Genomic DNA, 54,975 nt, shown 5'->3' with positions numbered 1-54,975 from the left:
CACCGCACCGATGGTGTCCGCCAGGTCGCCCATCGCGTGCACACCTCGGTAGGTGCCACCACGCAGCACCGCGCGGGTCAGTCCCGAACCGGCGAACTGGGCGCCCGAGATCACCGAGACCGCAGCACCGGCCGATGAGGCCCGTTCGAACACCGTGGCCTGCGGTTGCACGGCCTCCGGAACGGCCTTCTCACGCAGGTCACCGCCCCAGGGATGCGGCCGCCATCGCAGCGCGTTGATCACCCCGATGTCGGGCAGACGGAAGGACATCCCTACCATGCCGTGCTGCCCGGAGCGGCACCCGGTCCCCACCGCGGCCAGCCCGGCCGCGGTGGTCGAGGGGAAACCGACCTGCAGGGTGGCACCGCGCAGTCCGGCGAGCACCGGTGCGTCGGCAGCGTAGGTATCGAGCAGTTCGGCGCCCAGCCCGTCGATCAGCAGCACACACGCGCCGGCCACATCGTAGGGCAGCGGGATACGCGGTTCGAACCCCGTCACGCCCATCGCCGCCAGCACCGAGGGCGCGACGTCGGCCAGGTGCGGTAGCGCCGGATCCGGACGGGGCAGCTCCACGTCAGAACTGTGGAAGCCGGACCACCTGCACGAAGAACTCGTCGATCTGGCGTACCGCGTTCATGAACTGGTCCAGGTCGACCGGCTTGGTGACGTAGGCGTTGGCGTGCAGCTTGTAGCTGCGCAAAATGTCCTCTTCGGCCGACGAGGTGGTCAGCACCACCACCGGGATGTGGCTCAGGTCAGGGTCGGACTTGATCTGCTCGAGCAGCTGGCGACCGTCGTACTTCGGCAGGTTCAGGTCTAGCAGGACCAGGTCCGGACGAGGCGCATCGGTGTAGGCGCCGCGCCGGTACAGAAAGTCCAGGCCTTCCTCGCCGTCGTGGGCGACGTGCAAGGTGTTCTTGATCTTGTTGTGCTCGAACGCTTCCCGCGTGATCAGCTCGTCCCCGGGGTCGTCCTCGATGAGCAGGACGTCGATGGCGCGTTCAGCCGGAGTCATGTGGTCGATCCTTCCAGGAGTCTGGGTGCCGTGTCATCCGCGGTGATCGGCAACGTGAAATGGAACCGGGTGCCACCGGTGTGCGCCGTGTCGATCCAGATGGCGCCGCCGTGGTGTTCGACGATCTTCTTGCACAGGGCCAGCCCGATGCCCGTGCCGGTGTACGCGTCGCGGCCGTGCAGGCGCTGGAAGATCACGAATACCTTGTCGGCGAACTCGGGCGCGATGCCGATGCCGTTGTCGGTCACGGTGAACGACCAGTTGTCCGCCTGGTTCCCGTCGCCGTCGGCGACCTCCCGGACCACGTCGATGACGACGCGCGGGGCCACCCCCTCGCGGCGGAACTTCACCGCGTTGCCGACCAGGTTCTGCCACAGCATGGTCAGCAGCGTGGGGTCGCCCTTGACCGTCGGCAGCCCGCCCGCCGGCCGCTGGATGACCGCTCCGGACTCCTCGACCGCGGTGGACAGGTTGCCCAGCGCGGTGTCGAGCACGGTGCCGAGGTCGACGTCGGCTTCGGTGGCGTTGAGCCGTCCCACCCGCGAGAAGGTCAGCAGATCGTTGATGAGGACCTGCATGCGTTTGGCGCCGTCAACCGCGAACCCGATGTACTCGACACCGCGTTCGTCGAGCTTGTCGCCGTAGCGCTTCTCCAGCAGCTGGCAGAACGAGGCGACCTTGCGCAACGGCTCCTGCAGGTCGTGGGAGGCCACATAGGCGAACTGTTCCAGCTCGGCGTTGGACCGGCGCAACTCCTCGGCGTGGATGTCGAGGGTCTCGTTGGCCTCGCGCGACGCCTCGAGTTCGGCGACGATCCGTTGGCGCATGTGCTCGACATCAAGACTGATAAGCCGGATGTCGCGCGGCCCCTGCGCGACGATCCGCTCACCGAAGTTACCCTCGGCGATGCGCCGGCACGCGGCGGCCAGCCGGGACAGCGGCCGCACCAGCGCGACGCGCAGCAGCACCGCCAGCGCCACGATGGTCACCACGAATGTCACCGCTATCGCCAGCAGCACCGCGTTGCGCAGGGTCCGCACCCGCTCGAGCTCGGCGACACCGTCGGTGCGGGCCTGTGCCAGGTGCTCGTTCTGCGTGGCGAAAAGCGCGCGCAGCGTGTCGAAATCGTTCTTGCCGATCTCGGTCAGGGCGGGGTTGACCGGGCCGGGGGCGCCCGGGCGAACCTCGGCGATCACCGGCTCGGCGTACTCGACGCGCCACGCGCCAGAGGCCTGCTCGATCGCGTCGAGATCGTCGAGCAGGTCGGGACGATCCTGCTCGAGTTGGCGGATGTCGGCCGCGGCCTGTTGTTCGAGGGCGCGGCCCTCGTCGTAGGGCACCAGAAACTGACGGTCCGCGGTGATCAGGTAGCCGCGCACCGCGGTCTCCTGGTCGCGCAGCGCGGCCTGCAGCTGGTAGGCGGCCACCCGCGCCGGCTGGATCTGGTTGATGACCTGACCGGACAGGTGATCGGTGCGGTTGAGCAGCACCGCCACCGTCACACCGCCGAGCAGCACCACCAGGCCCATCACCGACAGCACCAGGTACTGCCAGCCCTGCACCGTGAGGGCGCGCACGCCGCGCTGGTCGGGGCTCATGCGCGTGCCGTCCGTTCCACCCGCACCACCGCGATGTCGTCGGCGATCCCGCCGTGCGACGCCGCCCGCTCCTCGACGGCGTCGATGAGCGCGTCGACGAATGCGCGTCCGGGTAGCGCGGCCAGCGAGCGCGCCAACTCGAGCAGGCCGTGTTCACCGAGACGCTCGTTGCCACGGCCGATGTGTCCCTCGAACAGGCCGTCGGTCAGCAACACCAGCCCCTTGCCCGGCGGCAACTCGATCTGCTGGGGCTCCCAGTCGCGTCCGTGCAGGCCCAGCGCCGGGCCGCCCGGCGGTTCGACCCAGTCGACGGTGCCCTGGCCGTGCAACAGCATGCCCGGATGGCCGGCCCGCACCGCGGTGATCATCGGACCCTCCGGCGGGATCGCGAGGCTGAGCACCGTCGCGAAGATGCCGCGACCAGCGCGCTCGGCGCGCAGGATCCGCTCCAGCTGTTTCATCCGGTCCGCGCCGCGCAGCCCGGCGAAGGTCAGCGCCCGCCACGCGATGCGCAGCGCCACCCCGAGCGCGGCCTCATCGGCGCCGTGACCGGCCACGTCGCCGATCATCACGTGCACCGTGCGGTCCGGCGTCTGCACGAAATCGTAGAAGTCGCCGCCGAGCAGCGCGTTCTCCCGGCTGGGCCGATACTGGGTGACGATCTCGACGCCTGGATCGTCGAGCAGCAGCGGCGAGGGCAGCAACCCGCGTTCGAGCCGGGCGTTTTCGCGGGCCCGCAGCTGGCTGGCGTGCAGGTCGACCGCGGTGAGCTCGGCCCGCTTGCGTTCGATCGCGTACAGCACCGCGCGGCGCAGCACCTCGGGATCGACCCGGTCCTTGACCAGATAGTCCTGCGCGCCCGCCGAAACCGCCGACACGCCGACGTGTTCGTCGTTGAGTCCGGTGAGCACGACGATCGGGATGGCCGGGTCGTGTTTGGCGATGCGGTTGACCCCGTCGATCCCGTGGGTGTCGTGCAGGTGCAGGTCCAGCAGGATGCAGTCGGGCCGGGCGATCGAGATCTCCTGCTCGGCCCGCGCCATCGATTCGGCCCAGACCACGCAGATGTCGGCCCCGGCGTCGGCGATCAACTCTTCGACCAGGATCGCGTCTGCGCGATCGTCCTCCACGAGGAGCAGCGACAGCGTGTCGCCGTTACTCGGGGCGAGCATGTGAACCGACACCCCCGTTGACCCGCGCCGCACGGACGCGGGGATCTGTTTGATTGACAATTTCTGGAGAATACCCGGGCGCGTCCCACGCGAAGGACAAGGCGTGCCGCGGCGTTGCGTCCCCTGTGCGCGGGACGGTCGCTGGTAACCTGCGACCGGTCGCCGGTATGAGATCACGGGGTGGGCGGCCCTGCCGCGTTCGCCGTCTCCCGAGTCACGGCCGGGACCGTCACCGACGACGCTGACCGCGAAAAGCTGCCTGGAATCTTACGAAATGAGTCGTGTGCGCACCGGAGAGATCAGAGCCTTGTCCGGCTTGCGCATCGTCGCCGCGCTCTGGGTGGTGCTGTTCCATTTCCGGCCGATGCTCGCCGAGGCGGCGCCCGGCGCCACCACCGCGCTGGCGCCGATCCTGAACGCGGGCGCCCAGGGCGTCGACCTGTTCTTCATCCTCAGCGGGTTCGTGCTGACGTGGAACTACCTGGATCGCATGGGGGAGAGTTGGTCGACACGGTCGACCCTGCGGTTCCTGTGGCTGCGGCTGGCCCGGGTGTGGCCGGTGTATCTGGTGACGATGCACCTGGCCGCCGCGTTCGCGGTCTTCACGCTCTACGTCGGCGGATACCCGCTGCCGCCGCCGGTGATCGAGTCGCTGAACGCGTTGAGCTGGCTCAAACAGGTGCTGCTGACCCAGCTGTGGTTCCAGCCGTATTTCGACGGGTCGAGCTGGAACGGGCCCGCCTGGTCGATCAGCGCGGAATGGTTGGCCTACCTGTTGTTCGGCGGACTGGTGCTGGTCATCTTCCGGATCGCGGCCGCGTCGCGGGCCCGCGGGCTGATCTGGCTGGCCGTGGCCGCCGCGATGGCGCCGACCCTGCTGCTGCTGGCGCACGGGGTGTTCTACACGCCGTGGAGCTGGCTGCCACGCATCGTCATGCAGTTCACCGCCGGGGCGCTGGCGTGCGCGGCCGTGCGCAAACTCGTACTCACCGACCGGATGCGCCGGACCGCGGGCGTGGCATCGCTGCTGCTGGGCGCCGCGATCGTCGGCGGGTTGTACCTGCTGGACGCGAACCCGCCCGGCGACATGCTCGACGGCGGCGCCCTGGTGGACGTGCTGTTCGTGCCGCTGGTGATCGCATTGTCGATCGGCGCGGGCACGCTGCCGGCCCTGCTGTCCACCCGGGTGATGGTCTACCTCGGGCACATCTCGTTCGGCCTCTACATGATTCACGAGATCGTGCACACGGTGTGGAACTGGACTGTCCTGCAATTCGACATCCATCTCGTCCCGAGCTGGTGGGCCAAACTCGTCGTCGTCGGGCTCATCCTGGTGTCGGGTGTCGCGTCGGCCATGCTCTACCACCTGGTCGAGGAACCGGCCCGGCGGTGGATGCGCCGCATGGTCGAAGCGAAGGAGCCGCGTTCCGCGCAACCGGCTGAGCGCACCGAGCCGGCAGCGGGACGGCTGCAATCAGTCGCGCGGGCCGGATAGCGGTGCCCCCGACGGCGAGTCGAACGGCGGTCGCGGCGCCGGTGAAATTAGGCTGGTCCGGTGAGTCGCCTTCTGACAGTGGTGCTTTCCTTCGCGGTGCTGCTCGCCTGCGGGTATGCCCACGCTCCGCAGCAGCGCGAGGTGCGCCTCACCGAGTTCGCCGGAAACCGCGTCTCGGTGATCGGTGATTCGTACACCACCGGTAGCGACCAGGGCGGCAACGGTTCGAAAGGCTGGTCGCCCCAGGTGTGGAGGATGCTGACCGAGCACGGGATCGCGGTGACGCCGACGGTGGCCGCCGAGGGCGGCGCCGGGTACTGCACGCGCGGCAACCGCGGCAGCGTGTACGAGGACCTGACCGTGCGCGCGGTCAAACCCAGCGACGTGCTGGTGGTGTTCTTCGGTTCCCGCAACGACATGAAGGCCGACCCGACGCGGCTGTCGATCGCGATGTATGGCACGTTCTCCCTGGCTCGCCGGATCGCGCGCACTGCCGACCTGCTGGTGATCGGACCCCCTTGGCCGACAGCGGATCCGCCGCCGGAGATCGTGCGCGTGCGCGATGTGCTGAAATATCAGGCCGAGTTGGCCGGGGCGACGTTCTTCGACCCGATCGCCGCGCGCTGGTTCGTCGGGCGCCCCGAGCTGATCGGCGCGGACGGCGTGCACCCCACCGACGCCGGGCACGCCTACATGGCCGGGAAGATCGCGCCGCTCATCAGCGCCAAATTGCATCCCTTCTGATCAGAGAGTGAGCACCTGCACGGCGTACGCGTCGAGGCACAGCGAGCCGGGGCCCGACGGTGGGGATATCTCCACGGGTGCCGCGGTCTTGTTGATCAGCAGAAGTCTGCGTGTGCCGTCTGGGCTCACGAAGCCCTGTGCGCACACCCGGGGGTCGGGCATCTGCGGTTCGCCGGTGGCGGTGGCGGTGGACACCACGGAATCACCCGGTCCGAAGTGCTGCATCAACAGTTCGAGGGCGCGGTAGCGCGCATTGGGCTCGCCGGTGGCCCAGTCGAGCAGCGTGACACCGGGGATCATACCGGGGTAACCGACGAACTCGGCGACACCGACGAGATCGACGCCCAGCCTGACCAGTTGCGCCCAGAGGTAGGACTGCACGGCCGCGCTGAGCTCCCAGTACTCGTCCGGGATGTCGGGTGCCGGGTCCATCACCTCAGGGGTGAAGGTGCCGATCTCGTTGACGAAGGTCTGGGTGGCCGGGGCGATCCGCCGGCGGATCGATTCGATGAAGCGTGCCTGCTCGACGAATGCGTCGGCCTGTGCGAAGAACACGTCACGCCACTGTTTGAACGGTGGATTCCCTTCGCGGGAGTAGGGATTCACGATCTCCGGGTGGGCGTAGAAGTGGTAGGAGATGGCATCGGGCGCTGCGCCGTCGTCGTGATTGGCCGGATCGAGGAACTGCCAGAAGTATTCGGGATCCCGGTGCAGGTGCGTCAACGACAACCCGACGAACTTCATCTCGGGATCCAACGGGCGGAGCCGGGTCACCACCGCGTCGTACAGCTTGGTGTAGGTCTGCGGTGACATGCCGCGCATATCCGGCTCGCACAACACCTCCCAATAGTCGAAGCGGTAGCGGTGGCCGGATTCGTGCCACTGCCCGAGTTCATCGGTGAATCCGCCGGCGATGTACCAGCTGGCGATCCGGAAGAAGTAGTCGGCCACCTCAGCGCAGGTGGGATCGCGCAGTTCGGCACCTGCCTCGTAGTTCCAGACGATCTCATCGGGGTCCTCGGGGAGATTTGGGACATCTGCGGTGAACATCCATGCCGGGATGGTGGCGAAGTTCATCACCACCTGCCGCCCCTGCGTGGCCTCCATGAAGTCGGCCACGAAGGGATCGAGAAGCTCGAAGTTCCACGATGTTTCGGTCGTCGTCGGCGGGTTCAGCGCCGGGACCGAGATCCGCGGATGTGAGAACCAGGGCAGGAATCGGGCCAGGTCGGCGTTGAGGTCGCGTAACGCCCGGAAGGCCTTGTCGTGGATCGGCGAGCTCCGCCGCAGCGGGGGAGCAGTCCACAGGTGTGTGGTGAGGGTGGTCTGCGATATGCGCTCGACAGTGTCCCAGTCCACGTCGATCCGGATCGTCACCGCGTTCCTTTCCTGGGGCTGAACCCGACTGCGGGCAGGATCGCCTGGTCGACAATGGCGGCCCGGACGGCGTCGTCGGGCAGGTCGCCGGTGTCGATCTGGTGCTTGATCACCAGCGCCTCACCTATGTCGCAGACCACCGGTGTCACCAGCCGGCCGTCGATCTCGCCGAGGGCGGCGTAGTGCTCGAGGACCACACGCGTGAAGCGTCCACCGTGTGAGTGGAAGACGCGGCTGTACAACGCCTCGGCGAGATCAGGCCGTCGTCGACGGTCGGCGAGGACGGCGGCCACCGCAGGTGCCGACGGCCCGCTCAGCCACGCCGTGAGCAGGTCAAGCGACCGCAACAGGTCGGCCCGTAGATCGCCGCCCGTCGGGGAGGGCTGCTCGACGGGGTAAGCGTCGTCTAACGCGTCGAGGAGCAGGTCCTCGACCGTGGGCCAGTGCCGGTAGATCGACGTCTTCGCCACTCCGGCGCGCCGGGCGACGCCCTCAACGGAGAGCCGGCCGATCCCTGACTCGGCAGCCTCCGTCAGGACCGCGGCTCGGCAGTCGCCGATCAGCTGATCCAGCGTCCGTCTGTGCACGCCCCTCACTATAGAAACTATGGTGTAGCTACACAACCGTTTCTATCTGACAAATAGCGCCAAGTGCCGGGCGCCCCTTGTCGGCGTCCATCACCTTGGGCCCACGCGACTTGGCGATGTGGATGCGCCGTAACCGCCTGCAGTACAGCAGGTCTCGGACCGTCACACGCAGCTGCGCAAGAAACTAGGTAGGTGCGTGTGGCCCTGTTAGGGTTCGGCCGTGATCCGAAACGTGGTTCTGGCGAAGTTGACGACCGGCTACGCCGCCGCCGAAGTGGAACGCATCCAGAACGGCCTGCGGGCGTTGAACTGCCCCGGCACCGTGCGCTACACCGTGGGCTCCGACGCCGGCCTGCGCGACGGCAACTGGGACTTCGTGATCGTCGCCGACTTCGAGGACGTCGCCGCCTACCGCGGTTACGACGAGGATCCCGCGCACAACGAATTACGGTCGCGGCTGGCGCCTTTCATCGAACAGATCGCCCGCGCGCAATTCGAGATCCCGTCGAGCTGAGACCGGACGGGCCGGCGCAACCCGCTAGCCCGCCCGCCGGTACCGCTGCACGAACCGCCGCAGGACCGTCATCGGGTGCATCACGGACCGTTGCCGCGCATCGTCTTTGAGCGCCTGCGCCGTCTCGGGGGCGAAGTAGCCGTGGTTCTTGTAGACCTCGATGCGGGTGCACAGGCCGTCGACGTCGAGCTCGGGATGGAACTGCGTGGCATAGACGTTGGCCCCGACCCGGAACGCCTGCACGGGGCAGTCCACCGAGCGCGCGAGCCGGACGACATGAGCCGGCAGCCGCGTCGCGGCCTCCTTGTGTCCGCCGAACGCGTCGAAGGTGTGCGGCAATCCGGCGAACAGCGGGTCTCGGTGGCCGTCGTCGGTCAGATGGACGGTCATCCCGCCGACCGGCTCGCTGTAGGACCGGTCGATCACCGCGCCGACCGCCGCGCCGACGGTGCCGATGCCGTAACAGCAGCCCAGGAACGGAAAGTCCGTCGCGATCACCTCGGCGAGCAACGCGGCCAACTCTGCCTCCACCCGGCGCTGCGTCGCAGATTTCGCACCGGGCTCGTCGCTGACGTTGTAGGGCCCGCCGCCGAGGATGATGCCCGACCACCTCGCGAGGTCGACCGCACCGAGTTCCTCGTGGGTCAGCCGGACGCGGCGCAGTCCAGCCTCGTCCAATCCGGAGAACCGCATCATCGCCGCATACTCGTCGTCCGCGGCTTCGTCCTCCCCGCGGATCGACAACAGCAGAAACGCGGCGTCGGCCACGGCGTAAGCGTATCGACGGGCTACGTTGTCGGTCAGTGAGAACCTTCATCGATTTCGACGACGCCCCGGTGTTCGCCGTCCCCACCGCCGCCGGCACGCGGGAGGGAGTGCTGCTCGACGGACCCCAGGGCTGGGGCGAGTTCAGCCCGCCCGCCGGTGCCGACGACGCGCTCGCGGCACGCTGGCTGACCGCGGCCATGGAGCCGAGCACGGTCGGCTGGCCGGACGCCGTTCGGGGCCGGGTGCCGGTCGGTGACGGCGCTGGGCGGGCCGTGGTCGAGGTCGACGACGTCGACGCCGCCCTTTCCCAAATCGCGCGGCACGCCCATGTCGGGCTCGTGGAGCTGGTCTGCCGCGACGCCGCCGACGCCGGCCTGATCCGGCGGCGCGTCGACGTGCGCCTCGCCGTCGATGCGGAGCTGCTGGCGGTGGATCCCACGTGCGCCGACGTCGCGATCCTGCGGTGCGGGGCGCTCGGGGGAGTGCGGCGCGCGCTGCGACGGGCCGAGCGGCTGGGCATGCCGTGCGCGGTGGCTTTCACCGGCGTGACGAGCATCGGGCTGGCCGCCGACCTCGCGCTGGCCGCCGCGCTGCCCGAGGCACCGATGCTCCTCGGGCCGGTGCCGCAATGGCTGGCCGATCACGATGTCGTCTCCGTGTCACGCTCCCTCGTGCCGACAGACGGTTTTCTGCCTGCGGCGCCGATGCCGGCAGGGCCGGACCCGCAACGGCTGGCCCGCGTCGCGGTCAGCGACCCGGCCACGCTGGGGCGGTGGCGCACCCTGCTGCACCGCACCGCCGCGCTGCTATAGCGGTGGCCAGGCCGCGTCAGCCGGCCGAGGTGTGCAACCTACGCAGCGAGCCCAGCACCAGCCGATCGGCGGCCAGTTCGTAGGACTGGCGTTCGGACAACGATTCCACCGAACGCAGCATCGCCCGGATCTCGGTGTGCACTCGCGGCGCAGTCGCCAGCAGCACGTCGACCTTCTCGGCGATCACCGCGTCGAGCGTGTCCACGTCGCCGACCGCCTCGTTGATCAGGCCGATGCTGACAGCCTCCTCACCGCTGACCGGTGCGCCACTGGCGGTCAGCCAGAATGCGGCACGACGGCCCACCATGTGGGGGAGCCAGGCCAGCACCAGAGCCGGTGCCAGGTTGATCCGCACCTCGGGGAAGCTGAAGCGGGCGGCACGGGTCGCGACGGCGACGTCGCACAGCGCCGCCAGGCCCACCCCGAACCCGGCAGCGTCACCGTGGACCCGGGCCACGGTCACCAGGGGTGTCGCCGCCAGCGCGTCGTTGACTGCAATCAGTCGGCGAACCTCGCCCGGGAGATCGTCGGGTGTCGCTGCGGTTCGCTCCCGCCCGAGGCAGAAGCTGTCCCCGGCGGCAGACAGCACCAACACGTGCACCCCGTCAGGTGGCGTGGTGAGGATACCGGCCAAGGCATCGCACATGTCCATCGTCATCAGATTGCCGCCGGGACTGTCCAGACGGACCGTCAGCACGGCGCCGTCCCGCTCGACCTTAAGCCCCGGAACGGTCCAGACATCTTGGGTGACAGTCATTTTCAGTTCAGCCTTTCCAACGCTACGCCGCCGTACCAGTCGACGTCGTCCGGGGCGGTCCGCACCGTCACCGCGCGCACATGGGTGAAGTCGTCGAACGACTCGGTACCGCCTTCGCGGCCGTGGCCGCTTTCACGCACACCGCCCCACGGTGAACACGGGTCAAGCCGGTGGTGGTCGTTGACCCATACGATGCCGTGCTCCAACTTCGAGGCGACGCGGTGCGCCCGCGCCACGTCGCGAGTCCAGATCGACGAACCGAGACCGTACGGGGAGTCGTTGGCGATGGCGATGGCATCGGCCTCGTCCTTGAACGGGATCACCACCAGGACGGGGCCGAAGATCTCCTCCCGCGCGACGCGCATCTGGTTGGTGACGTCGGCGAGCACGGTCGGCGCAACGAAGAAGCCGTCGAGACCCGGCACGTCGACGGCCACACCGCCGGTGGCCAGCCTCGCCCCTTCGGAAACGCCGATCTCGACGTAGTTCAGGATGCGCTGGCGGGCACGTTCGGAGATGACCGGGCCAAGCTGGGTCTGCGCTTCACTCGGATCACCGATCCGGATTCGTTCGGCCTGGGCCGCCAGCGCGGCCACGAAATCGTCGTATACGGTTTCCTGCACCAGGATTCGGGTTCCTGCGATGCAGGTCTGTCCGGCGCCGACGAAACCGCCGAACGCGGCGCCCCGCGCCGAAACCTCGGTGGGCACGTCATCGAACACCAGGACCGGGGTCTTGCCGCCCAATTCCACCGTCGACTTCGCGAAACGCGACGCGGTGGCCACCGAGATGATCCGGCCGACCTCCGTCCCGCCTGTGAACACGACTTTGTCGACCATCGGATGCTCGGCCAGACCCGCGCCGGCCACCGGCCCCAGACCGGGGATGACGTTCAACACGCCGGGCGGGATCCCCGCCTCCAGCGCAAGCTCGCCGATCAGCAGCGCGGTCAGCGGGGTCTGCTCAGATGGCTTGAGTACCACGCTGTTTCCCGTGGCCAACGCCGGGGCGACGCTCTTGAGCGACGCCGCGGTCGATGCCCTCGTCGGCGGGGCGTCCCTGACCGGTCGGCATGCGTGGGTGACCGGCGCGGGGTCGGGCATCGGCCGCGCCTCGGCGGTGGCGCTGTCGCGACTGGGCGCAACACTGCACCTGGTCGGCCGCACGGCCAAGTCGCTGGACGAAACAGCCGAGCTCGCAACCGAATACGGCGGCGCGGCGAACGTCCACGTCGGCGACGTCACCGACACCTCGTTTGTGAGGTCGGTGATGGCCGGTCACCGCGTCGACGTATTGGTCAACAGCGCCGGACGCAACATCCCCCAGCGCCTGGACGAAATCACCCCGCACACCTATTCGGCGGTGATGGCGGTGAACGTCGAAGCCGCGCTGTTCGTCACGCAGCAGGCCGTCGCGCGCATGCGCGAGCACGGCCAGGGCGGATCGATCGTGTCGATCAGCTCACAGATGGGACATGTCGGAGGACCGCAGCGCACGCTGTACTGCGGCTCGAAGTGGGCTCTCGAGGGCATGACCAAGGCGCTGGCACTGGAACTGGCCGGCGAGCGGATCCGGGTGAACACCGTCGCGCCGACGTTCATCGAGACCGAGTTGACCGCGCGCAGCCTCGCAGAGCCGCAGTTCCGGGACTGGGTGCTCGGCGAGATCCCGCTGCGCCGGCTCGGCACGGTGGACGAGGTCGCGGCGGCGGTGGCCTACCTGGCCAGTCCGGCGTCGTCGCTGACCACCGGTACGTCGTTGCTGGTCGACGGCGGTTGGACCGCGCACTGACCCACCTTCCAGGCTGCAGGACACAGCAGCCACAGGTATCCACCTTTTTCAGACGGCTACTCGCACTTTCCCTGCAGAACGTGGATACCTGTGATTCGCCGGGCCTGGAACCCCCGCTCAGTCCTGCTTGCTGATCAGCCGCAGCAGCGCCTTGCGGTCGGGGGCGAGCAGTTCGTCGATGCGAGCCTGGTTGACGTCGGCGACGATGATCTCGCCGACCTCCTGGTAGACGTCGCTGAAGATGCCGTGCGACTTCATCTTCTCGGTCTGATAGATGTTGTCCTCGGTCGGCGTCACGTAGTAAACGATCTCGGCCTTGAAGCGGTGGATCAGCCACAGATGGATCAGGTCCATCAACCGCTTCTTCCGCATCTGCTCGGCGAACGTGTTCTGGTCTCGGACGGTCAGAATGCTGCGGCCGTGCCGGTCCTTGATCGGGTCGACGACGACGTTGGCCAGCGGATCCTCGCTGTCACCGAGGATCTGCAGGTCCAGCACGTCCGAACCGGCACGCCGCGGCCGTAACTGCACATGCAACCGTTCCGGCAGCTCGTAGTGCTCACTCCACAGTCCCAGCCACTCCTCAAGCAGCTTCTTGGGCACCTCTGTCTGCACCAGATGCTGGTGCTGGGTCGAACCCTTGCCCATCGCCTTGGTGGTCGCCGTCCGTCCCGACGACGCAGCCAGCGCCGCATCGCTGCGCGGCCCGCCGACGAGTGTCTGCGGTGTGCGGTACGGAGATTCGACGAGCCGCATCTTGCGTTGCAGCCGGGCCAGCGCGAGCATGCCCTCCTGGCGCAGCGACGTCGCGAACTCCTCGGAGGCCACGCCGTCGACCTGATGGCCGCCGTAGGTGATGAAGTTGAAGACGAACCCCATCTTGCCGATCTCCTCGGGGAACGCCCGCATCTCCTCGTCGGACATGCCGGTGGTGTCCCAGTTGAACGACGGCGACAGGTTGTAGGCGAGCATCTTGTCGGGGTAGACGGCGTGGATGGCGTCGGCGAACTGCTTGGCGTCGGCCAGATCCGCGGTCTTGGTCTCCATCCACAGGACGTCGGCGAACGGGGCGGCCGCCAACGACTTCGCGATCGCGTACGGGATGCCGCCGCGGACCTGGTAGTAGCCCTCGGGCGTCTTGACCCGCTCGCAGTCCCAGGCCACGTCGGCGCCCAGTTCCTTGGCTTTCTCCCTGGCCGTGTACAGCGGCGCCCGCTCGGCAAAGGCCCGCCATTCGGCCACGCTCATCGCCGAGGGCTCACCTTCGCGTTCCCGGAATTCCAGCAGCTCGGCCACGGCGCCGCCGTAGGTGTTGAGTCCGGCGTCGTCCTGCCACGCGTCGACGAAGCGCGACTCCACCTCGTCGAACACCGCGTCCAGTGACGGCTCGGTGCCGTCCTGCCATCCCGCGGCAGCATCGTCGATGACCGCCAGCAGCCCCTGGCGCTCCAGCCACGCCTCGGCAGTGGCGTACTCACCGTCGGGCAACGCGTAGAGCAGATGGCCGTTGAGCTCGGTGACGCCCTTGTCGTAGAACCTGCGCATCATCGCCAGGTAGCACGACTTGTACGACGGGGTCTTCAGGTTGGTCGCGCCGAGCAGGAACGGCTGGTCGCGTTCGTCGGCGCGACTGTCGATCAGGTTGGCCGCCTCGGCGTCGGTGCGGGCGACGATGATGCCCGGCACTCGCATGACGTCGAGCTGGAACCGCGCGGCATTGAGCCGCTTGATCTGCTCGTCCGACGGCACCAGCACCTTGCCGCCCTGATGTCCGCATTTCTTGGTGCCGGGACGCTGGTCTTCGATGTGGTAGCCCGGAACCCCGGCCTCGACGAAACGCCGGATCAGGTTGCGTACGTGCGGGTCCCCGCCGTGTCCGGTGTCGGCGTCGGCGATGATGAACGGCCGGTAATCGTAGGCCGGTGTCGTCTTCCGCTGTTCCTCGCTCATCTGCAGACGCAGGTACTGCTGGTTGCGGTCCGCGGTCAGCAGTGCCCGCACGATGCCGGCGGCCTCCTCCGGCACCTGGCTGAGCGGATAGCTGGCCAGGTCGGGGCCCGGGTCCTCGGAGATGGAGCCTTTGGCCGAGGTCGCCCAGCCGCCGAGGTAGATGCCCTCGATGCCCATCCGCTTCATCACCACGGCCTGGCCGGGGGAGTAGGGGCCGAACGTGGTGATGCTCCTGCCGTTGGCGAACAGTTCGCGCAGGTGCGGGTAGAACGCGGTCGCCGCCTCACGGGCGGTCGGATAGTCGGCAGGGATCGTGCCGCGCTGTTCGGCGACCTGCCGCGCCGTATAGAGACGGATGATGCCGTCGAATCGCGGGCTGTCGAAGTATCGCTGCGTCTCGGCGACATCGTGCTCGAACGGTGTCTGGGGCTGAAGGTCAGCTTCGATGATGGCCATGACACACCCTACGGCGCAAGACGGCGCGGGTGAACACTACTGGCGTCATTTGGTACCGAAGATCCGGTCGGCGACATCGCCGAGGCCCGGCAGGATGTAGCCATCGGGGTCGAGCTCGCGGTCGACGGCCGCGGTGAAGATCGGCACGTCCGGATGCGCGCCGGCCAGCGCGGCGACGCCCTCCGGGCAGGCGAGCAGGCACATGAACTTGATCGACTTCGGGTGGTACTCGCGAAGCCGCTCGACGGCCGCGATCGCGGAGTTCCCGGTGGCCAGCAGCGGGTCCAGCACGATCACGTCGCGTTCGTGCAGATCGCCCGGCATCTTGAAGTAATACTCCACCGCGACAAGGGTTTTCGGGTCCCGGTAGAGGCCGATGTGGCCGACCCGGGCTGACGGCACCACCTCCAGCATCCCGTCGAGGATTCCGGTGCCCGCGCGCAGCACCGAGACCAGGACCAGTTTCTTCCCGTCGATCACGCTGCCGGTGGTGATCTCCATCGGCGTCTGGACCTCCACCTCGTGCAGTGCGACGTCGCGCAGCACCTCGTAGGCCATCAGCGCCGAAACCTCGTGCGCCAAGCGGCGGAAACTGTTGGTGGACAGATCTTTCCGGCGCATCAGCGTCATCTTGTGCTGCACCAGAGGATGGTCGACGACACGCACCCCGCCCGGACCCGCCGCCATCAGAACACCGTCCCGTCACTGGTCACCGGCAGCGGCGGCAGCCCGCCGCGTAGCCGCTGCGCCGACGCGCGCCCGGCTGCCCATGTCCCACCCTCGAGCACACTTCCCAGCGGCATCCGCTGCGCGTCGACCCCGAGCCGGTCGCGCACCCGCGGCGCGATCTCGTCGAGCAGCGCCACCGTCAGCGCCCGCCACTCGACCACCAGCTCGTCAGCCGGCTCCCAGGTCCGCGCCGACGCCTCGCGGTCTCGCAGCCGCAGCACCCCGTGATCGAGCAGCAGCCCGCCGTTGCGGTACTCCGGCAGTCCGGTCAGGGTGTCCGCGCCGGTCACCGCGACGCCGCCCCACTCGAACGGTTCCAGCAGCGAATAGGTCAACCACTGCGACAGTTTGTGCAGCGGCAGCCAGCCGGCGGTCAGGCCCGGCCCGCAGACCGCGCCGTGACGCCAGCAGTCACCCACCGGTTCGTCGCCGATCACATTGCCGGACAACCAGATCCCGGACAATGACGACAGTAGGCAGGCCAGGATGTCGTGGGCGTGCACCCCGCCCGCTGCGGCCGGTCTGTCGTACAGCCCGCCGGGGCGGCTCTGTTCGCCGAACACCTCGGGTTGCGCGGCCAGCGCGTCGCCGAGGCGGTGCAACAGCGCGACTCTGCCGGCCAGCCCGACCAGCGGGTTGGCCTGGCTGACCTGGAACGCGGCGGCCAGCCGGTCCTCGGTGACCGAGCGCAGCCCGGTGGCATCGGCCTGCAGCGGCCGCGTCGGATCCCCGGAGAACATGCCGGAGACGAAGGCGTGCCAGCTGGCCACCGCCAGCCCCTCCGACCGGGTGAACTCCGCCCGGGCATCACCGTGCGACTCGGTGTAACTCCATCGGGGGCCCGCGCCGGCGTCGAGCAGCACGCTCACCACGGTCAGGTCGATCATCGCGCGTGCCCGTTCGTCGGCTCCTTCGTCACCGAGGAGCACGAGCAGTTCGGCCCGCCGGTCCACCCCGCCGGCCTCGAAGTGGCGCCACCTGCTGTGCAGCGGAACCCGCAGGTCCGGGAACCGCGCGCGGGTGACGGCAGCGACCTCGGCGGCGGCGCCGTCGAGTGCGACGTCGTCGACGGTGAACCACCGGGAATCCCCCGAACGGGCCCGGGCCAGCAGCTGCGCGGACCGGGTCCGCACCGCATCCGTGGACCGCAGCAGCGCGGCGGCGCCGGCGGGCCGGGCCGGGTCCGGCGGCGCGGTCACCGGGACCGTCATCCGTCGAGCCCCCGGCCCTTGGCCTTGCGCAACTCGTCGGCGTCGGGCACCTGCCCCGGGGTGAAGTAGCCGGCCGCCATCTTCGCGTCGATCTCGACCCGGGCGTCGGCGGGGATGAGCTCGTCCGGAATCGACACCCGCTCACCGACGTCGATGCCCGACCCGGTGATCGCGTCGTACTTCATGTTGCTCATCGACACCAGGCGGTGGATCTTGCGGATCCCGAGCCAGTGCAGGACATCGGGCATCAACTCCTGGAAGCGCATGTCCTGCACGCCGGCCACGCATTCGGTGCGGGCGAAGTACTGATCGGCCGTGTCGCCGCCGGCCTGGCGTTTCCGGGCGTTGTAGACCAGGAACTTGGTCACCTCACCGAGCGCCCGGCCTTCCTTGCGGGAGTAGGCGACCAGGCCCACGCCGCCGCGCTGCGCGCCCAGGATGCACTCCTCGATCGCGTGCGTGAGATACGGCCGACAGGTGCAGATGTCCGAACCGAACACATCCGAGCCGTTGCACTCGTCGTGAACGCGTGCGGTCAACTCGACCGACGGGTCGGCCAGGTCCCGCGGATCACCGAAGATGTAGACCGTCTGCCCGCCGATCGGCGGCAGGAACACGTCGAGATCCGACCGGGTGACCAGTTCCGGGTACATCCCGCCGGTCTCTTCGAAAAGCACTCGGCGCAGGTCGGTTTCGCTGCAGCCGAATCGCTGCGCCACCCCGGGCAGATACCAGACCGGCTCGACCGCGGCCTTCGTGACCTGCGCGGCGCCGGTGCCCAGCAGCACCCGGCCATCGGGGTGCAACCGCCCCTTCAGGAGCGCGTCGTGCACCTCCGGCAGGATCACCTGCGCCTTGGTCACCGCGATCGTCGGGCGGATGTCGACACCCGCGGCGATCTCGCCGGCGAAGACGTCGGCGACCATCGCACCCCACGGGTCGAGGCTCACGATCGCGACGGGATCGGCCCACTGCGGATACGGCCCGATCACGTCCGTCGGCGCGGTGTCGGTCAGATCGGCACGGTGCTCGCGCGAGAGCTTGCCCGCGGCGACCGCCAGTGCCCGGTACACGCCGTAGGCGCCGCTGTGGGTTCCCACGACGTTGCGGTGCCCGCGGCTGGTGGTGGTGCCGACCACGGGGCCGCGCTCGGCGGCGGTGGGAGCGCCCCAGCGCAGCCGCGGCGCATCAGCGCCCGCGCTGTGTGACGTCAGCCTGATGTGGCCGCCCGAAGACTTGGCGGGTGGCGGCGCGGCATCGGCGGACATCGGCCTCCTCGGCGAACGGCACGCTCAACAGGAAGCCGCCAGCTTAATCACTGCGAGCCTGTCACGCCGGTCATCCGCTCAGACCGGCCACTGCTCGCGCCGGTACCCGGCATCGAAAAACATCCACTCGTAGCGCGACGTCGTGACGAAATGCGCACGCGCACATGCCTCCTCGGCGGGAGTGAGCGCCGGGCCCATGTGGTCGGCGAGGGTGAGCACCTCGGTGACCGTGGCGGCGAACTCGTCCCCGCCGTAGCTGTCGATCCAGCGCTGATAGCGGGGATCGGTGGAGCCGCGCTCGAGCAGTTCGGCCCCGACCTCGGCGTAGATCCAGTAACAGGGCAGCACCGCGGCCAGTCCGTCGGCGAAGCTACCGTCGTACACGGTCGCCAGCAGATAGCTGTTGTAGGCCTGCGTGGTCGGGGACACCGGCACGCGGTCGACGCTGTCGGGGGACAGCCCGAGGGCGGGCAGCAGTTCGGCGTGCAGCGCCAGTTCCACGTCGAACACCTCGGCGGCGTGCCGGGCGAACATCGCCGTGTCGGCGAGCGTCGGCGCCTTGCCGCCGACCAGCGCCAGGGCTCGGGCGTAGGTCCGCAGGTAGTGCACGTCCTGGGCAACATAGCCGGCGAACGCGTCCGGGTCCAGGCTGCCGTCGGTCAGACCGGTGACGAACGGGTGAGCCACGATCGCATCGAAGATCGGTGCGATGTCGGTCCACAACCTCGTCGTCCACGAGTCAGGATGGTGGGAACCGATGCGCGGGGCGACGCTCATGGCGGTGTTCCTTTCCAACGATGAGTTCTGCGCAGCCGCTGAGTCGATATGGGTGTCATACCGACCGATCTGCCGGAGGCCGACTGTAATGACCGACACCCACGCCCTGCCGCCCGTGGTCGACGCCCAGACGTGGCGGGCGGCCCTCGACGAGCTCCGCAAGCGCGAGAAGGCCGCCACCCGCGAGCTCGACGCGATTGCCGCCCAACGCCGGCGCCTGCCGATGGTGCAGCTGCCGGACTACACCCTGACCGGTGCCGACGGCCCCGTCCGGCTGGTCGACATCTTCGAGGGTCGCGCGCAGCTAATCGTCTACAACCACATGTGGTCCGACGGAGCGGAATGGCAGTGCGGCGGCTGCACCGGATACACCTCGCAGTTCACCCGGCTGGACTTCCTGGCCAACTACGACGCGAAATTCGTGATCGTGACATCCGGGCCGATCGAGGAGGCCCTGGCCTATCGGACGAAGGTCGGCAACACGATGGAGTGGTACTCGTCGGCGCACAGCCCGTTCGCCACCGATGTCGACGCCGCGCCGAACACCGGATTCGCGGTCAACGTGTTCCTGCGGCACGGCGACACCGTGTACCGCACCTGGCACACCAACGGCCGGGGCACCGAGCAGCTGAGCTACACGTTTCCGCTGATCGACGTGCTGCCGTGGGGACGACAGGAAGAGTGGCAGGATTCGCCCGAGGGCTGGCCGCAGCGCCCCACCTATTCGGGCTGGCTGGATTCTCCTGACGTCGCCCGCCTCTACGGTCACCGCTGAACCAACCCCGTCGCGACCGACCGCGTCAAGCTTGGCAGACTGTGCGGCATGGCACAGATAACTTTGCGTGGAAACCCGATCAACACCGTCGGCGACCTGCCCGCCGTCGGATCTGCGGCACCCGGCTTCACCCTCACCGGAACGGATCTCGGCACCGTCGAGGCCGGTCAGTTCAGCGGCAAACCCCTGCTGCTCAACATCTTCCCGTCGGTCGACACCCCGGTCTGCGCCGCCAGTGTGCGCAAGTTCAACGAGAGCGCGGCCGGCGAGGGTGTGACGGTGCTGTGCGTCTCGAAGGATCTGCCGTTCGCGCAGAAGCGGTTCTGCGGCGCGGAGGGCATCGAGAACGTCACGACCGCCTCGGCGTTCCGCGACAGCTTCGGTGACGACTTCGGCATCACGATCGCAGATGGACCGATGGCCGGACTGCTGGCCCGCGCCGTGGTGGTGGTCGGAGCCGACGGCAACGTCGCCTACACCGAACTGGTGCCCGAGATCGGCCAGGAGCCGGATTACGACGCCGCACTCGCGGCGCTGCGGTACTAAAGACGCGCGCCACACCATAGAGGGCGACGCGCCGGGATAGGTCACCGTTCGGTTCCAGTCCCGCATCTCCTTGATCGACCGTCCTGCGACGACATCAAAACACCATGTCATGTGGTGTAGAAGTGGTTGTAGTGACTGTTGTTAATCGATGAGACCAGCGCCCGCGACGGCGCTGGCAGCGGAAAGCGGTGGACTGCAATGCGACGCGTCTTCATCTTCATGATCGGTATCGCTCTGGTACTGGCGACACCGGGCCTCGCGTCGGCACAGCCCGCGCGATCGGCGACCAACCAGAAAGCGGTCGAGGTCGTGATCGCGCGGGCTCTGTCCCAGCGCGGCGTGCCGTTCGCCTACGGCGGTGGCGGCGCGTCCGGCCCCGGCAAGGGCACGGTGGCGGCGCCCCTGCCGGAGTCGGCCACACCCGCTGCCCCGGACCAGGCCGAGATCGACGCGCAGTCCCTGGACCTGACCCCCGGACTGAACCTGCCGAGCGTCACTCCCAACTTGGCCGTCCCCGCTCCGGCGCCGGCCCCCCGCATCGAGGTGGTCGGGTTCGATGCCTCCGGCCTGATGGTCTATGCCTACGCCGGCGTCGGGGTGAAGCTGCCGCGGTCCTCCGGCGAGATGTACAAGGTGGGCCAGAAAGTCCTTCCCGCACAAGCACTGCCGGGCGACCTGATTTTCTACGGACCCGAGGGGACGCAGAGCGTGGCCCTGTTCGTCGGCAACGGTCAGATGGTCGAGACCACCGATTCCGGGGTCGCCGTCTCGCCGGTGCGCACCAACGGCATGACTCCCTACCTGGTGCGCATCATCGCGTAGAACCGCAGCGCGCGACGGCTCATCGCCCTAAGGGGCGACGGCTCCCGGCACCCGGTAGGCGAACGATCGCCAATCGGTGCCTGGCTGTTCTTCAACATGGCCGTTTCGACCACACTGCGCTACATCGAGTCCGACGACCCGATCAGCCTCGAAGAGCTCCGCGCCGGCCTGAAGTTCGCGTCAGCCGGTCTGCTGGTGGGCGATCCAGGTGCAGCAAACATATTTCCGGCGGGTTAACCCCCGGTACATATTGGTGACGGTGTTCGCTGACAGCGTCTCGCGCGTCCCGCGGACCTGTTGTGGGATCGACCCCTGTCGATTAGGGTCGTCTCGCCTGACTACCTTTATTTCGTTCTGGTAGCCCACTCCATGCGAAGGAACCACACGTGCGCGGAATCATCGCCGCGGCCGGTGTTGCATCGGTTGCTGCATTGGCCGGCTCCTGCCCACCGCCGTATGCGCTCGCAGCAAACGTACTGACGGTGACGGGATACACCGCGGCCGGGACGCTCGAGTGGGACATGAGCAAGGTTTTCCAGGGCGGCTACTGCGACGCCGACTCGGGAAACACCTGCACCCCGGTCCCGTACCTGTCCGGGCTGCCGCTGGTCGGAGAGTACGACGGGTTGCGGGCGCTGCGATCGGCGATCAGATCATCGACGGGCGAGACGATCGTGATGGGGTACTCCCAAGGGGCGCTGATCGCCGCGGACTGGATCGAGCAGCACAGGGGCAGGGCGGGCAGCCCGTCGCCGGAGAACCTGTCCTTCGTTCTCCTTGGGAATGCGCTGCGCAAGTACGGCGGGGTCCGCCCGATCTACGACATCGATCCGCCGACGCCGCACAGCGATTACCACGTCACCGACATTGCGCTCGAATACGACGGCGCAGCCGACTTCCCGGACAATCCGTTCAACCTGCTGGCGCTCGCCAACGCGTTCGCGGGCTTCCAGTACGTCCACATCTACGGATACGACGACGTCGATCTGGACGTTGCCGACAAGCTCGTCTGGATCGACGGCAACACCACTTATGTGCTGATCCGCAGCCAGAACCTTCCCTTGCTGGAGCCGTTGCGCCGGCTGGGCCTCGACGACCTGGCCGACAGACTCAACGGGCCGCTCAAGGAGATCGTCGACTCCGCCTACGACCGGGACTATCCCGGTCTGGTCGACCCAGAAACCGTTGCACTGCACAGCATTCCGGATACCTCGGGCGGTGACGCCGAGGTCGAGATCGCCGACACGAGCGGCACCAACCCCGCGCCGACCGCCCGGTGGGTGCCGGAATCCGACGCCGCACTCCACGACTCCGTCGACCACAAGGACGAGAACCTCTTGCAGACAGTCGAAGTCGACGACCGAGGGCAGGACGGGGATGAGGAGCCAACCGACGCGACCGTCGAGGAGAACACACCCGAGGAACCGTCCGGCGCTACCGAACCTGCCGACGCCGACGAACCCTCCGAAGCCGAGGACGCTCCTGAGCCCGGATCCGGCCACGCGTTTCAGGGCGCCGCAACCGAACCGAACGGCTCGCCCAGCTCGGACCAGCCGGACAGCTCGGAGCAGTAGCTTTCTTTACTTCACAAGTCCTGCTGCACAAGGAGATTCCGGCGGGGTCCGCCACCCTGCCTAGACTGCAGACATGCACCGCGACACGACGCGAGAGGCCGTCCCAGAGGGGCTGCTGCGGATCGAGGACTGTCTCGACGACGCCGGCGAGATCGTGTTGCCGCCCGGAGTCACCCTGATCTCGCTGATCGAGCGCAATATCGCCCACGTCGGAGACACCGTGGCCTACCGGTTCCTGGACTATTCGGGCGGGGACGACGCACACACCGTCGAGATGACCTGGAAGCAGCTCGGTGTCCGGATGCAGGCGATCGGCGCGCACCTGCAGCAAGTGGCCGGCCGGGGCGACCGGGTGGCGATTCTTGCGCCGCAGGGGCTGGAGTACGTGGCGGGTTTCTTCGCCGCGGCGAAGGCGGGGACCATCGCCGTGCCGCTGTTCGCACCCGAATTGCCCGGGCACGCCGAGCGCCTCGATGTCGCGCTCCGTGACTCGCGCCCGGCCGCCGTGTTGACGACGGCTGCCGCGCGCGGACCCGTCGAGGACTTCCTGGCGGCGATGGGCGATGCCGAGCGGCCCGCGGTCGTCGTGATCGACGACGTCGCCGACTCCGCTGCCCGCGATTTCGCCCCGGTGATCATCGACGTCGACGACGTGTCACACCTGCAGTACACCGGCGGCGCGACGCGCCCACCTGTCGGTGTGGAGATCACTCACCGCGCCGTGGGCACCAACCTGCTGCAGATGATCCTGTCGATCGACCTCCTGGACCGGAACACCCACGGCGTCAGCTGGTTACCGCTCTACCACGACATGGGGCTGTCCATGATCGGCTTTCCCGCGGTGTACGGCGGGCACTCCACGCTGATGTCGCCGACGGCGTTCATCCGCCGGCCGCTCCGGTGGATCGAGGCGTTGTCGGCCGCCGCGCGCAGCGGACGGGTGGTGACGGCGGCCCCGAACTTCGCCTACGAGTGGGCCGCCCGGCGCGGAGTGCCCGACCCCGACGCCGGTGTCGATCTTCGCGACGTCGTGCTGATCGTCGGCTCCGAGCCGGTCAGCATCGACGCGATCAACGCCTTCAACGCCGCCTTCGCACTGTTCGGCCTACCCGGCACCGCCTTCAAACCGTCCTACGGCCTGGCCGAGGCAACCCTGTTCGTCTCTACGATCGCGCCGGATGCGGAAGTCACCGTCCGATATGTCGACCGGCAGCAGCTGATCGAGGGCCGCGCGATGCCGGTACGACCGGACCACGAGCGGGCCGTCGCCCAGGTGTCCTGCGGTCAGGTTGCGCGTAGCCAGCGGTGCGTGATCGTCGACGGCGACGGCATTGAACGCCCCGACGGCGTGGTCGGGGAGATCTGGCTGCACGGTGACAACGTCGGCCGCGGCTATTGGGGTCTGCCCCAGCAGACTGCAGCCACGTTCGGGGCGCGGCTGGCCGGCACGCAGCCCGACGGTAGCCACGCCCTCGGCGTCGGCGTCGATGAGAACTGGCTGCGCACCGGCGATCTCGGGTTCTATCTGGACGGCGAGCTGTACGTGAGCGGGCGGATCGCCGATCAGCTCTTCGTGGACGGGCTCAGTCACTATCCGCAACACATCGAGGCCACCGCGGCCGATGCCTCGCCGGTGGTGCGGCGCGGGTATGTCACGGCGTTCACCGTCGACGGGGACGTGGTCGTCGTCGCCGAACGCGCGGCGGGCACCGCGCATGTGGACACCGCACAGGCCGTCGAGGCGGTGCGATCGGCGGTGCGGCGCCGGCACGGGCTCCCCGTCGCCGACGTGCGGGTGGTGCCGGCGGGCGCGATCCCGCGCACCACCAGCGGCAAGCTCGCCCGGCGGGCATGCCGCGCCGAGTATCTCGGCGGCGGCTTCGGCTGACCGGTCACGCCGCGGGCAGCACTCCTGCGACGGTGAACATCAGCACAAGGCCCGGCAGCAGGTTCGTCACCTGGTGCGCGACGATGCTCGCCGTGAGGTTCCCGGTGTAGAGACGGGCCAGGCCGATCGGGATCGCGATGACCAGCAGCAGCGGGACGCGGCTCCATTCGAGGTGCGCGACGGCGAACACCACGGTGCTGACCCCGAACGCGGCCCAGCGCCCCCAGCGCTGCTGCACCGCACCCCACAGCAGTCCGCGGTAGACGATCTCCTCGAAAACGGGCGCGATGATCGCGATCAGCAGGAACACCGCGATCGCCCACGCCCAGTCGCTCCGGATTTCGCCGAACACCTGGCCGGCCGCCGAATTCGCGTCCTCGCCGACGATCTGGATCCACAGCACCGAGGCCGGGATCGTGACCAGTAGGCCGCAGACCCCGAACAGCAGCCCGGCGCCGGCGCTGCGCCAGGACCATCGGAGGGCCAGATCTGCGCGAGGCCCGTTTCCGCGCAGTCGGGTGATGACGATCGCCACCGCCGCCGCGCACGCGCTGGGCACCCCGACCGCCAGCAGGATCACCGCGACGTGCACCGTGCCGGCCCCGGAACGGCCTCCGAACAGATAGCCCAGCAGCAGCGATGTCGCAAGATAGACCGCTTCAACGAGCACGAAGGCTCCCAGTCCCCAGCGGTGCCGGATCTCGGTCCGGTGTGCGTCGACCACGGTCGAACGCTAGTTCACGTCTCAGGTGATGGTGATGAACGGGCTGAGGACGTCACGCACGAACTGCGCGACATTGATCGACGGGTTGCCGTCGGGGAAGCTCACCGTCGCCAGCACGTTCCCACCGGCGGCGGCGAAATTGCCGTCTGCGCGGTCCTGATGGGACGACGAGGTCACCAGGATGATCCCTGACGTGCTCGCTTGTTCGGCAAGCGGCACCGAGAACGCGGCGTTCTGCACCGTGCTGTTGGCTCTGCCCTCGACGATGATGCGGTGGTCGGGGATGCCGTAGAGGCGCAGCATCTTGCGCATCTGACCGGCTTCGGTGTTGCCGTTGCGTGGGTTGCCGCCGGTGACGATGATGGGCGACTGCGGGAACATGTGTCCGATGGCCATTCCCGCGAGCACACGGGTGTGCAGGATCGTGCGCATGGTGCCGTCGGGTTTGAGCCCGTACCCCAGAATGACGATCGCCGGCTTCGAGAAGTCCTTGACCACGAAGGTCGGGGGAGCCGCCACGGCGGTGCCGACGGGCCCCAGGCTCAGCAGCCCGATCGCCATCGCCAGCGCGACGATCACCACGTTGCACCGGGCCACCAGCCGGCGACGTGTCACTGCCAATCGCGGAGTCATCAACCGGTTCATCGCCGTGGCGGCCGATGTCATTACGGTCGGGTCTCGAACCGTCAACAATGCGTGATCATCGGCGATGCGGGTTCGCACGGCCGGCCGAGGCGTGGTCTGGTGGATGGTGATGTCTGTCCACCGCTGTGCCTTCCGCCGTGCGGCGCTCGCCGCGACCGCCTCGCTGGCGTGCGTCCCGTGGGCGCTCGCCGCCGCCCCGACCGCCACCTCGGCGCCTCCGCCCTACGACGGTCAGGGGTACCTCGACTCGACGGCTCGGTGCGCCGCACCGGCCACCCTGGTCGTGTTCGGCAGCACCGCGGGGTCGCGGGTGGCGATCTGCCGCGACACCGACGGCGATTACCAGTACCGGGGTGTGCGCATACGCGACGGGGCCAGGTTGATCACCTCGGCGACGCAGTCGCCGGACGGCGCGTTCACCGCCACCAATGACGGCGTGGACTACATGGTGACCTCGGAGGCATTGGTGATCAGCGTGGGGGAGAAGGTGATCCGCGACGAGCCGATGGTGGACTTCCACCGGGCGGGTTCATCGGCGCCGTCGACGACCTCCCCCCGGACACCGTCGAGCACCTCGACCCCAGCACCGTCGTCGACCGCGAAGCCCACCCCGCTGCCGCCGCCGTTGCCCGCGGAGGTCGGCGGGGCCGAAGCCGACGGGTCAACCGGCGGGTAGCACCTCCACGTCGTCTCCGACGCGGAGCGCGACGACCTGCACGATGAACCGGTGAATTGCGAGCTGGAATCGCGTTTTCGCTCGAATCCCAGCGGCGCGTCCAGCGAAACGATTCGAAATTCGTCGCGAAGCCCCGGCAGAGTTTGCTGCATATCACACCTCAATTAACTGACGCACACGTCAGCAAATGACCAAATGGTGAGAATTTGTCTCATCCAGCTAGACAGAAGGTTCCATTCTGGATACTTTTCTTGCGGTCGGGGCCGATCACAGCAACATAGGAGGGGCGCGTCATGCCCGCAGTCGCACGTACCTACGTCACCGCCGGGGTCGCCCTGGTGGGGGCGGGTGTCATCTCCGCGGCACCGATCACCACACCACAGCCGCTGCACCGCACAGCAAGCTTTGAGGTCGGCCTGGTCGCTGCCACCGCAAGTTGCGAGCCCGGCGACTCCAGCGCCGTGTGCAGCAGCCCATCGGGGCTTCCTTCGGCGACCCCTTTCACCCCGACCGCCGACAGCACGAATGTATTCAACATTCCGGCCAACTTGTTTATCGCGCTGGCGAATACGCCGTACAACTTCTTCACCGCACTCGGCCCGGGAAATGTGCAGCTCGGATCCGAACCCGATGGTGGCCCGAGCTTCCAGCCGACCTACGAGGGCGTCACCCTGAACCAGCCCGACGGCAACGTCGTCGGCCTGGGCGCAAACTTGCACTACGGCGGTAGCTGGTGGGTGTACAGCCCCACCAACATCCTCGGAACCGACGCCGCCGACGTTCCGAGGTATCAGGCCATCACCAACCTGCTGGTGCCCTTCCCCGCCTTGTCCGTGCCGCTGGGAAACATGGTCGCCGCCATCGCCGCATCCCAGCTTCCGATGGACGAAGGCTGCACCGGAACCGGTTCCGGCGCCTGCGAGAATTCCTCCGGCATCACCAGCAAAATGTTCGATGTTCGTGCCATCGCGGCGCTGTTTTCGCCCGAGGGATATACCTATCCCGAGGCGCGTGAAGGCATCACCTGCAGTGAAGACGGCCAGTGCTACGTCAAGGATCCCGACGGCCGGGAGGTCCCGTGGTCCGGCCAGACCGTCAAGCTGGATCCCACCACGCCGTTCACCAGCTTCTACAACAGCCTGACCGGTACCCCTGACGTCTCGTCGATCAAGTTCGTGACACCCGAGCTCGTGCTGGCCAGCCTGGCCAGCATCTCCCGCGGGCTGAACACCGCCTACAACCCGTTCGTGCCGGGCACCCAGTGCGCGATCTGCGCGCCGTTCGTCCCGAACCCCGACAACGAGCCGGTGCCCGGACCGGTGTTCGAGGATCCCGACACCACGCCGGCTCCGGAAGCGCTCGTGGCCGGTCCGGCCACGGACAGCGCCGTCGACGCCCTGGCGGCTTCCACCCCGGCCACGGACAGCGCTGTGGTCGCCCAGGAGGCGCCCGCAGCCGCGGTCGCCCAGGACGAGGACCTCGACGCGCCGGAGCAGGCCACCGGTCCGAAGCACCGCAAGCCGACGGCCACCGGCGTGGCGGTGAAGAACGTGCGCGATTCGATCAACTCGACGATCTCCAAGCTGACCGACGGATTCAAGAAGCCCAGCTCGAAGAGCAGCGAGACGGACGGCAAGAAGGCCGAAGAGAGCACCTCGTCGAAGCAGCGCGAGTCCGGATCAGGTTCGGGTAGCTCCGATTCCGGCAGCAGCGATTCCGGCTCGGGCGGCTCGCAGAGCTAGCAGCTCGGTCCCGAGGACCGGCCCTTCTGCGCCCGTGACGGCGCCGACCGGCCTGCTCACAGGTACGGGTCAGCCCACGCACTGATGATGCGGGCCGCCCGTGCCGCCTGGTTCTTCCCGGTGAGCAGGTGGTCGGCGCCCTCGAGCGAGACGAAGCTGCGCGGGTGCCGCGCGGCGCGGAAGATGTCGCTGGCGTTCGCGATCCCGACCGTGTTGTCGGTCGGGGAGTGCATCACCAACAGCGCCCGGCGCAACGTCTTGATCCGCCCGTGCAGGTCTGCCTCGCGGACGTCCTCGACGAAGTCGCGGCGCAGCGTGAGCGCCTTGCCGCCGATGTGCAGAGGCGCTTCCCCCTCGGCCTCGACACGGGCCACCAGCGCGTCGTAGATGTGTTCGACGTGGGCAGGCCGGAACGGCGCGCCCACACTGGCCACGGCCGCAACCGACGGGCAGTGGTGCGCGGCCGCGATGGCGGCCGCACCGCCGAAGGAGTGCCCCACGAGCAGTCGCACCCCGTGACCGCGCTCGGTCATGAACTCGACGGCACGCGCGGTGTCGGCGACCTTGTGGGAGAACGACCCGTCGCCCCAGTCGCCTTCGGAGTCGCCCAGGCCGAGATTGTCGAACCGCAGCATGCCGATGCCCTCCCGGGCCAGCTCCTTACAGATCCTGCTGGCCGCCGGGCTGTCCTTGCCCAGGGTGAAGCCGTGGGAAAACACCCCCCACCCACGGGTCGGTCCTTCCGGCACGTCGATCAGCCCGGCAAGCGTGGGGCCGCTGCTGCTGAGGAACGTCACGCGTTCTGCCACGGGCTCATCCTGTCACCCGGTGCGTGCCGGTGACGGGCACAAACCCGCCCCGCACTGCGTTGCCTGACGGGAAAGCAGCGACGACAGACGAGGAGTCAGCGGTGAAGGTCCGGTTCGGAGTCAGCCTCGGCGTAGATGTGGAACACGAGCAACTGCCCGCTGTCGTCGACCATCTGGAGAGCACCGGGGTCGACTCGCTGTGGTTCTCCGAACTGGTGTACGCGCCTGCGGTGGAGCCCTTCGTCGGCATGACCTACGCGTTGGCCCGCACCACGCGGCTGAAAGTCGGCACCTCAGTGGCAGTGCTGCCCGGCCGACATCCGGTGCTGGTCGCCAAGCAACTGGCGTCGCTGGCCGCGCTGGCCCCGAAAAGGGTGCTGCCGGTTTTCGGTCTGCGTTCGGCCCTGCCGGCCGAGCGGGATGCGTTCGTGGTGCCGCACAACCAGCGGGCAGCGGTGTTCGACGAGTCGCTGCGGCTGCTCCGCGCGGCGCTCACCGAGGACCTCGTCACATTCCGCGGCGAGTTCTTCTCTGTCCGCGATGTCGACATCCACCCCAAACCGGCTCCCGGCCTCGATATCTGGCTGGGCGGATCGTCCCCGGCCGGGTACCGGCGCATCGGCGAGCTCGCGGACGGCTGGCTGGGCAGTTTCGTCACCCCGGCCGAGGCAGGCCGGGCCGTGGAAACGATCCGGGCGACCGCCGAGGCGGCCGGCCGGGAGGTGCCCGAGGACCACTTCGGCATCAACCTCGCGGTCGGTGACGGCGACCTGCCCGAGCCGGTCCTCGCCGCGATTCGCCGGCGACGCCCCGACCTGGACCCCATCGAGTTGGTCGCGGCCGACTGGGCGCAGCTGCACCGCCGGATCGACGCCTACGTCGGGGCCGGGCTGACCAAGTTCGTGATCCGTCCCGCCGCCCGGATGCCTACCTCCGATTTCCTCGATAGCTTCGTCAAAGAGCTTCTGCCGCGGCAGAACTGACAAACCAAGAGCCGAGTGCACGCCGATTCAGCTTGCCGCTGGGCAGGATCGGTAACTGGTCGTCGGTGGCGGTGAGCCAGCGGGTGGGAACCTTGTAGGACGACAGGGCATCCCGCGCGCGTCGCGCGACCGACTCCACGTCCACCTCGCCGCGCGCGGGTACCAGCACCGCGCAGACCTCTTCACCACGCTCGGGATGAGCGGTGCCGACGACCACACACTGCGCCACGTCGTGGAAGCTCTCGATGACCGCTTCCACCTCCAGCGGTGAAACGTTGGCCCCGGCAGTCTTGATCAGTTCGCTGGTGCGGCCGACGTAGAACAGCCGGGGATCGTCAGACCGGCGGTAGACGCGGTCGCCGGTGTGGTACCAGCCGTCGGCGTCGAACGTCTCATGGCGTTCGCGCTTGTTGTATCCCGCCATCACCCCGATGCCCCGGACGAGGAGTTCACCGACATCACCGTCAGGAACCGGTGTTCCGGTCTCGTCGACGATCTTGATGTCGGTGTAGCCGAATCCGCCCGCGGTCTCGGACATGGTGCGGTGCACCGGGAATCCATCCGGGACATCGGTCATCGCGATGTCGAGCGGGCCCTCACGCAGCATCGGGGCCGAACTGAGGTCCCGCCCCGCGAAAGTGGGGTGTTGACGCAGCTGCTGGGTGAACGCGGGCCAACCGACGAGGCCGGTGGCCCGTTCGTTCTCCGCGAGGTCGAGCGCGGCGCCGGCATCGAGCCTCGGCAGCACCAGCAGCGTGACCGGTTCGTGCAGCGCACCGGTCACGGCGAGCACCCCGCCGATCCAGAAGAACGGCATCGCCGACAGGATCACCGGGTCGGCCTCCGATCCCGTGATCGCGCGGATCGCCGCGGGCCAAGCGGAGGTCTGACGCACCAGCGTGCCGTGAGTGTGTAGGACGCCTTTGGGATCTGCTGTCGACCCGGAGGTGTGCACCATGATCGCGAGGTCGGCGGGGGACACCGCGGTCTCGGCGGCCGTCAGGATCTCCGACGACACGGAGCCGGCACCGTCCAGCGCTGTCGCCCACCCGAGGTCGCTGTCTCCGGTGAGCACGATGCGCCGGAGAAAAGGCGCTTCGGGCAACATGATTCGGGGGCCGTGCGCCCCGCTCAGTCCGGGTAACGCCTCCTGCAACCGGTCGGCGACGTCGAAGTCGAGAACCCGGGTGGGGGCGATCAGCATCGCGGCGTCGGCCAGCCGCAGCACCTTCGCCAGCTCGACGGGCCGATACATCGTGCTCAGCGGGACTGCGACGGCACCCACGCGTGACACCGCCAGCCACCAGAGGACCCACTCGGCGCTGTTGGGAAAGAACAGGCCGACCCGGGTGCCCTTGCCCACGCCCTGACCGAGCAGCCAGCGCGCCAACGCAGCCGAACGCCGGTCCGCGTCGGCATAGGTGAGTCGTTCGGTCGGGGTCACCACATACGGGCGTTCGCCGCAGGTGCGCGCCGCAGCCACCAGGAGGGCCGGAACGGTGAGAGCTTCCACCCGATGATCTTCCCCAACGGCTCCGCAGACCCGTTGTCGGGTGCCGGTGGCAGGATCGGCGACCGTGACCGAACGCACGACACCGCCGATGAACAGCGACGAGCGCGCGCAACTGGAGGGCTGGCTGGACTTCCAGCGGCACACGCTGCTGCTGAAATGCGAAGGGCCGGCCGAGGCGCAGTTGCGCACCGCGTCGGTGCCGCCGTCGCCGCTGACGCTGCAGGGTCTGGTCCAGCACATGGCCGAGGTGGAGCGCAACTGGTTCCGTCGCATCCTGGGCGGTGAGACGGCGCCGCCGATCTACGCCCCCGGGGCCGGCACCGACGGCCACGACGGGGGGTTCGAGCTTCGCGACGCGGTGTCGTTCGCGGATGCGACCGCGACGTGGCGTGCCGAGGTCGCGGCGGCTCAAGCCATCTGCGCGGCCCGGGGCCTGGATGACACCGCTCCGTTCATGGGCACCGACGTATCGCTGCGCTGGGTCTATCTGCACATGATCGGGGAGTACGCGCGCCACATCGGGCACGCCGACCTCATCCGTGAACGGATCGACGGTGTGACGGGCGTCTGAGTGGGACACTGCGTCTGAGTGGCACCGAGGCACGCAGCCTGCGAGATCCGGAGGTTCCGATGATCGAAATCCTCGATGACATGCCCGACGGTGTCGCGGGTTTCCGCGTATCGGGTCAGGTGAGCGGTGACGAACTGCGCGACTTCGGCACCACGCTGGCGACCATGCTCGGCGGCGACGAGATCAGGCTGGTCGAGGTGGTGGCCGACGATTACCGGGGTTTCGGCCCCGGCGGATTCCTTCAGGATCTGAAGATGGGGCTGGGCACCCTGGTGCACCGTCACTCGGCCTTCCGCCGGGTCGCCGTCGTAACGGACAAGGACTGGGTCGCGCACGCGCTGCATGCCGTCGGCTGGATGGTCCCCGGCGATCTGAAGCTGTTCGGGATCGATCAGCTCGCCGACGCCAAGACGTGGGCCGCGGGCTGACCTCGGCGAAACCGCCACTGCTGCTGGCGAAGTCCGCGTAGGGTGCCCGGCATGGCCGCAGACCGCGCAGCCGTGATCGCCGGCGGTATCCGGCTGGCGTCAGGCATCTCCTTCCTCGTGGATCCGCTTCGGGCGAACAAGCTGTGGGGTGACCCTTCCGAACCACCGCCCACGGCCAAGCTCCTACTGCGCTCGATGGGGTACCGGGACGCGTTGATCGGCGGGCTACTGCTCGCGGCCGGGCTGCGGGGCCAGGACACCCGGGGCTGGTTCCTCGCTTCCGGTGGCGCCGACGCGTCCGACCTCCTGGGCGGCATCGGCGTTCACGATCAGATGCGCCGGTCCCAACGAGTGATCGGCCTCGGGGGCGCGGTCGTCGGCATCGGAGTCGGGGTGTGGGGTGCCGCCCGCCCGCGGCGCCGGGCGCGCTGAACGCGCGCTGTCACCGCCGCCGGGCCAGCAACCACGCCTCGCCACCGGCTTCGCCGTACGCAATCGTGTCCAGGGCGGCGAACGCGACCCTCAACTCTTTGGGCCGAGCCCGGAACCGGCCGGGCGCCGCGCCCACCTCACTGAGCGCGCTGACCGCGAGCAGACCCCCGGGCGCGAGCCGGTCCACGATCGGCCCGTCGAGCCGAGGATCACGGAACATGTTGCACAACACCATGTCTGGACGCCCGCCCGGGGGTAGTCCGGCGTCGAGGTCGATCACCTCGAACCGGCAACGGGCTGCCACGCCGCAACGCTGCGCCAGGTCGCGGGCCTGGTCGACCGCCACCTCAGAGGCGTCGCAGGCCCACACGCTCAGCCCCCGCCGGGCCAGCCACACGGCGGCGGCGCCGGACCCGCAGGCCAGTTCCACGGCGTGGCCACGGGTGGGGAACAGGTCGGCGAACGGCCGGAACCGCTCCGGCAGCGCGACGTCGGTGACCGCGACGGGTCCGCGCGCGGCGTAGCGGCGGTTCCAGCGCATCGCGTCGTCGGCGGTCATGGGCGGATCCGGATCCTGATCGGGCCGCGCCACTGGCCGTCGGGGTCGAGCACCTCGCCGCGCTGGGTGATCTCCACTTTCCCCGCCCGGGCCAGTTCGCGGGCGAGGTCCCGGGCGTCGACCATGACGTCGCGCCAGCGCGCGCCACCGACCGCTCGCGCGGCGTCCGACGGGCAGGTGCTGCTGCCGGGTCCGCGGTGCGCGGCCAGTGCGAGGATGCCTGCGCGTAGGCGCTGCCTGATCGGAGCGTCCCCCAGCGCCAACCTGGCCTTGGCCGCCCCCGGACCGCCGCCGCCGGCAATCCGCTCCAGCTCTGCCCGCCGTTGCTCAGCCATCCGCCTCAGTGTGCACTAGGCCACACCGCGGGCCGGTGATCAGGGCGGACTCCCGAACCTGTGAACTTCCCGGAGGCAGATGTGTTTACCAGCGTGCGGTTGCGGCTAGTTGTCAGCTGTTTTCCGAAGGACTGCGGGTCGTTACCCGGGATTGGAGTTCTCACGATGAAGTTGAACCACGTCCTTGCCAGTGCAGCTGTTCTCGGTGGGCTCACCGCAGGCGCGATGGGCGTTGCGGCCACGGCCGCCGCCCAGCCCGGCTGGACGCCGCCGCCGGCTCCGCCTGCCAGGCCCAACGAGGGCACCGCGCCTGCCTGGGCACCGCCTAAGCCGATCGATCCGCTGTGGGCTAACGGCCAGCCACAGGTTTGGGATGAGGGCTGGCAGCACTGGGGCGTGTGGCTGAACGGCGTGTTCATCCCCACGTACTGATCTTCGAACCGACACACCGGCCGCCGCCGACCCCCCGGTCAGCGACGGCCGGTGCCGTCTGTCGGGCTCCGGACACCGGAGTCTGTCAGGTCCCCAGCACCCGCTGGATGTCGGGCCTCATCGCGTTGAGCTGCGAACCCCAGTAGCCCCACCCGTGGGTGCCATTGGGCGGGAAGTTGAACACGCCGTTCCCGCCGCCGGCCGCCCGGTACTGCCGCTGGAACTCCTTGTTGCTGTCCAGCGTGATCGCTTCGAGCACCTGCCCCGGCACGTCGCCGCCGCCACCGAGCTCACCGGGCCGGCCGGTGCCGCAGTACACCCAGAGACGGGTGCCGTTGGCCACCAGTCGTCCGACGTTGACCGTCGGGTCGTTGCGCTTCCACGCCGGGCCACCGCCGAATCCCCACATCGCCGTCGAGCTGAAGCCACCGGCGTCGCGCATCGCGATGCTGACCAGCAGCGGCCACACGCCTTCGGAGAGGTTGAGATAGCCCGACAGCGATCCCGCGTAACTGAACTGCCCCGGGTGGTAAGCCGCCAGGATCAGCGCTGCACTGCCTGACATCGACAGTCCGACAACGGCATTGCCGCTCGGCGAGATGCCCTTGTTGGCGGCCAGGTAGGCCGGCAGCTCCGAGGTCAGGAACGTCTCCCACTGGTAGTTGTACGTGGCGCCGTTGCCGACGGCCGGGCCCTGCCAGTTGGTGTAGAAGCTCGACATGCCTCCCACGGGCATGACCACCGACACGCCGGACTCGAAGAACGTCTCGAACGCCGCCGTCTCGATGTCCCATCCGCTGTTGTCGTCGCGGGCCCGCAATCCGTCGAGCAGGTAGACCGCTTTCGGACCGCCGCCCTGGAACCGGACGGGAATGTCGCGGCCCATCGCCGCCGATGGCACCATCAGCGTCTCGACGGGCAGTCCCGGTCGCGAGTACGCCGCCGCCGTCGCCGACCCGCCGGCCACCGCGATCAGACCTGACAAAAGAAGAGTGATCACTGCGCTCACCGACAACCGTCGTGCCACGCCTCGTATCGGGTCCATTCGTTACCGCCGTCCTCTCGGCGCGCCAGAGGCGCGCATGCCTGGAAAGGCACGTCCCCTGCAGACCGTTGGTTTGGCCTGCATTGCCCGTGCCGCATCCGTTACTTCGTCATGTGACGATTCGGCGTTACGGTCGGCGGGCGCTTCGGCTGGAAGACGGGCGGGTACTAGCCTCGGCGTGATGAGCCAGAGTCGTCCCAAGGTGTTGATCATCGGCGGCGGGTTCGGGGGGCTGTTCTGCGCGCGCCGGCTGGCCCGGGCCGCGGTGGATGTGACCGTATTGGATCGGTCGGCCGGGCACCTTTTCCAGCCGTTGCTTTACCAGTGCGCGACCGGGACTCTGAGCATCGCGCACATCAGCAGGCCGCTGCGCGAGGAGTTCGCCCGGCACGCCAACATCCAGACGCTGCTCGGGGAGGCGATCGAGATCGACCCCGACCGGCGCGTCGTGACGGCCCTGCGCCCCGACGAGACCTCCTTCACGGTGGACTATGACGTGCTCGTCGTCGCGTCCGGAATGCAGCAGTCTTACTTCGGCAAACCTGAGTTCGCGCAGTGGGCGCCGGGGATGAAGACCCTCGACGACGCACTGGGCATCCGGCAGCGCATCTTCACCGCGTTCGAGATCGCCGAGACCCTGCCCCCTGGACCGGAGCGCGACACTTGGTTGACCTTTGCCGTCGCCGGCGGCGGACCGACCGGGGTCGAGCTGGCCGGCCAGATCCGTGAGATGGCCACCCGGACGCTGGCCAACGAGTTCCACAGCATCGAGCCGGAGGAGTCCCGGGTGCTGCTGTTCGACGGCGGGGACCGATTGCTGAAGAGTTTCGCACCGGACCTGTCGGGCAAGGCGGCCCAGACCCTGCAGAGGCTCGGGGTGGAGATGCATCTGAGCGTCCACGTCACCGATGTGCGGCAGGACGGAGTGACCGTGACCCCGAAGTCGGGCGGGCCCGGGGAGCAGTACGCGGCGCGCACGGTGTTCTGGACCGCCGGTGTCGAGGCGGTGCCGTTCGCGCGGCATCTGGCCGAGGTGCTCGGTGTGCCGACCGACCGCGCCGGCCGCCTGGCTGTCGGGCCCGACCTGTCGGTGCCCGATCGCCCCGAGATCTTCGTCGTCGGCGACCTGGTGGGCCGCGACGACCTGCCCGGCGTCGCCGAGAACGCGATGCAGGGCGGCCTGCACGCGGCCAACTGCATCCGCCGCGACCTGGCCGGCCGGCCCCGGCGCCGGTACAAATACCGCGACCTCGGATCGGCGGCCTACATCAGCCGCGGCCACGCGCTGCTGCAGGTCGGCCCGGTCAGGATGTCGGGGTTGCTGGGCTGGATCGCATGGGGCCTGTTGCACATCGCGTTCCTCACCGGGATGAGCAACCGCATCAGCACCCTGACAACGTGGTTGGCCGCCATTGCCCGCGGAGGCCGCTACCACCGGGCGTTCATGTTGGGCAGTGCCACCACTCCCGAACACCGCTACACGTGGTCGAGCTGGGATCTGCCGACCTCGCCGACGCAAGCAGGTGTGAACAACGGCGCACCGGGCATACGTTCGGCCATGACGATTTCACCGGACGACGTGCGGCGCCTTCTCGACTCCGACGACGACGGTGCGACGCTCGTCCTGATCGAGGGCCGTGCCGAAGTGATCAGCGGCGGACAGAAGGCCGGCGACGCCTACCGCGGCGCGCTCGAAGTGATCTCCCGCCGGGAACTGCTTGACCGCACCGGCGGCGCGAGCCGGCTGACCGATGACCAACTGACCGCGCAGGCCGCATCGCTCGACACCGCGGTCAACGAACTGGGCGGTTAGCCCGCCCCGGCCAGGGTTGCTCGTTGCGTTCCCACCGGGCGCGCTCCTCGGCCTGGCTCTCGGTCCAGAAGTCCTCGAAGCGTTGTCCTGGTCGGGTGTTCGGCACGCGGTTCATGGCGCGGCGCAGCCACTCCGGCGGCCGGGATGGCTCCCATTGGGGCACAACGAAACTCAGTGAGGCCATGGTCTTCAGTGTGACGAAGACCCCGAAGAACGTGCTCGGGGCATCGGTGAGCGCCACCGCGAGGAGGCCTAAGATCAGCGTCAGGTGTACGACGATGACGCGGCTGAATCCGCGCTGGGCGAGCGTTTCGAGCTGACGGAACGACCACGCACGTAATCCGGCCAGGTCGACCACGAAATCGACGCACAGGAACGCCATCACGAACAGGCATCCGTATCCGACACTGCGCCAATCGATTTCGGCGAGACCCTGCTGCCTATTGCGGCTGAGCAGGAACAGGATGACCGCCATGAACACGCCGTGCGCCGCGGTGAAGCTGAGATTGGCGACCAGGAAACCGGACAGGAAGGATGCTGAACTCTTCGACCGTTGCCGGTTGGTGGTCGCCGCGATGTACTCGTGGTGACCGCGCCGAGGCGCCCACCGTTGATGAAGAAGGATGCGCCCGGCGATGAACAGGGAACCGGCGAGCGTCTCGAACCAGTAGACCACCAGCGTGGTCGCCCCTGACCAGCCCTCGACGAACCAGCCGACCGCAGGCACCGCGACGACGCCCAGCACCGCGAGCACATGAGCCAGACGCGTCATGACGGCGCGCTCAGCCGTGCCCTGCGCGCCACTTGTCCAACATCCGGCGATCCCGTTTGGTCGGGCGGCCGGCGCCCCTGTCCCGGACCGCGAGCGGCACCGACAGCGCGGGAGGCGGCGGGGGAGTCCGGTCGAGGTAACACGTCACGGCGTCCGCAGCGCCGACGCGCTTCTGGATGATCCTGGCGACCTCGACGATGCGGGTGGTCTCCCCGACACGGGCACGGACCTCGTCGCCGGGGGACACCGGGGTGGACGGCTTGGCCGGCCGGCCGTTGACTTTGACCTGGCCGCCACGGCATGCCGACGCGGCGTCCGGTCGGGTCTTGGTGAGCCGGACCGCCCACAGCCAGCGGTCCACGCGAGTGGACTCCATGGGATTCATCATCGCCTACCGGCTCTGCCAGGTTTGGGCGACAGGCGTTTGTGGGCAGTGTGACGGGTATGAGCGACGACAAGAAGGTCACGGTGGAGCGGACCATCGACGCACCCGCCGACGCGGTGTTCGATGTCCTGTCCAACCCGCAGCGGCACCAGGTACTCGATGGCTCCGGCTTCGTCCGCGGCGTCGATCACGCCGACCGGATACAAAAGGTGGGCGACGTGTTCACGATGAACATGCAGGGCGACCACATGGGCGGCGAGTACAAGACCGACAACCACGTCTGCGGGTATGTGAAGGACAAGCTGCTGGCGTGGCAGACCGCTCCTGCGGGCACCGAACCTCCGGGATGGGAATGGCTGTGGGAGTTGGAGGCCCGCGGACCCAACGAGACGCTGGTCCGCCACACCTACGACTGGTCGAAGGTCACCGACAAGCGGCTGCTGGAAAAGGTCAAGTTCCCGCTGGTCACCGAGGACCAGCTCAGCGATACGCTGGCTCGGCTCGCAGCCGAGACCTCGTCATAACCCAACCCGTCACGACATCGCTCAACCGGTGACTTCGAGGATCTTGATCGCGAAGATCAGCGAGTCACCGGGCAGGATGCCCGCGCCGGGCTGGCCCTCGGGGTAGCCGTCGGCGGAGGTCATCGCCACCGCGACGGTGGAGCCGACGTTCTGACCGGCGATGGCCTTCTGGAACCCGGGCACGACCCCATCGAGCGGGAACTCCACCGGCGCACCGCGCTGGTAGCTGCTGTCGAACACCGAACCGTCGCGACCGTTCACACCCATGTAGCAGACGGACACGGTGGCGGTGTCGGCCACGACAGGCCCTTCGCCGGCTTGCAGCGTCTGCACCTGGGTCTCCGCGACGCTGAACGGTGGCGTCACGGTGATCAGCGGAGCTGTCGTATCGGTCGAACCGGTCACCGCGACGTCGCCGGCGGTGCCGGGCAGCGTCCACTCCGGCGAGCCGGTGCCGTCGGGGGTCGCGGTCGGGCAATCCGGCGCCTGGGCCTTCGACGAGGGCACCAGAGTCGAACCGCAGGAGGTGAGGGTCATGGCCGAGACAGCGCCGGCGGCGAGCGCGACGGCGGAACGCAGACGAAGGGATTTCACCGGCGCCACGCTACCGGCATGCCACGGGTGCGCCTGCACGCCGGCGTCATCGGCGACGAGCTGACCGGGCTGTTCTGCACGGCCGACGTGGTGGCCGCGCCGGCGGTGGCAGCGAGCGATCCTCGGTGGTGACGCCAATGGCGTTGCTGCTGAACGGTGATCGCGGTGTTGACGATCAGCCGAGCGGACGTCGCGCATCTACGGAAATCCGCAATACACGCCTGACGCTCTCCCAACCGGCCTCTGAAATATTCCTTGACAGGAATATTTCACGACCTTAGGGTTGGCGCCATGCAGCCCACCGTCTTCGCGGCACTCGGCGAGCCGAGCCGCCTCCGGATGGTCGAACTGCTGCGCACCGGACCGATGTCGGTGGGGGAGATCGCCGAGAAATTGGACATCCGCCAGCCGCAGGTGAGTAAACACCTTCGGGTTCTTGGGGAATCGGGGATCGTCTTTGGTGAGGCTGTGGCCCGCCGGCGGATCTATCACCTCACCGCCGAGCCCTTCGAGCAGATCGCGGAGTGGATCGAATCCTTCGAAACGTTGTGGGAGACCCGTCTCGATTCGCTGGGCAGCTACCTCGATTCCATCACTGATCAAGGGAATGGCCCTGCCCCGGAAGACCTTTGACACGGCAGCCACCGCCGGCACGCCCACCGGAACGCTTCATCGAGAGATCGTCACACGAGCCGTCGGCGGACGGCAGATCGGAGATCACCATGCTCTTGCAGCTCCTGAAACCGAAGAACCTCAGCTTCGAGCGCACCTACCGCGCTCCAATGGAGACGGTCTGGCGGGCCTGGACCGATCCCGACATTTTGCGGCAGTGGTGGGGACCGGAGAAGACGGTCGTTCCCGAGTGCCGTGTCGACCTGCAGGTCGGCGGTGAGCTCTACATCGTCATGGAGGCCGGCGAGGCGATGGGCAAATATCAGGGCACCCGGTGGCCCATGGCGGGCACGTTCACCCGGATCGATGCGGGCGCCGGCCTGACCTACGACGCCCGGTCATGGACCGAGGGTGAGGAGGAGGGGACCACCATCCACCACACCAACGACGTCACACTGTCCGCGGGTGACGGCACCACCACGGTGCGCCTTCAGGTCACGATCACCAAGATCGGTCCTAAGGCCAAGCTGGCGGCGTTCGGCATGAAGTGGGGATACAAGGCGCAATTCGACAAGCTGGAGAAGTACCTTTCAGCCCACGCTTGAACCCGGTTGGTCAGCGCGGCGACCCGCTCCTGGCCGCACCACGTGACGGCGGTACCAGCGCCGCCCGTGCCAGCGCTGATAGTGCCAGGCCGCCGCGGGGAGCGGACCACGCCGGTGCAGCCAATACCGCTGGGGCAGGTCGAGCTCCGGTGTGCGACGGCCGATCTCGATCTCTGCGAGCACCACGCCGGGGCCCTCGTCGGCGCGGCGTTCGGCGATAACCTGACCGCGGGCGTCGGCGATCAGGGTGGAGCCCTCGAAGTGGCCGCGATACGTGACCGGCAGCCAGGGCATGCGGCATGTCAGACCGCCGGAGTGCGCCGCGTGCAGGATGGGTGCGCCCACATACCGGGCGAACATCGGCGCGACAGTTCTCGCCGTCGTGCAGTTGTCGCGTTCCCAGCGGTCGAACACGGCGCGGGGGTGCCACCCGGGGATCGACCACCACCCCGAACCTGTCATGAGCAGATCGACTCTCGAGCGCAGACGCGCGGCGGTACGCGTGCGCATCAGCTCCCAGCACACCGCGGCGCCCACCTGATAGCCATCTGCTGTGAACACGCCGTCGTCGCGTCCACCGGTGTAGAACGCGTTCTCCCACATCGTCGGGAGGTCTTTGTCATGCCGTCCTACAAGTCCGTTCGGCCCGACCGCCAAGTAAGCATTGCGCACGTGCCCGTCGGCGTCTCGACAGAGAAAGGAACCGCCGACCAGAGCCTGATGCCGACCGGCGAGCGTGATGAGCAACTCGGTCGCCGCACCGTCCGCAGGGAGCGCGGCGTCCTTGAGTGAATCGACGAAGCCGATACCCGTTGAGAAGAACTCGGGAAGCGCGATGATCCGGGCGCCGGCGCGGCCCGCCTGGTCGGCGAGTTGTTCGCATGCGGCCAAGTTGGCGGACACGTCGCCGAGAACCGCCTCCAATTGGACTGCCGCTACCCGCACCATGACTGGACATAGTAGAGAACACACGCAGCGGGCCGCCTGGCAGAACCCGCGACGGGTAAGACCTACCGCTGCCCGTGCAGGTACTTCGCCGTGGGTGACGTGGGGACCGTGACCGGATCGGGGTAGGTGCCCAGCACCCGGTCGGCTGTGCCGGTGCTGGTGACCGTGTACCAGTAATGCTCGTTCTTGAAGTGGTGCTGGCGGTGGTTGCGCCAGATCGCCCGATAGACGGCGGTCTTGGGCTTGTAATCGGTGTGGACGAGGAAGTGGCACCACTCGTAGCACAGGCCCAGCACTGTCAGGAAGGTGAGGAAGGTGAGGCCGAGCGCTGTGCGCGGAAACGCCAGCAAAGCGATCCCCAGTGCGACGGGCAGCACCCAGACCACGGCTTGCCATGGGATGAAGATGAGCGCGATGTCCCTCGGATCGACGTGGTGTTCCCGATGTTTGCGTGCCAGCAGAGGGTCGATACGCAGCATGCCGAGCTGGCGTGGTCGCCAATGCAGGATGCACACGTGCACAAGCCATTCGAAGAACGGGAAGGCTGCGAGCATGACTGCGGGCACGAGGACGTCGGTGATCTGCCAATCTCCGAGGGCGATGCGGACGCCGGCCGCCACGACGAGCGTCGCGCCGATCATCCAGGGTGAGGGATGACGCCAGAATTCGCGCCCCGCGTCCAACAGCGTGAATCGTCTGCGGGCTAATCGGGCCGGGCTGGTAGTCATCAGCGTTCCTCCAGGGTGTGCAGTGCATCCAGCAGAGCGTTCGTCGCAGGTTCGAGGAGTTGGTGAGCCTCGGCGTGGGCCGCGGCGGAGTCGCCGGCCAGGACCGCGTCGGCAACCGCTCGGTAGGCGTCCACACGGCCGACTTCGGCGGCCATCATCGTGGCTAGGGCGGACAGCGCGGGTTCGTAGGTGGCGCGCAGCGTGTTGAACATGAGCCGGAATGCGATGGAGTCGGCTCCGTCGACGAGGTGGTCCCAGAAGTCCAGCGCGTGTCGTTGCGCGGCAACGGGATCGGTTTCGTCGTTGAGCGCACGTACGGTGGCATTCAACTCGTCCGACAGCTCGGGGCCGCGGCGCTGCGCCGCGAGCTCGGCCACTTTGGGTCCGTTGTGCAACCTGGTCTCGAGGATGCTGCCGACGACGGCAAGGTCGAGTTCACCGGCCCGGATCAGCAGCCGGGGGAGTAAATCGAGCCCTGCGGTGCGCCGGAAGTCGCGCACCGTGGTGGCGTCGCCCTGGCGAACCTCGATCAGTCCCGCGGCGGCCAGCCGCTTGAGCGCCTCGCGAATCGCGGGCCGCGAGACCCCCAACACCTCGGCGAGCCGCCGCTCGCTCGGCAGCGTCTCACCCGGCCGCATCTCACCACTGAGGACATCGTCGATGATCTGCTCGAAAACATCCTCCGGGACCGAGCGACGGTTCACCGGTCGCAGTGCCATGCCACCGAGGATTGCAGGACCGACGGTCAGACGTCAACTGGTCAGACCAATCTGCAGGGCGTTGTCACCGCTGCCTGGCCTCTACTATGTCGATCTCCTGCTGCCCCGGTGCTTGGGTTTTTTCGGCCTGACAGGCCAACTGTGTGCATCGGGCTTGGGACCGGCAGGACCATGTCGATCGCGCGTCGAGGTGGGAAGGTTCTTTTGCAAACGGTGGGCGCCGGTGATTGCCCCACGGCACACACGACCCCAATAAGGTTGGGAGGCGCGGAGTTGCTGCACTCATCGTCGACCGTACGCCCCTGGGTCTGGATGCTGCGACTGCTCGCCGTCACGGTGACCCTTCTCGCCGGATGCAGTAGCTCGACCAACTCCGCCGAGACCGGTACCCCCGCCCCACCCAACGGCTCGCCGGCCCCAGCCCCGACAGCCGGCACTGACATACCGGCACTCGTTCGACAGGTCGAGCCATCGGTCGTCACGGTGCTCACCGAGACCGGTGTGGGCAGCGGCATTGTGTACAGAGCCGACGGCATAATCGTCACCAATGCGCACGTGGTCGCGGGCGCGCAGGACGTCACGATAGCCCTCGCCGATGGGCAACAGGTTCAGGGAAAGGTTCGTGGCGTCGACGAGGTTTCCGACGTCGCCGTCATCCAAGCCGACCGAAAGAGCCTGCCCGCCGCGAAATTTCAGAATCCGCTGCCCCAGGTCGGCGAACTCGCCGTCGTCATCGGCAGCCCGCTGGGATTCGAGGCGACAGTGACATCCGGCATCATCTCGGGATTGCACCGCCAGATCCCCGGGTCGGCGTCCACCGGCGCGTCGCTCGTCGACCTGATCCAGACCGACGCCGCCATCTCCCCGGGCAACTCAGGGGGTGCGGTTCTCGATGCGCAAGGAGAAGTTGTCGGCATGAGCGTGGCCTACATTCCGCCGACGGCGGGTGCGGTGGCCCTTGGGTTCGCAATCCCGACGGCGACCGTCGTCGACGTCGCCGATCAGCTGCTGACCACCGGTACCGTCCGCCACTCGTATATTGGCATTCAGCCCGCTACCCTCACCCCCGAGATCGCACGCCTGCTGGGAGTCGACCGCACGAGCGGAGTGGTGGTCATGCGGGTCTCCACCCCGAGTCCCGCTGCGGAGGCAGGCATCCGACCGGGCGACATCGTCATCGCATTCAACGGTGAGGAAACCGCGACAGCGGAGGAACTCATAGCAGCGCTTCGCGGCACCAAGCCAGGCGACCGCGTCCGGTTGACGGTCCTGCGCGGAGCCGAGACCCGAGAGATCACAGTGGTAGTGGCGGAGCGTCCCGCCGCGTAGAGCGATCGTGCCGTATTCGGAGTCGGCCTTTTGCTGAGGGGGCGAACTCGGCGCCGAAAATTCGGCTCGTCGGCCCCACTCCGTGGCTCCCCTCGGCATCGCACACTACGGGGAGGACGCAGACACTCGAAAAGGAAGCAGTTGTGAACGACGGACCGCGGAGATGCTGCTGACTCGGATCACCCTCGAGAACGTCATGCCGGAGAACGACATTGCACGGGCAATGATCATGACCGCCGGTCGACGATGACGGTCGACGACGGCAACGCTATTGGGGGACCGGCTGGGCGCGAACCCAACACCGACGAATTGCGGGGGCCGCAGGAGGTTGAGGGGCGGTCGGTCGGCTACCTGGAGTTGTTCTTCGACCTCACATTCGTATTCGCGATGTCGCAGGTCACTCACCTAATGCTCAGCGACATGTCCTGGCAGGGTTTCGGCCGGGGCATGCTTGCGCTCTTCGCCCTCTGGTGGGCGTGGGTCTGCTACGCCTGGCTGACCAACATGTTCCCAACCGCGCGGGTGATCTACCGCGCTGGGAGCCAGTGCATCCGAACACCATCACCATCCCGGTGTCCTGAGCGCTGTGGTTCTCGGAGTGCTGATCACGGCCACCCTGTGGTGGACCTACTTCGGCCTCGCCGCGGGCGCCGAAGAACGTCTTCGACGAACACCCCCTTCCGAGCGGGCGGCGTTGGCCCGCGACGCCTATAGCTATCTGCACCTGCCGCTCGTCGCGGGGATCATCTTCTTCGCCCTCGGGGCACGGGTTTCGGTGGAACACCTCGACAAGCCGCTGGCGCCGCTGGCCGCCCTCGCCCTCACCGGTGGATTGGCGCTGTTCTACGTCGGCGAGGTCGCCTACCGATGGCGTGATCACCACCAGTTGGTAGTCGATCGGCTCCTCACCGCGGCCGCCTACCTCATGGTGTTTCCGGTGGCGACCGAAGTCCCCGCCCTCGTATCGCTGACCCTCCTTACCGCGATCGGAGCCTTACGACTCGCATGGGAGCTGTGGCGGCGCCCCCAGATCGGAACCGTCAGAGCGGGAACCGTGCATTGACATGACCTGCCGGGCCGAACCGGCTCGGCGAGATTGCGCCTGCGGGTCCGGTTCGGTGTCGCCGACGACAATGCCAAAGTTGAGCGTTGGCCTGCTCGGGCCGGTCTGGATCTTTGGAGCGGAGGTATCGAGTGACCCATCCATCGGGTATTCCGGTATTCGAAAGGTTCTTCCGTTCGGTGGCCGGCATCAAGATCGACAAGAACGATGTGCGCCGCTTCCGCGAGTTCATCGACGAGAAGATCGATGACATTGCCATCGCCGGGCGTAATTCGGCCAAATGGAACGGGCGTGACGTGATCGTGCCGCAGGACCTTCCGATCACCAAGGGCGTTCAGGAGCGAATGCGCGAGTTCGACAAGCTCGAGGAGGCCGAGGAAATCCGTGAGCTGCTGCGCCGGGCGGTGAGGAATCCACCCGGGGACGTTATGTTCGCCGAGGATACCGAGCAGCTGCTGCCAGGGTTGTTCGGAGGGTTGAGTATTGCGCTGGCCCGCTCGTTTCGCGTGGTGGACGCCACCGTGTCCAACCCGTCGACCGAAGATTGGGATCGGGTGTATGAGCTCTTTCGGCTGGTGTTCTGATGTTCGCCGTGTCTCGCCCGTCGTGACGGACTTACCGCTGATTCGTAAAGGGGAAATGACATGACTTCGGCACTGCAACGTTCCGCCGGCCAGGCGGAGAGGCGCCCATGGCGCGAGCTCGAGAATCTTTATGCCGAGATGGGTCGGCTCGCGCAGTCGGTGTTCGGTGGATCCACGAGTGAGGGTGCGTGGATGCCCGCGGCCGATATCGTTGAGACCGACAGCGCCTACATCATCGAGCTTGAGCTTCCGGGGGTGCGGAGCGAAGACGTGGACGTCACGATGAACGGCAACGAGTTGGTGGTCACCGGCGAGGTGAAGGAGCGCAAGCGCGAGGGCCTGTTCCGTCGCCGGACACGAAAGGTCGGTCGATTCGAATTTCGGGTAACGCTGCCGGGCTACCTGCGCAACGGCGACGTCGAAGCAACGTTGGCGTATGGCGTCCTCAAGGTTTATGTGCCCAAAGAAAGCACACAGTCGAACAAGATCACAGTGAGTGAGTCAGTCGAAGGCTGACCCTAGAGACCCGTGGGACCGGGCCGCTGGTCAGCCTCAGGATTGAGGAACCGCCACGCCCGTGTCGCCGCATGGAGGTTGAACCGGGTATCGACTTTGCGGAGGTCGTGGCCGGTGAGTTCGGCGATGCGCGCCAGCCGGTAACGCAGCGTGCTGCGATGGATGTGCAGTGCGGCTGCGGACTCGTCATAGTTTCCACCGCATTCCAGGTAATCGCTGAGCGTCAAGACCAATTCGGAGCTTCTGCTCTCGTCGTAATCCAGGAGTGCGCCCAGCCATTCGCGGACGAAGGCTTCAACCGTCGCGCCCTCATGGGCGGCGGCGATCAGACGATAGAAGCCGAGGTCGTCGAAAGCCGCTGCGCCGTGAGGATTGGCCGAGCGCAGCCGGATGTTCAGGGCGCGACGCGCCTCGACGAAGGACCGCGGCAAGTCGTCGGGCACTTCGCAACGAGTGCCGATGCCGATCACACTACTGGCCTCACCGAGGGCTTCAGTGATCGCGTGGTAGAACGCCCGCGGGTCCGGACGGCCGTCGGTGAGCAGCACCACCAGGCCCTCGCGGAACCCCTGCAGGTAGCTCAGGTGCAACGCAGCCGCTGCGCGCCCAGCGACGGTTGCGACCGCGCTGTCTGCGTGACCGGGGGTTTGCACCGCCACCACGTAGTGCGGGCGCCGCAGGTCATGGCCGAGGGCATCGGCACGCGCGTACGCACCGTCCCGATCGGTGCCTGCCAGCAGATCGTCGACCAGATTGCGGCGCAGATTGAGTTCCATTTCGGCGAGATTTCGCTTGTGGGCAAGCTCCAACGCGAGCACCCTGGCGCCGAAGCACAGCGCGACCAAGCTGTCTTCGGTCACCGTGTTCCCCGAGTCCTGCAATGCCAGGACTCCGAGGACCGCACCTCGGGACTGGACAAGCGCGAGCACGCGGCCTCCGATCCGCGCCGAACCGTTCTGTGCCGCCAGCTCGTGCAGCAACAGGGCGCGCTCGTCCGTTGTCTGCTTGGGGTAGGGGTGGGGCTCTCCAGGTCCGGCCCAGCAGCGCAGGTTGCCGAACCTGTCCTCGAACCCCACAGACAGCCCCGTCAGGGCATACAGCGCATCCGCGACACCCAGTTCCCCCGTTCCCGCTGCCACCGCCGAGCTCAGAATCTCCTGCATGTTGGTTTGGCGTTGCAACCGCAAAACAGACGTGGCGAGCTCGCGATTCGTTTTCTCCAGTTCGCTGTTCGCCTTCGCCAGCAGGCCGGCATAGCCGATGTTGTGGTCGCGCAATGCTGCATACGCCAGGGCGGCGCCGGCTTGCTGCGCAAGGATATTCAGCAACAGCATGTGGTTTTCCGACGGGGCGCTGACGGCACTGAGCACCAGGCAACCCAGAGCGGAGCTCTGGTGACGCAGCGCAAGCCCCCACCCCCACCGTCCGTCCTCTACATCGACCTGCCTGTCGCAGCCGGACTCACGAAGCTGTCGTTCAATTTCGGGATACTCGGGCTGGGAACGTGGAAAGCGAGCGAACTCACGGTCTACACACCTGTAACTGGCCTTCACCTCACAGGGTGAGACGTTTCCGACTGCGCCCGTGGCAACCTCGAAGATCCCGCCAGTGTCACAGCCACCGTAGTCGACGCGCGAGAGCGCGGCCAGTTGCGCTGGCGAAACCAGTCCGGCTTGCCAACTCTGCCCTGGCGGGCTGAGCGATTCGGCATTCATGGTGAAGTGGCCGCGCTGACCGAGTCCTTCTGTTACCACGGCGTAGGCCGCCGATGCGTTACTGCCGAGGGATACCCGTCGCTGGCGACTCGAACCGCGTTTACGGTCCAAAAGTGCCCGCCCGGCGCCCGGCACCGACAGCCTATTCCCACGGGATGCGGTACGGACGAGTTACCGCCAAGAACAATGGGGCGCAACACGAAGCCTCCTGGACCAACGGCGCATTGGCCGAGAGGCGGCGGCTCACCGCCAGGGCACTACAGCCGGAGCTGTCCGGATGATCATCCCCTGACGAGGCCGGCGCGCTTCGTTCGGCAGGCGCCAGTGCGAACTGCAGCAGGGTGATCAGGGCGTCATCGCATGCGCAGGTGGGCAGTCGCCCCGACGCAGGGTGAGGAATTGATCCGCCAGCCACACCAAAGCCGGACCGTTCGGATCTACGCCGGGGAGCAGGTCCAGCATCGTGTAGGCATCACTTACGCACTTCGCCAGAAAGTCCCGTTCCTTCTGCTCCAGACCAGCCTGTGTCGTCACGGTGAGATTCCTTTCCGAGCCCGTCGAGGAGGCGGCGAACCCGCCCATCGGTACTCTGCCTCACGATCCGGCCGCAGTCGTCGACCCGTAAGGACCATCAAGCAGCATCCGAATCGTCCTTCGAAGGCAGATGAAGTGTCAGCCTGCCGCTCCAGCTGTCAGCGCTGTGGGGTCGGGTTGAGAATGCCGGGGATGACGAAGTCGCGAAGCAGCGCGCGGCGGTCGGGCCTGGTCTCGTCGGGACGCACCGTGAGGTGTTCCATCAGCAGCATCTGCGCCACCCGCACCAGCCAGTCGGCGACGGCATCGGGGTCGAGTTGTTCACGCAGTTCGCCGCCGGCCTTGGCTGCCTCGACATGCGGTCGCAACACGTCGCGGATCCGGTCGCGGAACGCTCCCGACGCCGCGGCGGAAACCGTCATGGTCAGGCTTTCCGGGGAAAACAGCACGCTGAGCCAACGGGACTCTTCGACGGCTCCGACCGCGCCGTCCAACGCGTCGAGCAGGCGCTCACCAAAGGGTCCGACTCGCAGCAGCGCCTGTTCGGCGCTGTCGATGACTCCGGCTGTCTCGCGCAGAAGCACGAAAGCAAGGACGTCGTCGCGGGTCCCGAAGTACCGATATACCGTTGTGCGGTGCACCAAGGCCTCTTTGGCGATGTCATCGACGGTGGTCCGACTGACGCCGCGGCGCTCATAGCAGACCTCGGCCGCGTCCAGTAGGCGCCGGCGTGCCTCGTCGTCGTCGACCGGTGGCCGGTCACCCCAGGGAGCCGGACGAGAGACCTGCCCAGTGACGCGAAGTCGGCGCGGTGCCACGATTCTCTCCGTCCGTTGAGGCCACCCTGAAGACAACCTAGCGAACGCCTCGCAGCATCCGGTTCATTCGCCGACTAACCCGAGTCCGCGACGCGCCTACATCGCGGCGTCCGGCCGGCTTCTCGTCGGCGTGAATGTCACCCGCAAGGCATTGGGCCCACGCAGCGTGGTACCGACTTGGCTTGTGATGGTGGAGGTCTCGGCGTGGCGGGGGTCGAGCGCGAGATCGGGCAACCGCTCGATCAGGGCCCGCAGCGCGGCGAGAAGTTCGGTGTTGGCCAGCCAGTTCCCGATGCAGCTGTGGCGGCCTTGCCCGAACGACACGGTCGGCATCACGTTGCGGGTGATGTCGAAGTCGTCGGGACGCGGGTACACGGCCGGGTCACGGTTGGCGGCGTTGATCGCGAAGATCATCGGGGTCAGAGCTGGGATGTCGATCCCCTGCCACGTTGTGGCCTCAGGGCAGGCGCGCGGCAACATCCCGACCGCGGGCTCCCATCGCAGGCCCTCCCAGATCGCCGACTGGAGGTAGCGGTCCGGGTCAGAGCGCAGTAGGTCCAGTTGGTCGGGATGATTGAGCAGCGCCGACAAGATGTTGCCCAGAGCCAGCGTGGTGGTGTCGGCGCCGAGTGGAAACAGCATCCGCAGGAACGTGAGTATCTCCTCGTCTGAGAGATGCTCGCCGTCCTCAGTGGGTTTCGGTGACCAACATGGAGATCATGTCGTCGCCAGGTTCCCGGCGGCGCGCGGCCAGTAGCGGAGCGACGTAGGCGGTGAATTCGGCGGCACAGGTGACCGCCGTCGGCGGGTCGAAGGGGTACTGGATCATCGCCTGCGCCCAGCGGTGGATCTTGGCTTCGTCATCGACAGGGAACCCCAGCAGGCGGCTGATGATCAGCAGTGAGTAGCGGTGCGTGAATTCGACGACCAGATCGGCGGTGCCGCGGGCAGCGAACTGGTCGATCAGCTCGTTGATGACCGGTTCGATCACCGGCTCCAGGTAGTCCTGGACGCGGCTGCGCCGTAGCGGCGCCGACACCACGCCGCGGCTGGCGCGATGCTCGGCGCCCGACATGCTGAGCACGGTCCTGCCGAACACGGGTTCGGTGGTCATGGCATACACCGGTGCTGCGGGGAATGTCGCTTCATCGCGGAAGGCCGCCCGGACCAGCTCGTCGGTCAACAACAAGACCGCCCTGACTCCGGCAAACGGCACGATCGCGTACGGCCTGCGCTTGCGGAGGCGGGCGAGCACAGCGTGGAGGTCTGGCTGATCGTCGAAAGCGAAGTCGATGCCCTCGACGTCGAGGGATCCCAGGGTGTGCATGAGGCCTCACCCTAGACGCTGTGCAACACTCGACGCAATATGTCGCACGTTGCAAGCGGTGCCGATGAGGCGCGATGCCGTAGCCGCGCAACCGTCCTCAGGAGGCGAGATGACTGACAGCAGGTCCGACCACACGATGCCGGAGGGGCCATGGTGAAGCGTCCGCCGCACGAGGATGCCTACAGCGTCCGCCTGGCCGGGGTGGGGCGGTTCGCCGTCACGCACAAGGGAATCGTCATCGGCACCTGGGTGGGTCTGGCCGTGGTTCTCGCGATGTTGTTTCCGCAATTGGAATCTGTGGTCAAACAACAGTCGCTGGACCCGATCCCACGCGACGTGGCGTCGTTCCAGACGCTGGACCGGATGGGCAAGGCGTTCGGCGAGGAGGGGTCGACGACGACGGTGGTCGTCGCGATGGAGAATCCAGAAGGGTTGACCCCGTCGGCGCGGGAGCGTTATGCCGCAATGGTATCCGCGTTGCGCGCCGACTCGGAGAACGTGCCACTGGTCCAAGACCTGCTCGCCGATCCCGTCACCGCCGGCCAAGCAGTGAGCGCCGATGGAAAGGCCTGGTATCTGCCGGTCGGCATTGCGGGGACGCTGGGCGGGCCGCGGGCCGCCGAATCCGTCGCGTCGATCCGCGAGATCGCCGCCCATGCCTTCGACGGCACGTCGACGGTCACCTACGTCACCGGTCCGGCTGCCACCATGAGCGATCAGATCGTCGCGGCGGAACGGGATCTGCTGTTCATCTCGGTAGCCACCGCCGGCCTGATCGCGGCGATCCTGCTGATGGTCTACCGCTCGGTGTTCACCGCGCTGCTGCCGTTGCTCGTCATCGGCGTCAGCCTCGGAGTCGGTCGGGGAGTCCTGTCGGCGCTAGGCGAACTGGGAATGCCGGTCTCGCAGTTCACCATCGCGTTCATGACCGTGATGCTGTTGGGCGCCGGCACCGACTACTCGGTGTTCCTGATCAGCCGGTACCACGAGCAACGACGCCAGGGCGTGGCTCCGGACCAGGCGGTGATCAACGCGACGGCGACGATCGGTCGTGTCATTCTGGCCTCAGCGGCGACCGTTGCCCTGGCGTTCGTGGCCATGGCGTTCGCGACACTGACCATCTTCGCCACGTCGGGCCCCGCATGTGCGGTGGCGGTGATGGTCGGGTGCCTGGCAACGGTGACGCTTTTGCCGCCGGTGTTGGTGCTGGCGGCCAAGCGCGGCATCGGCGAACCCCGCAAGGACCGAACGCGCGCCTACTGGAATCGGATCGCGGTGATGGTGGTCCGCAAGCCGGTGCCGCTGCTGGTGATCAGTCTCGTGCTGCTCCTGGCATTCGGCGGTGTGGCGCTCACCCTGCGCATGAGCTATGACGACCGCAAGGGGCAGCCATCGACCACTGCCAGCAATGAGGGTTATCGGTTGCTGGACAGGCACTTTCCTAAAGACGTCATCATCTCCGAGTTCCTCGTCGTGGAGTCGCCGACGGACCTGCGCACCGGCAGGGGCCTGGCTGATCTCGACGAAATGGCGTCGCGGGTCTCCCAGATACCCGGGGTCGATCGCGTCGTCGGCGTCACCCGCCCGACAGGGGAGCGGCTGGATCAGGCGCAGCTGTCGTGGCAGAACGGACAGATCGGCGACAAGCTCGCGGACGCCGTCGCCGACGGTGACGCCCGCAAGCATGATCTCGCGAGGCTGACGGACGGCGCCGATCAATTGGCCGACGGTTTGACCCAGCTCGACATCAGCGTGCGGTCTGCGCTGGGACCGCTGACCGGTCTGCTCGATCAGGCACAGCAGGCCGGTCAGACGATTCAGCGCTATCGGCCGGCACTGCAGCAGTTGACTGCCATGGGGCCCAACGTCGACCGTGTCGTCAAGGACGGACTGCAGATACGCCCGCTGGCTGAACGGGCAGCCGAAGCGATCGCCGTCATCGATCCGCTGGCGGCCACACTCGGCGCCTCGCCGCTCTGTGCGGCCACAGCGGAGTGCGGGGCGTTGCGCGACCACGTCCAGACGCTGGTGGCGCTGCGCCACGCGGGATTCTTCAACCAGATCGCAGTTCTGGGGGATGAATTGGCGGCGCAGGGCGCGGATTTCTCAGCGTCGGAGGCGATCACCCAGTTGCAGGGGGCCGCGGATTCCCTGGACCGGAGCATGGATGTCCTTGGCGGACCTGGCGCCGACCTACCCGCGCAGATCGCACGCCTGCAGAACGGCATCGGACAGCTCGCCGCGGGGGCGCGGGCGCTGGCGGTCGGAGTGCACACCCTGGTGGACAGCAATATCGAAATGCTGGGCGGGATGAGCCAGATCGCGGCACAACTGCAGGACTCCGCACGCGGCACGGCCGGGTCAGACGCAGCGACAGGCTTCTTCCTGCCGGCCAGCGCGCTGCAGAACGAAGACTTCGCAAAGGTTGCCCGACAATTCATCTCACCCGACGGCAGAACGGCACGGTATGTCATCGAATCTCAGTTCGATCCCTATACCGCAGAGGCGATGACGCTTGGAAAGCACATCACCGACGTCGCAGCAGCGGCGACACCCAACACGTCGCTGGCCGAAGCCAGCGTGGCCATGGCGGGATTCCCGGCCATCAACACCGATATTCAACGGTTGATGGGGCGCGACTTTCTGCAACTGGCCATCGCGACTCTCGTCATCGTGGCCTTGATCCTGGTGGCGCTGCTACGGGCGGTACTGGCACCGATCTACCTGCTGGCCACCGTCGTGCTCAACTACGCCGCCGCGCTGGGCATGGGCGTGCTGGTCTTTCAGTACGGCCTCGGTCAGGACATCGCGTGGCCCGTCCCGCTGTTGTCGTTCATCATCCTCGTGGCCGTGGGTGCGGACTACAACATGCTGCTCATCTCACGCCTTCGCGAGGAATCGGCCAACAACATCCGCGTGGGAGTGATGCGCACCGTCGCCAGCACCGGCTCGGTCATCACATCGGCCGGATTCATCTTCGCGGCGAGCATGTTCGGGCTGATGGTGGGATCCATCGGAATCATGATTCAGATGGGCTTCGTCATCGGCTGCGGTCTGCTGCTCGACACGCTTGTTGTGCGGACGCTGACGGTGCCTGCCATCGCGACACTGTTAGGAGAGGCAAGTTGGTGGCCGAAACACCGCGTGTAGATCGGGAAGGGCGTCATTCCAGAGGTGTCAGGCTGACGCGAGCCGCGGCTTGAGCACCACCTTTGTCCAACCGTTGTCGCGGGCGTCGAAGTGCTGGTACGCGTTCGGGGCATCAGATAACGGCAGCTCGTGAGAGACGATCCACGATGGCTTGGCCCTGCCCTGGTGGATCAGTTCTCGCAATTCGCGGTTGTAACGCTTGACGTTGGCCCGCCCAGTTCCCATCCGTTGGCCCCTGACCCAGAAGGTGCCCATCTCGAAAGTGATCCTGCCCTTCTTTTTATCTTCGTCCGGCGCGCCGGGATCCTGGGGCAGGTACAAGCCGACCACGCCGATTCCGCCGGTGAACTTCACCGCGCGCACGAGATCGTTGATGACCATCGACGGATCCTCATGGCCTTGGGGGTCATGCGCCTGATAACCGACGCATTCGCAACCGCAGTCGGCGCCAGCGCCTTTGGTCTGTTCCAGGACCTGATCGACGGCAGGTCCCTTCGAATCGTCGATCGCGATGACCCCGATCTGTTCGGCCAGCTTGAGCCGGTCGGGATGACGATCCACGATCATCACTTTGGCGGCGCCCTTGATCATCGAACCGTCCCGGGTTTCATGCACCCTCAGGTTTCTGTGATCCGGCCGGTCTACCGGTCACGAGTTGGGAATAGTAGCGGGCTTCGGCTTCGGCCGGCGGAATGCGTCCGAGGCGGTGCATCAGGCGC

Annotated in this window: 58 protein-coding genes and 3 pseudogenes (1 of these 61 only partly in view); 28 read left to right on the top strand and 33 right to left on the bottom strand. The window is 67.6% G+C overall.

What is annotated here, in order from left to right; translation table 11 throughout:
• The 4 genes in view from ACTWP6_RS15610 to ACTWP6_RS15595 are tightly spaced (at most 1 nt apart) and all read right to left on the bottom strand, a layout consistent with a single transcriptional unit that may run on beyond the window.
• A protein-coding gene (locus ACTWP6_RS15610) for an alkaline phosphatase family protein (protein ID WP_443188162.1) crosses the window boundary here: on the bottom strand, window positions 1-573 show its 5' portion. The gene continues 561 nt to the left of window position 1, outside the view; 573 of the gene's 1,134 nt are visible here — the first part of the coding sequence; its start codon is at window positions 571-573; the stop codon falls past the left edge of the window.
• A gap of 1 nt (window position 574) precedes the next feature.
• On the bottom strand, window positions 575-1,015 hold the full coding sequence (locus tag ACTWP6_RS15605; RefSeq protein WP_011780199.1) for a response regulator: 441 nt from the start codon (window positions 1,013-1,015) through the stop codon (window positions 575-577).
• Window positions 1,012-2,613 carry a sensor histidine kinase gene (locus ACTWP6_RS15600; protein WP_443188161.1) on the bottom strand — a complete coding sequence of 534 codons (1,602 nt, stop codon included), beginning with the start codon at window positions 2,611-2,613 and terminating at the stop codon, window positions 1,012-1,014. The genes ACTWP6_RS15605 and ACTWP6_RS15600 overlap by 4 nt, the downstream gene beginning before the upstream one ends.
• Complete coding sequence (locus ACTWP6_RS15595; RefSeq protein WP_260752850.1) at window positions 2,610-3,785, bottom strand: PP2C family protein-serine/threonine phosphatase; 1,176 nt, start codon at window positions 3,783-3,785, stop codon at window positions 2,610-2,612. Before ACTWP6_RS15595 ends, ACTWP6_RS15600 begins: the two co-directional genes overlap by 4 nt.
• 274 nt (window positions 3,786-4,059) lie before the next feature.
• On the opposite strand from ACTWP6_RS15595, the gene ACTWP6_RS15590 reads away from it, so the two are divergent.
• Together ACTWP6_RS15590 and ACTWP6_RS15585 are read left to right on the top strand one after the other, a co-directional pair.
• A complete protein-coding gene (locus tag ACTWP6_RS15590) occupies window positions 4,060-5,280 on the top strand; it encodes an acyltransferase family protein (RefSeq protein WP_443188160.1) in 1,221 nt (406 codons plus the stop codon).
• A 60-nt stretch (window positions 5,281-5,340) separates the two neighbouring features.
• Window positions 5,341-6,024: an Rv0518 family GDSL lipase gene (locus ACTWP6_RS15585; protein ID WP_260752853.1), complete on the top strand. Its 684-nt coding sequence runs from the start codon at window positions 5,341-5,343 to the stop codon at window positions 6,022-6,024.
• Here ACTWP6_RS15585 and ACTWP6_RS15580 read toward each other — a convergent pair whose 3' ends face one another.
• Together ACTWP6_RS15580 and ACTWP6_RS15575 are read right to left on the bottom strand one after the other, a co-directional pair.
• Complete coding sequence (locus ACTWP6_RS15580) at window positions 6,025-7,401, bottom strand: hypothetical protein (protein ID WP_443188159.1); 1,377 nt, start codon at window positions 7,399-7,401, stop codon at window positions 6,025-6,027.
• Window positions 7,398-7,988: a TetR/AcrR family transcriptional regulator gene (locus tag ACTWP6_RS15575; protein ID WP_443188158.1), complete on the bottom strand. Its 591-nt coding sequence runs from the start codon at window positions 7,986-7,988 to the stop codon at window positions 7,398-7,400. Before ACTWP6_RS15575 ends, ACTWP6_RS15580 begins: the two co-directional genes overlap by 4 nt.
• A 220-nt stretch (window positions 7,989-8,208) precedes the next feature.
• On the opposite strand from ACTWP6_RS15575, the gene ACTWP6_RS15570 reads away from it, so the two are divergent.
• Entirely contained in the window at window positions 8,209-8,502 is a 294-nt protein-coding gene (locus tag ACTWP6_RS15570; protein ID WP_443188157.1) for a Dabb family protein, read from the top strand.
• Between the two features lie 24 nt (window positions 8,503-8,526).
• On the opposite strand, the gene ACTWP6_RS15565 is transcribed toward ACTWP6_RS15570, so the two are convergent.
• Window positions 8,527-9,270: a glutamine amidotransferase gene (locus ACTWP6_RS15565; RefSeq protein WP_443188156.1), complete on the bottom strand. Its 744-nt coding sequence runs from the start codon at window positions 9,268-9,270 to the stop codon at window positions 8,527-8,529.
• Window positions 9,271-9,305: 35 nt separating this feature from the next.
• On the opposite strand from ACTWP6_RS15565, the gene ACTWP6_RS15560 reads away from it, so the two are divergent.
• Window positions 9,306-10,082, top strand: a complete 777-nt coding sequence (locus tag ACTWP6_RS15560; protein WP_443188155.1) for an O-succinylbenzoate-CoA synthase — start codon at window positions 9,306-9,308, stop codon at window positions 10,080-10,082.
• A gap of 16 nt (window positions 10,083-10,098) precedes the next feature.
• Here ACTWP6_RS15560 and ACTWP6_RS15555 read toward each other — a convergent pair whose 3' ends face one another.
• Entirely contained in the window at window positions 10,099-10,839 is a 741-nt protein-coding gene (locus ACTWP6_RS15555) for an enoyl-CoA hydratase/isomerase family protein (RefSeq protein ID WP_443188154.1), read from the bottom strand.
• Window positions 10,840-10,841: 2 nt separating this feature from the next.
• A complete protein-coding gene (locus ACTWP6_RS15550; protein WP_443188153.1) occupies window positions 10,842-11,822 on the bottom strand; it encodes an aldehyde dehydrogenase family protein in 981 nt (326 codons plus the stop codon).
• 10 nt (window positions 11,823-11,832) lie between these two features.
• Between ACTWP6_RS15550 and ACTWP6_RS15545 the strand changes: the two genes are divergently transcribed.
• On the top strand, window positions 11,833-12,630 hold the full coding sequence (locus tag ACTWP6_RS15545; RefSeq protein WP_443188152.1) for an SDR family NAD(P)-dependent oxidoreductase: 798 nt from the start codon (window positions 11,833-11,835) through the stop codon (window positions 12,628-12,630).
• A gap of 117 nt (window positions 12,631-12,747) precedes the next feature.
• On the opposite strand, the gene aceA is transcribed toward ACTWP6_RS15545, so the two are convergent.
• From aceA to tenA, 5 genes are all read right to left on the bottom strand, one after another.
• On the bottom strand, window positions 12,748-15,036 hold the full coding sequence (gene aceA / locus ACTWP6_RS15540) for an isocitrate lyase ICL2 (protein ID WP_443188151.1): 2,289 nt from the start codon (window positions 15,034-15,036) through the stop codon (window positions 12,748-12,750).
• 45 nt (window positions 15,037-15,081) lie between these two features.
• On the bottom strand, window positions 15,082-15,723 hold the full coding sequence (upp, locus tag ACTWP6_RS15535) for a uracil phosphoribosyltransferase (protein ID WP_260752866.1): 642 nt from the start codon (window positions 15,721-15,723) through the stop codon (window positions 15,082-15,084).
• Window positions 15,723-16,976 (bottom strand): URC4/urg3 family protein, encoded by a 1,254-nt coding sequence (locus ACTWP6_RS15530; RefSeq protein ID WP_443188150.1) that lies wholly within the window; start codon window positions 16,974-16,976, stop codon window positions 15,723-15,725. Before ACTWP6_RS15530 ends, upp begins: the two co-directional genes overlap by 1 nt.
• Entirely contained in the window at window positions 16,973-18,244 is a 1,272-nt protein-coding gene (locus ACTWP6_RS15525) for a GTP cyclohydrolase II (RefSeq protein ID WP_260752868.1), read from the bottom strand. The genes ACTWP6_RS15530 and ACTWP6_RS15525 overlap by 4 nt, the downstream gene beginning before the upstream one ends.
• Before the next feature lie 78 nt (window positions 18,245-18,322).
• Entirely contained in the window at window positions 18,323-19,021 is a 699-nt protein-coding gene (gene tenA, locus ACTWP6_RS15520) for a thiaminase II (protein WP_260752870.1), read from the bottom strand.
• Between the two features lie 88 nt (window positions 19,022-19,109).
• Between tenA and ACTWP6_RS15515 the strand changes: the two genes are divergently transcribed.
• The 6 genes and pseudogenes from ACTWP6_RS15515 (at window position 19,110) to ACTWP6_RS15490 (ending at window position 24,626) form a co-directional block, all read left to right on the top strand.
• The gene (locus ACTWP6_RS15515; protein WP_260752871.1) at window positions 19,110-19,796 is read left to right on the top strand and encodes a DUF899 domain-containing protein; all 687 of its coding nucleotides are present in this window, start codon (window positions 19,110-19,112) and stop codon (window positions 19,794-19,796) included.
• A gap of 48 nt (window positions 19,797-19,844) precedes the next feature.
• Window positions 19,845-20,342 (top strand): thiol peroxidase, encoded by a 498-nt coding sequence (tpx, locus tag ACTWP6_RS15510; protein WP_260752872.1) that lies wholly within the window; start codon window positions 19,845-19,847, stop codon window positions 20,340-20,342.
• Between the two features lie 198 nt (window positions 20,343-20,540).
• Window positions 20,541-21,164: an NlpC/P60 family peptidoglycan-binding protein RipD gene (gene ripD / locus ACTWP6_RS15505; protein ID WP_260752873.1), complete on the top strand. Its 624-nt coding sequence runs from the start codon at window positions 20,541-20,543 to the stop codon at window positions 21,162-21,164.
• 78 nt (window positions 21,165-21,242) lie between these two features.
• Window positions 21,243-21,401 (top strand): annotated as a pseudogene (locus ACTWP6_RS15500) (TetR/AcrR family transcriptional regulator); the annotation flags it as partial.
• 149 nt (window positions 21,402-21,550) lie between these two features.
• The gene (locus tag ACTWP6_RS15495) at window positions 21,551-22,738 is read left to right on the top strand and encodes a PE-PPE domain-containing protein (RefSeq protein ID WP_260752876.1); all 1,188 of its coding nucleotides are present in this window, start codon (window positions 21,551-21,553) and stop codon (window positions 22,736-22,738) included.
• 73 nt (window positions 22,739-22,811) lie between these two features.
• Entirely contained in the window at window positions 22,812-24,626 is a 1,815-nt protein-coding gene (locus ACTWP6_RS15490; protein ID WP_443188149.1) for a fatty acyl-AMP ligase, read from the top strand.
• Window positions 24,627-24,630: 4 nt separating this feature from the next.
• Here ACTWP6_RS15490 and ACTWP6_RS15485 read toward each other — a convergent pair whose 3' ends face one another.
• Both ACTWP6_RS15485 and ACTWP6_RS15480 read right to left on the bottom strand, forming a co-directional pair.
• Window positions 24,631-25,350 carry a CPBP family intramembrane glutamic endopeptidase gene (locus tag ACTWP6_RS15485; RefSeq protein WP_260752878.1) on the bottom strand — a complete coding sequence of 240 codons (720 nt, stop codon included), beginning with the start codon at window positions 25,348-25,350 and terminating at the stop codon, window positions 24,631-24,633.
• 21 nt (window positions 25,351-25,371) lie between these two features.
• A complete protein-coding gene (locus tag ACTWP6_RS15480) occupies window positions 25,372-25,911 on the bottom strand; it encodes a YdcF family protein (protein ID WP_396885499.1) in 540 nt (179 codons plus the stop codon).
• A 193-nt stretch (window positions 25,912-26,104) separates the two neighbouring features.
• On the opposite strand from ACTWP6_RS15480, the gene ACTWP6_RS15475 reads away from it, so the two are divergent.
• Both ACTWP6_RS15475 and ACTWP6_RS15470 read left to right on the top strand, forming a co-directional pair.
• Entirely contained in the window at window positions 26,105-26,671 is a 567-nt protein-coding gene (locus ACTWP6_RS15475; RefSeq protein WP_260758131.1) for a hypothetical protein, read from the top strand.
• 293 nt (window positions 26,672-26,964) lie between these two features.
• The gene (locus ACTWP6_RS15470; RefSeq protein ID WP_443188148.1) at window positions 26,965-28,413 is read left to right on the top strand and encodes a hypothetical protein; all 1,449 of its coding nucleotides are present in this window, start codon (window positions 26,965-26,967) and stop codon (window positions 28,411-28,413) included.
• A gap of 56 nt (window positions 28,414-28,469) precedes the next feature.
• Here the strand turns inward: ACTWP6_RS15470 and ACTWP6_RS15465 are convergent, their stop codons facing one another.
• Complete coding sequence (locus ACTWP6_RS15465; RefSeq protein ID WP_443188147.1) at window positions 28,470-29,222, bottom strand: alpha/beta hydrolase family protein; 753 nt, start codon at window positions 29,220-29,222, stop codon at window positions 28,470-28,472.
• 101 nt (window positions 29,223-29,323) lie between these two features.
• Here ACTWP6_RS15465 and ACTWP6_RS15460 point away from each other — a divergent pair, with 101 nt between their 5' ends.
• Window positions 29,324-30,205 carry a TIGR03854 family LLM class F420-dependent oxidoreductase gene (locus ACTWP6_RS15460; RefSeq protein ID WP_443188146.1) on the top strand — a complete coding sequence of 294 codons (882 nt, stop codon included), beginning with the start codon at window positions 29,324-29,326 and terminating at the stop codon, window positions 30,203-30,205.
• Here ACTWP6_RS15460 and ACTWP6_RS15455 read toward each other — a convergent pair.
• On the bottom strand, window positions 30,177-31,718 hold the full coding sequence (locus ACTWP6_RS15455; protein ID WP_443188145.1) for a class I adenylate-forming enzyme family protein: 1,542 nt from the start codon (window positions 31,716-31,718) through the stop codon (window positions 30,177-30,179). The genes ACTWP6_RS15460 and ACTWP6_RS15455 overlap by 29 nt on opposite strands.
• A gap of 88 nt (window positions 31,719-31,806) precedes the next feature.
• Between ACTWP6_RS15455 and ACTWP6_RS15450 the strand changes: the two genes are divergently transcribed.
• From ACTWP6_RS15450 to ACTWP6_RS15440, 3 genes are read left to right on the top strand one after another with little or no spacing between them, the layout of a single operon-like run.
• Window positions 31,807-32,289: a DinB family protein gene (locus tag ACTWP6_RS15450; RefSeq protein WP_443188201.1), complete on the top strand. Its 483-nt coding sequence runs from the start codon at window positions 31,807-31,809 to the stop codon at window positions 32,287-32,289.
• Between the two features lie 59 nt (window positions 32,290-32,348).
• A complete protein-coding gene (locus tag ACTWP6_RS15445; RefSeq protein ID WP_260752883.1) occupies window positions 32,349-32,717 on the top strand; it encodes a SpoIIAA family protein in 369 nt (122 codons plus the stop codon).
• Window positions 32,718-32,768: 51 nt separating this feature from the next.
• Entirely contained in the window at window positions 32,769-33,149 is a 381-nt protein-coding gene (locus tag ACTWP6_RS15440; protein ID WP_443188144.1) for a DUF4267 domain-containing protein, read from the top strand.
• 10 nt (window positions 33,150-33,159) lie between these two features.
• Here ACTWP6_RS15440 and ACTWP6_RS15435 read toward each other — a convergent pair whose 3' ends face one another.
• Together ACTWP6_RS15435 and ACTWP6_RS15430 are read right to left on the bottom strand one after the other, a co-directional pair.
• Window positions 33,160-33,708, bottom strand: a complete 549-nt coding sequence (locus ACTWP6_RS15435) for a class I SAM-dependent methyltransferase (RefSeq protein ID WP_443188143.1) — start codon at window positions 33,706-33,708, stop codon at window positions 33,160-33,162.
• Window positions 33,705-34,043 (bottom strand): DUF3253 domain-containing protein, encoded by a 339-nt coding sequence (locus ACTWP6_RS15430; RefSeq protein ID WP_443188142.1) that lies wholly within the window; start codon window positions 34,041-34,043, stop codon window positions 33,705-33,707. The genes ACTWP6_RS15435 and ACTWP6_RS15430 overlap by 4 nt, the downstream gene beginning before the upstream one ends.
• Window positions 34,044-34,208: 165 nt before the next feature.
• On the opposite strand from ACTWP6_RS15430, the gene ACTWP6_RS15425 reads away from it, so the two are divergent.
• Window positions 34,209-34,475, top strand: a complete 267-nt coding sequence (locus tag ACTWP6_RS15425) for a hypothetical protein (protein ID WP_443188141.1) — start codon at window positions 34,209-34,211, stop codon at window positions 34,473-34,475.
• An 85-nt stretch (window positions 34,476-34,560) separates the two neighbouring features.
• On the opposite strand, the gene ACTWP6_RS15420 is transcribed toward ACTWP6_RS15425, so the two are convergent.
• Window positions 34,561-35,520, bottom strand: a complete 960-nt coding sequence (locus ACTWP6_RS15420; RefSeq protein WP_260752888.1) for an alpha/beta hydrolase — start codon at window positions 35,518-35,520, stop codon at window positions 34,561-34,563.
• A gap of 181 nt (window positions 35,521-35,701) precedes the next feature.
• Between ACTWP6_RS15420 and ACTWP6_RS15415 the strand changes: the two are divergent.
• Window positions 35,702-37,021 (top strand): annotated as a pseudogene (locus ACTWP6_RS15415) (NAD(P)/FAD-dependent oxidoreductase); the annotation flags it as partial.
• Window positions 37,022-37,313: 292 nt separating this feature from the next.
• Here ACTWP6_RS15415 and ACTWP6_RS15410 read toward each other — a convergent pair.
• Together ACTWP6_RS15410 and ACTWP6_RS15405 are read right to left on the bottom strand one after the other, a co-directional pair.
• The gene (locus ACTWP6_RS15410) at window positions 37,314-38,105 is read right to left on the bottom strand and encodes a DUF6498-containing protein (protein WP_260752890.1); all 792 of its coding nucleotides are present in this window, start codon (window positions 38,103-38,105) and stop codon (window positions 37,314-37,316) included.
• Between the two features lie 10 nt (window positions 38,106-38,115).
• Complete coding sequence (locus tag ACTWP6_RS15405; RefSeq protein WP_260752891.1) at window positions 38,116-38,481, bottom strand: RNA-binding S4 domain-containing protein; 366 nt, start codon at window positions 38,479-38,481, stop codon at window positions 38,116-38,118.
• Between the two features lie 68 nt (window positions 38,482-38,549).
• Between ACTWP6_RS15405 and ACTWP6_RS15400 the strand changes: the two genes are divergently transcribed.
• Window positions 38,550-39,014, top strand: coding sequence for an SRPBCC family protein (locus tag ACTWP6_RS15400; RefSeq protein ID WP_443188140.1), 465 nt, complete (start codon window positions 38,550-38,552; stop codon window positions 39,012-39,014).
• Between the two features lie 21 nt (window positions 39,015-39,035).
• On the opposite strand, the gene ACTWP6_RS15395 is transcribed toward ACTWP6_RS15400, so the two are convergent.
• Complete coding sequence (locus ACTWP6_RS15395; RefSeq protein ID WP_443188139.1) at window positions 39,036-39,617, bottom strand: FKBP-type peptidyl-prolyl cis-trans isomerase; 582 nt, start codon at window positions 39,615-39,617, stop codon at window positions 39,036-39,038.
• Window positions 39,618-39,899: 282 nt separating this feature from the next.
• Here ACTWP6_RS15395 and ACTWP6_RS15390 point away from each other — a divergent pair, with 282 nt between their 5' ends.
• Window positions 39,900-40,241, top strand: coding sequence for an ArsR/SmtB family transcription factor (locus ACTWP6_RS15390; RefSeq protein ID WP_443188138.1), 342 nt, complete (start codon window positions 39,900-39,902; stop codon window positions 40,239-40,241).
• A gap of 89 nt (window positions 40,242-40,330) precedes the next feature.
• Window positions 40,331-40,825, top strand: coding sequence for an SRPBCC family protein (locus tag ACTWP6_RS15385; protein ID WP_260752895.1), 495 nt, complete (start codon window positions 40,331-40,333; stop codon window positions 40,823-40,825).
• Here ACTWP6_RS15385 and ACTWP6_RS15380 read toward each other — a convergent pair.
• The 3 genes from ACTWP6_RS15380 to ACTWP6_RS15370 form a co-directional block, all read right to left on the bottom strand.
• The gene (locus tag ACTWP6_RS15380; RefSeq protein WP_443188137.1) at window positions 40,811-41,773 is read right to left on the bottom strand and encodes a carbon-nitrogen hydrolase family protein; all 963 of its coding nucleotides are present in this window, start codon (window positions 41,771-41,773) and stop codon (window positions 40,811-40,813) included. The two genes, ACTWP6_RS15385 and ACTWP6_RS15380, sit on opposite strands and share 15 nt — an antisense overlap.
• A 62-nt stretch (window positions 41,774-41,835) precedes the next feature.
• Entirely contained in the window at window positions 41,836-42,501 is a 666-nt protein-coding gene (locus tag ACTWP6_RS15375) for a sterol desaturase family protein (RefSeq protein WP_443188136.1), read from the bottom strand.
• On the bottom strand, window positions 42,501-43,220 hold the full coding sequence (locus ACTWP6_RS15370) for a FadR/GntR family transcriptional regulator (RefSeq protein ID WP_260752898.1): 720 nt from the start codon (window positions 43,218-43,220) through the stop codon (window positions 42,501-42,503). Before ACTWP6_RS15370 ends, ACTWP6_RS15375 begins: the two co-directional genes overlap by 1 nt.
• A 276-nt stretch (window positions 43,221-43,496) precedes the next feature.
• On the opposite strand from ACTWP6_RS15370, the gene ACTWP6_RS15365 reads away from it, so the two are divergent.
• The 5 genes and pseudogenes from ACTWP6_RS15365 to ACTWP6_RS15345 all read left to right on the top strand — a co-directional run bounded on the left by ACTWP6_RS15365 (window position 43,497) and on the right by ACTWP6_RS15345 (window position 46,712).
• The gene (locus ACTWP6_RS15365; RefSeq protein WP_443188200.1) at window positions 43,497-44,549 is read left to right on the top strand and encodes a S1C family serine protease; all 1,053 of its coding nucleotides are present in this window, start codon (window positions 43,497-43,499) and stop codon (window positions 44,547-44,549) included.
• Window positions 44,550-44,795: 246 nt separating this feature from the next.
• Window positions 44,796-45,026 (top strand): annotated as a pseudogene (locus ACTWP6_RS15360) (low temperature requirement protein A); the annotation flags it as partial.
• A gap of 109 nt (window positions 45,027-45,135) precedes the next feature.
• Entirely contained in the window at window positions 45,136-45,612 is a 477-nt protein-coding gene (locus ACTWP6_RS15355; RefSeq protein WP_443188135.1) for a low temperature requirement protein A, read from the top strand.
• Between the two features lie 131 nt (window positions 45,613-45,743).
• Window positions 45,744-46,196: a DUF1931 family protein gene (locus tag ACTWP6_RS15350; protein WP_443188134.1), complete on the top strand. Its 453-nt coding sequence runs from the start codon at window positions 45,744-45,746 to the stop codon at window positions 46,194-46,196.
• A 60-nt stretch (window positions 46,197-46,256) separates the two neighbouring features.
• Complete coding sequence (locus ACTWP6_RS15345; RefSeq protein WP_260752902.1) at window positions 46,257-46,712, top strand: Hsp20/alpha crystallin family protein; 456 nt, start codon at window positions 46,257-46,259, stop codon at window positions 46,710-46,712.
• 2 nt (window positions 46,713-46,714) lie between these two features.
• Here the strand turns inward: ACTWP6_RS15345 and ACTWP6_RS15340 are convergent, their stop codons facing one another.
• From ACTWP6_RS15340 to ACTWP6_RS15320, 5 genes are all read right to left on the bottom strand, one after another.
• Window positions 46,715-48,082 carry a PucR family transcriptional regulator gene (locus ACTWP6_RS15340; RefSeq protein ID WP_443188133.1) on the bottom strand — a complete coding sequence of 456 codons (1,368 nt, stop codon included), beginning with the start codon at window positions 48,080-48,082 and terminating at the stop codon, window positions 46,715-46,717.
• Between the two features lie 690 nt (window positions 48,083-48,772).
• A complete protein-coding gene (locus tag ACTWP6_RS15335; protein WP_260752904.1) occupies window positions 48,773-49,009 on the bottom strand; it encodes a hypothetical protein in 237 nt (78 codons plus the stop codon).
• A gap of 110 nt (window positions 49,010-49,119) precedes the next feature.
• Complete coding sequence (locus ACTWP6_RS15330; protein WP_443188132.1) at window positions 49,120-49,779, bottom strand: TetR/AcrR family transcriptional regulator; 660 nt, start codon at window positions 49,777-49,779, stop codon at window positions 49,120-49,122.
• Between the two features lie 96 nt (window positions 49,780-49,875).
• On the bottom strand, window positions 49,876-50,421 hold the full coding sequence (locus ACTWP6_RS15325) for a cytochrome P450 (RefSeq protein WP_443188131.1): 546 nt from the start codon (window positions 50,419-50,421) through the stop codon (window positions 49,876-49,878).
• 46 nt (window positions 50,422-50,467) lie between these two features.
• Window positions 50,468-51,106 carry a hypothetical protein gene (locus tag ACTWP6_RS15320; RefSeq protein ID WP_443188130.1) on the bottom strand — a complete coding sequence of 213 codons (639 nt, stop codon included), beginning with the start codon at window positions 51,104-51,106 and terminating at the stop codon, window positions 50,468-50,470.
• A gap of 150 nt (window positions 51,107-51,256) precedes the next feature.
• On the opposite strand from ACTWP6_RS15320, the gene ACTWP6_RS15315 reads away from it, so the two are divergent.
• On the top strand, window positions 51,257-54,256 hold the full coding sequence (locus tag ACTWP6_RS15315) for an MMPL/RND family transporter (protein WP_443188129.1): 3,000 nt from the start codon (window positions 51,257-51,259) through the stop codon (window positions 54,254-54,256).
• Window positions 54,257-54,283: 27 nt separating this feature from the next.
• Here the strand turns inward: ACTWP6_RS15315 and ACTWP6_RS15310 are convergent, their stop codons facing one another.
• Complete coding sequence (locus tag ACTWP6_RS15310) at window positions 54,284-54,847, bottom strand: zinc-binding dehydrogenase (RefSeq protein WP_443188128.1); 564 nt, start codon at window positions 54,845-54,847, stop codon at window positions 54,284-54,286.
• Window positions 54,848-54,975 lie beyond the last annotated feature (128 nt).

Source organism: Mycobacterium sp. 4D054 (genome assembly GCF_052245755.1).
In the GTDB taxonomy this organism is placed as follows: Bacteria; Actinomycetota; Actinomycetes; order Mycobacteriales; family Mycobacteriaceae; genus Mycobacterium.
Note: the sequence above shows the minus strand (reverse complement) of the source record. Positions and strands in the feature narration are given on the sequence as shown.

Excerpts from the sequence above, each read along its gene's own strand:
- ACTWP6_RS15605 (WP_011780199.1), bottom strand. The coding sequence starts at position 1,015 with ATGACTCCGGCTGAACGCGCCATCGACGTCCTGCTCATCGAGGACGAC.
- ACTWP6_RS15600 (WP_443188161.1), bottom strand. The coding sequence starts at position 2,613 with ATGAGCCCCGACCAGCGCGGCGTGCGCGCCCTCACGGTGCAGGGCTGG.
- ACTWP6_RS15595 (WP_260752850.1), bottom strand. The coding sequence starts at position 3,785 with ATGCTCGCCCCGAGTAACGGCGACACGCTGTCGCTGCTCCTCGTGGAG.
- ACTWP6_RS15590 (WP_443188160.1), top strand. The coding sequence starts at position 4,060 with ATGAGTCGTGTGCGCACCGGAGAGATCAGAGCCTTGTCCGGCTTGCGC.
- ACTWP6_RS15555 (WP_443188154.1), bottom strand. The coding sequence starts at position 10,839 with ATGACTGTCACCCAAGATGTCTGGACCGTTCCGGGGCTTAAGGTCGAG.
- aceA (WP_443188151.1), bottom strand. The coding sequence starts at position 15,036 with ATGGCCATCATCGAAGCTGACCTTCAGCCCCAGACACCGTTCGAGCAC.
- upp (WP_260752866.1), bottom strand. The coding sequence starts at position 15,723 with ATGGCGGCGGGTCCGGGCGGGGTGCGTGTCGTCGACCATCCTCTGGTG.
- ACTWP6_RS15530 (WP_443188150.1), bottom strand. The coding sequence starts at position 16,976 with ATGACGGTCCCGGTGACCGCGCCGCCGGACCCGGCCCGGCCCGCCGGC.
- ACTWP6_RS15525 (WP_260752868.1), bottom strand. The coding sequence starts at position 18,244 with ATGTCCGCCGATGCCGCGCCGCCACCCGCCAAGTCTTCGGGCGGCCAC.
- tenA (WP_260752870.1), bottom strand. The coding sequence starts at position 19,021 with ATGAGCGTCGCCCCGCGCATCGGTTCCCACCATCCTGACTCGTGGACG.
- ACTWP6_RS15515 (WP_260752871.1), top strand. The coding sequence starts at position 19,110 with ATGACCGACACCCACGCCCTGCCGCCCGTGGTCGACGCCCAGACGTGG.
- tpx (WP_260752872.1), top strand. The coding sequence starts at position 19,845 with ATGGCACAGATAACTTTGCGTGGAAACCCGATCAACACCGTCGGCGAC.
- ripD (WP_260752873.1), top strand. The coding sequence starts at position 20,541 with ATGCGACGCGTCTTCATCTTCATGATCGGTATCGCTCTGGTACTGGCG.
- ACTWP6_RS15490 (WP_443188149.1), top strand. The coding sequence starts at position 22,812 with ATGCACCGCGACACGACGCGAGAGGCCGTCCCAGAGGGGCTGCTGCGG.
- ACTWP6_RS15480 (WP_396885499.1), bottom strand. The coding sequence starts at position 25,911 with ATGGCGATCGGGCTGCTGAGCCTGGGGCCCGTCGGCACCGCCGTGGCG.
- ACTWP6_RS15475 (WP_260758131.1), top strand. The coding sequence starts at position 26,105 with ATGTCTGTCCACCGCTGTGCCTTCCGCCGTGCGGCGCTCGCCGCGACC.
- ACTWP6_RS15470 (WP_443188148.1), top strand. The coding sequence starts at position 26,965 with ATGCCCGCAGTCGCACGTACCTACGTCACCGCCGGGGTCGCCCTGGTG.
- ACTWP6_RS15450 (WP_443188201.1), top strand. The coding sequence starts at position 31,807 with ATGAACAGCGACGAGCGCGCGCAACTGGAGGGCTGGCTGGACTTCCAG.
- ACTWP6_RS15445 (WP_260752883.1), top strand. The coding sequence starts at position 32,349 with ATGATCGAAATCCTCGATGACATGCCCGACGGTGTCGCGGGTTTCCGC.
- ACTWP6_RS15440 (WP_443188144.1), top strand. The coding sequence starts at position 32,769 with ATGGCCGCAGACCGCGCAGCCGTGATCGCCGGCGGTATCCGGCTGGCG.
- ACTWP6_RS15435 (WP_443188143.1), bottom strand. The coding sequence starts at position 33,708 with ATGACCGCCGACGACGCGATGCGCTGGAACCGCCGCTACGCCGCGCGC.
- ACTWP6_RS15430 (WP_443188142.1), bottom strand. The coding sequence starts at position 34,043 with ATGGCTGAGCAACGGCGGGCAGAGCTGGAGCGGATTGCCGGCGGCGGC.
- ACTWP6_RS15425 (WP_443188141.1), top strand. The coding sequence starts at position 34,209 with ATGAAGTTGAACCACGTCCTTGCCAGTGCAGCTGTTCTCGGTGGGCTC.
- ACTWP6_RS15420 (WP_260752888.1), bottom strand. The coding sequence starts at position 35,520 with ATGGACCCGATACGAGGCGTGGCACGACGGTTGTCGGTGAGCGCAGTG.
- ACTWP6_RS15410 (WP_260752890.1), bottom strand. The coding sequence starts at position 38,105 with ATGACGCGTCTGGCTCATGTGCTCGCGGTGCTGGGCGTCGTCGCGGTG.
- ACTWP6_RS15405 (WP_260752891.1), bottom strand. The coding sequence starts at position 38,481 with ATGGAGTCCACTCGCGTGGACCGCTGGCTGTGGGCGGTCCGGCTCACC.
- ACTWP6_RS15400 (WP_443188140.1), top strand. The coding sequence starts at position 38,550 with ATGAGCGACGACAAGAAGGTCACGGTGGAGCGGACCATCGACGCACCC.
- ACTWP6_RS15390 (WP_443188138.1), top strand. The coding sequence starts at position 39,900 with ATGCAGCCCACCGTCTTCGCGGCACTCGGCGAGCCGAGCCGCCTCCGG.
- ACTWP6_RS15385 (WP_260752895.1), top strand. The coding sequence starts at position 40,331 with ATGCTCTTGCAGCTCCTGAAACCGAAGAACCTCAGCTTCGAGCGCACC.
- ACTWP6_RS15380 (WP_443188137.1), bottom strand. The coding sequence starts at position 41,773 with ATGGTGCGGGTAGCGGCAGTCCAATTGGAGGCGGTTCTCGGCGACGTG.
- ACTWP6_RS15375 (WP_443188136.1), bottom strand. The coding sequence starts at position 42,501 with ATGACTACCAGCCCGGCCCGATTAGCCCGCAGACGATTCACGCTGTTG.
- ACTWP6_RS15370 (WP_260752898.1), bottom strand. The coding sequence starts at position 43,220 with ATGGCACTGCGACCGGTGAACCGTCGCTCGGTCCCGGAGGATGTTTTC.
- ACTWP6_RS15345 (WP_260752902.1), top strand. The coding sequence starts at position 46,257 with ATGACTTCGGCACTGCAACGTTCCGCCGGCCAGGCGGAGAGGCGCCCA.
- ACTWP6_RS15335 (WP_260752904.1), bottom strand. The coding sequence starts at position 49,009 with ATGGGCGGGTTCGCCGCCTCCTCGACGGGCTCGGAAAGGAATCTCACC.
- ACTWP6_RS15325 (WP_443188131.1), bottom strand. The coding sequence starts at position 50,421 with ATGCTGTTTCCACTCGGCGCCGACACCACCACGCTGGCTCTGGGCAAC.
- ACTWP6_RS15320 (WP_443188130.1), bottom strand. The coding sequence starts at position 51,106 with ATGCACACCCTGGGATCCCTCGACGTCGAGGGCATCGACTTCGCTTTC.
- ACTWP6_RS15315 (WP_443188129.1), top strand. The coding sequence starts at position 51,257 with ATGGTGAAGCGTCCGCCGCACGAGGATGCCTACAGCGTCCGCCTGGCC.
- ACTWP6_RS15310 (WP_443188128.1), bottom strand. The coding sequence starts at position 54,847 with ATGATCAAGGGCGCCGCCAAAGTGATGATCGTGGATCGTCATCCCGAC.